Below are 55,156 nucleotides of genomic sequence, written 5' to 3'. Positions count from 1 at the left end.
CTGCTGGCCGCGTCGGCCACTTTCAGCCTGTTCCTGATCGCCGCCATCGTCGCGGCCTGGAGCGTCTTCTACGCTCCGGGACCCGCCGCCCGCGGCGGCGCGGAAACGACCATCGTCACCCTGCCCAGCGGGGCCGGCGTCAACGCCATCGCCGCCAATCTGAAGGCCGCGGGCGTCATCCGTTCGACCGACATGTTCAAGGCCGCCGCCACCCTGACCGGCGCTGACCGGCGCCTGCGCGCGGGGGAGTACGAAGTGCCCAGCCGCGCCTCCCTGCGCTCCGTTCTGGTGCTGTTGGTCGAGGGGCGGGTGGTTCGCCACTACGTGACCCTGCCCGAGGGCTGGTCCTCGGCCCAGGCGGTCGACATCCTGATGCGCCAGCCCCTGCTGACCGGCGAGATTGCGACGACGCCGGAAGAGGGCTCCCTGTGGCCCGACACCTATGAGATCAGCCGCGGCGACACCCGCGCCTCGGTCATCGCCCGCATGAGCAACGCCCAGGCCGACAATCTCGCGCGCCTGTGGGCGGCCCGCTCGCCCCGCACCGTGGTCAAGTCGCCCGAAGAGGCGGTCATCCTCGCCTCGATCGTCGAGAAGGAGACCGCCGTCGCCGCCGAACGCCCCCGCGTGGCCGCCGTCTTCTCCAACCGACTGCGCATCGGCATGCGGCTGGAGAGCGATCCGACCATCGTCTACGGCCTCACCCAGGGTCGGCCGCTGGGCCGCGGCATCCGCCGCTCGGAGCTGGAGCGTCAGACCGCCTGGAACACCTATCAGATCGACGGCCTGCCCCCGACCCCGATCGCCAACCCCGGCCGCGAGGCCCTGGCCGCGGTGCTGAACCCGCCTGCGTCCGACGAGCTGTTCTTCGTCGCCGACGGCTCCGGCGGCCACGCCTTCGCCCGAACCTATGACGAGCACCTCGCCAACGTCGCCCGCTGGCGCGAGATCGAGCGGCGCAAGGCCGGCCTGCCCCCCGGCAGCCCGCCCCCGGCCGTTCCCGGGACCTCGCCGGGCGTGCCCAACGCCGCCCCCGGGGCCGCCGCGCCTCCGGGCGTAACCGTTCCCCCCGGCGCCCAGGTCATCCGCGTGCCGCAGACGGCCCCGGCGCAATGACCACGATTTCGGGCATGACCGGCTTCGGCCGCAGCGAAGGTGCCGAGGGCGCCTGGACCTGGGCGGTCGAGGCCCGCTCGGTCAACGGCCGCAACCTCGAGGTCCGCTTCCGCGGTCCGCCCGGCTTCGACAGCCTCGAACGCGCCGCCAAGGCCTCGGCCCAGAAGCATTTCACCCGCGGTCAGATCACGGTCGGGGTCCAGGCCAAACGCGCCGATCCCGGCGCCGCCGCCCTCAAGGTCAATGAGGACATCCTCGCTCGCTACCTGACCCTCGCCAACCAGCTGGCGGAGGAGGGGGCGACTCCGCCCTCGGCCGACGGTCTGCTGGGCCTTCGCGGCGTGCTTGAGACGCCCGAGGAGGAGGAAGCGCCCGAGGCCCGCGCCGCCGTCGAGGCCGCCATGGCCGCCTCCATCGACGTCGCCTTCGACGCCCTGAAGGTCTCCCGCGACCGCGAGGGGGCCCAGCTCCTCCCGCTGGTCGCCGGCTTCGTCGACAACGCCGAACAACTCGTCGCCCAGGCCGAGACCGAAGCCGCGGCCCAGGTCGAGGCCATCCGCGACCGCTTCGCCCGGCGCATGACCGAGCTGGCGCCCGATGCTCCCGGCTTGCAGGACCGCATCTTCCTCGAGGCCGCCGCCCTCGCCACGAAAGCGGACGTCCGTGAGGAGCTCGATCGCCTCACCGCCCACGTCGCCTCGGCCCGCACCCTGTTGCAGCAACCCCCCGCCGGGCGGAAACTCGACTTCCTGATGCAGGAATTCATGCGCGAGGCGAACACCCTCTGCTCGAAATCGGCTACCACCGCGCTCACCGGAATCGGCCTCGACCTCAAGGCCGTCATCGAGCAGCTGCGGGAACAGGTCCAGAATGTCGAATGAACGCACGCCCCGCCGCGGCGTCCTGCTGATCGTCGCCAGCCCCTCGGGCGCCGGCAAGACCAGCCTGTGCCGCCGCCTGATGGCCGACCACGGCGGCCTCGAGCTGTCGGTGTCGATGACCACCCGCGGCATCCGCCCGGGCGAGGTCGCCGACCGCGACTACCATTTCGTCGACGACGCCGAGTTCCAGCGCATGGTCGAGGCCGACGCCTTCCTCGAATGGGCCGACGTGCACGGCAGCCGCTACGGCAGCCCGCGCGCCCCAATCGACCGCGCCCTCGCCGAAGGCCGCGACGTTCTGTTCGACATCGACTGGCAGGGCGCCCGCGACATCGCCCGCAAATGCCCGGAAGACGCCGTCCGCGTCTTCATCCTGCCGCCCAGCCTCGAAGAGCTGCGCCGCCGCCTCGTCACCCGCTCCCAGGACGCCGAGGACGTCATCGACCGCCGCATCGCCAACGCCAAGGGCGAGATCCAGCACTGCGGCGAGTTCGACTATGTGTTCGTCAACGACGACTTCGACCGCAGCTACGCCGAGCTGGCCCACATCTACCACGCCGAGCGCAGCAAGCGTTTCCGCAACGTCTGGGTGGACGGTTACAAGACCGCCCTGCTGAACGAGGCGGTCTGACCTTCACGACAGGGCGGCGGCGCCCGCCCGGGCCTCGTCCACCAGCCAGTCCCGAAACGCGCGGCCCGCCTCCGTTTCGGCCCGGGAGTGCAGGCGCGTCAGCCAGTATCGACCCAGCTGGACTTCGATCGCGAACGGGCGGACCAGGCGCTCGGACGCCAATGCGCGGCCGAACAGGTCGGCCGGGGCCAGGGCGACGCCCACGCCATCCTCGGCGGCGGCCACCATCAGCGCCGCGCTGTCGAACACGGGCCCGTCCAGCCGGGGGCAGTCCCCGCCGGCCGCCTCGAACCAGCGCGTCCATTCGTCGGCGCGGTACGAGCGCAGCAGGACCTCCCGGGCCAGGTCGCCCGGCTCCGACAGTCGGGCCGCCGTCGTGGGCGCGCACAAAGGCGTCAGGGGCGCGTCCATGATCGGCTCGGCATGGGTTCCGTGCCAGGCGCCGTCGCCGTAGCGGATCGCCAGGTCAAGGCCCTCGCCGGCCAGGTCCACGCGGTTGTTGTTGGTCAGGATGCGCAAGTCGATGTCCGGCAGGGCGCGGTGAAACGCCTCCAGACGGGGCAGCAGCCAGGTCACAGCGAAGGTGCCCACCACGCCGACCGTCAACACCTCCCGCAGCCGGCCGCCGGCATAGCGGTCCAGCGTCGCGCTTACCCGCTCGAAGGTCTCGGTCAGCATCGGCGCCAAGGCCTGACCCTCGGCGGTGAGGGCGAGGCCGCGGGGCAGGCGGCGAAACAGGCGGACCCCCAGCTGCTGCTCCAGCCGCCCCACATGGTGGCTGAGCGCGCCCTGGCTCACACACAGCTCCAGTGCGGCCCGGGTGAAGTTCAGATGCCGGGCCGAGGCCTCGAAGGCGCGCAGGGCGTTCAGCGGCAGTTGGGCGCGATCCATCCGCAAGGCATGAATGGATTTGATGGCTACGTCCAGAAATGATGCTTTGTTCCTGCTGGCCGGCTCTCCCATTCTCTCCGGGCAATCACGGGAGCGAACGATGAAAAGAGTGGTGAGCAGTCTGGCCGGCCTGGCCGGTGCGGCAGTTCTGGTGGCGTGCGGCCAGGCCTCATCGCAGGTGGCGGTGACCCGCGTCGATCCGCTGCTGAAGCCGATCGAGCCCGAGTACGCGGCCCGCTGGCTGGGGGAGCAGGCGTCGGTGCAGGTGCACGGCAATACATATCTTGTGGGCTTCGAGGGTCTGACCGTCGCCCTGATCCGCACCAGCGATGGCCTCATCCTCGTCGACGGGGCGCTCCCCCAGGCCGTCCCGGCCGTAGAGGCGAACATCCGGGCGCTCGGGTTCCGCCTTGAGGACGTCAAATACATCCTCAGCACCGAGCCGCACTATGACCATGCCGGCGGGATCGCGGCCCTGGCCCGCGACACCGGCGCCACGGTGATCGCCAGTCCGGCGGCCGTCGAGGCGCTCGCGCGCGGTCGCAGCGGTCCGGACGATCCCCAGGCCGCGCTGCTGGCGACCTTTCCGCCGGTGCAGCGCCTGAGCGCCATTCGCGATGGAGAAACCCTGCGCCTGGGCGAGGTGATCGTTACGGCGCGGGCCACCCCGGGCCATACCCCGGGCAGCATGAGCTGGACCTGGCGCTCGTGCGAGGCGGATGACTGTCGCGACGTGGTCTTCTCCTCCAGCCTCAACCCCATCTCCGCCGACGGCTTCCGCTTCTCCGATCCGCGGAACAGGACCCTGCACGACGGCTTTCTCGCCACCTTCGCCCTGTTCCGCAGCCTGCCGTGCGACATCCTCCTGACCGCCCACCCGGATCAGCCGGGGGTGACGGAAGCGATCGATCGCCTGCGACAGGCGCGGGAGCCCAACCCCTTCGTCGATCCGGCCGCCTGCCGCGCCCATGCGGACCGGCATGCGCGCCTGTTCGAGCGCCGCCTCGAACGCGAGCGGGCGGGTACGGCGGATTCGCAATAGGGCGGCCTTGACGCCGCCCGGACGGCGCCTATCTCCAAGCCACTGTTTCAACAACGAAAGGAGGTGGTCGAATGTCTCATTGTCTCACGCCGCGCGCGGCCCGTCGGATGAGCCCGGCCTCCCCTCTGGCGGGGACCATCGCCTGAAGACGAAGCCGTTCGCCGGCTGACAATGGAAGGGCCGCTCCTCAGGGAGCGGCCCTTTTTGCTGGGTGATCCATGCCGACCGGTGAAGCCTAGGCTTTCTCGATGGCCGTCGCGATCTGTTCGGGCGAATGGCCGGTCAGATCCTTGGCGATCTCGCCGACGATGCGAGACCCGGTCTCCTTGTGCCAGCCCTTGCGCAGCTGACCCATGGTCTTGGGCGCGGCGATGACCAGCAGGTGCTCAACCTTGTGGTTCAGCACCATGGCGTTCAGCACGTCGGCGACGCCCATGGCGAAGCCGTCCTCGGCCTGGGTGTCGTTGTCCGGGTTGGCGTCGCTGGAAATGCGGCCGGCCGCGCCCGAAGCGCGATCCGCGATGGCGGGGGTCGGCTTCGGCGACAGGACAATTCCTTGATGCCCCGCGTTCTCGAACAGCGACAGCTTCTCGCCGTCGACGACGGCCACGAGCGTGCCTGGGGAGAGGATCATCCGGAATCTCCAATAGTGGGATCTGCTGAACGTCCCGCCAGCGGGGCGGTTGCTCCCGCGGATCATCCCCGCCAGTGGCTACGACCGCTTGCGCCGCACCATCGTCACCCCGCCGTCGCCCGGCCCCTCCGGCTGGGCCTGTCCGGCCACCGCCCGCGCCAGCCGCAGGAAGCCCGCCAGATCAATCACCTCGGCGCGGTCTTCGGGGCTCAGCCCGGCGGCCTCGCACAGTTCGGCCCCGCCGAGCGTCTTCAGACTGGACCGCAGCATCTTGCGTCTCTGTCCGAAGGCGGCGGCGGTGACCCGCTCCAGCGCCTTCAGCAGCGCCCGGTCCGGCCGCTCCGCCTTCGGAACCAGATGCACCACCGCGCTTGCGACCTTTGGCGGCGGGGTGAAGGCGGCGGCGGGCAGGTGCATGACCAGCTTCGCCTCGCACACCGCCTGGGCGATCACCGCCAGCCGGCCATAGGCGTCGTCCCCGGGCGCGGCGACGATGCGCTCGGCCACCTCCTTCTGGAACATCAGGGTCAGGGCGTGCGGCGTCCACGGCCCCGTCAGCCATTTGATCAGCAGCGGCGTGCCGACATTGTAGGGCAGGTTGGAAACCACATGCGCCGGCCCCTCGACCAGTTCGGCCTCGCGCACGGCCAGGGCGTCGCCCTCTACGACGACCAGCCGCCCCGAGCCGTCGTCCAGCTCGGCCAGCAGCGGCAGGAAGCGCGGATCCTTCTCGACCAGCACCACCTTGCCGGCGTCGCTCTCCAGCAGCGCCCGCGTCAGTCCGCCGGGTCCCGGTCCGACCTCGATGACGGCGCGGCCCTCGAACGGCCCGGCCAGCCGCACGATCTTGCGCGTCACATTCAGGTCGAGAAGGAAATGTTGCCCGAAGCTCTTCTTCGCCAGAAGCCCGTGGGCGTCGAGGGATTCGCGGAGGGAGGGGAGGTCGGTCACGCCGCTGCTTACCCCGCCGCCCGCGCCGCCGCCATCTCCCCGGCCAACCGGATCGCGGCCACCAGACTGTCCGGCCGCGCTACACCCTTGCCGGCGATGTCGAAGCCGGTGCCGTGATCCGGCGAGGTGCGCACCACCGGCAGACCCAGCGTCGCATTGACCCCGCCCCAGAAGTCCAGCGTCTTGACCGGGATCAGCGCCTGGTCGTGGTACAGGCAAAGCACGGCGTCATAGCCGGCCCGGGCCTCGTCGTGGAACAGGGTGTCGGCGGGCTGGGGGTCGGTGATGTTGATCCCCTCCCGGCGCAGGGCCGCCGCCGCCGGGGCCAGCACCTCGATCTCCTCCAGCCCCAAGGCGCCGCCCTCGCCGGCGTGCGGGTTCAGGGCGGCCAGCGCCAGCCGGGGGCTGGCGATGCCGAAGTCGCGCTTCATCGCCTCGTTCACCACCCGGGCGGTGCGGCTGACGCGCTCGGCGGTGACCAGCTCCGGAACCTCCGCCAGCGGCGAATGGATGGTCACCAGACAGGCGCGCAGGTCCTTCGCCGTCAGCATCATCACCGGGCCGCGAACGCCCGCGAAAGGAACGTCGGCGGTCAGCTCGGCGATGAACTCGGTGTGGCCGGGAAAGCGGAAGCCGGCTGCGTACAGCGGTGCCTTGGCGATCGGAGCAGTGACCAGGCCCGCGACCTCGCCGCCCAGCGCCAGATTGACCGCCTGCTCGATCCAGTCGGCAACCGCGCCGGCGTTGGCGGGCTCGGGGCGACCGGGCGTGACCGGGGCGGGCAGGGGGACGTTCAGCACCGGGAGGGCGCGCGCGAAGGTCGCCGCGGCGTCCGACGGCGCCGTGATCTCCTGCACGGCGACGCCTTGGGCGCGCATCAGGTCGGCGTCGCCGATGACGAGGAAAGGCTGCGATTCCTCCCTGAGGGACCGCCAGGCCGCAGCGATGATCTCGGGTCCCACGCCCGCCGGCTCGCCCATGGTCAGGGCCAGCGGCGGGGCCGGGGTCACTGCTTGTACTCGATCAGGGCGTCTTCGCGCAGATCCCGCATGTAGCGGCGACCCAGGGTGGCGAGGTTCTGGCGGAACAGCTGGTTCTCGACCTGGCGCACGTCCGGGGCCTCGACCCCGCCGACGCGGCGACCGCAGACGCCGAGAAGGTGCAGGCCCAGCGGCGTGCGGACCGGGGTGCTGACCGAGCCGACCGCAGCCGAGCGGGCCACCTGCTGGAACTGCGGAGCCAGGTTCTGCACGTCGGCCTCGCCGAGGTCGGCGCCGAGCAGGCCCTGCTCCGACGTCGCGCGCTGCAGCATGGTGTCACAGGTCAGCTGCGGCCTCAGGGCCTCCAGCCGCTGCGTCGCCGCCGCCACCTCGGCCTCGCTCGCCGTTTCCGGCAGCTCGACCATCACCTGCTTCAGCTGCACCAGGCTCGCCGCCGCCCCGTCCCGTTTGTCCCGCATGTAGATGATATACACGCCCCCCTCGACCGGGATGGGTCGAGAAAGCTGACCAACCTCAAGCTGATCCATCGCAGTCTGAAGGTTCGGGTTTACCGTGCCCGCGACGACCCAGCCGGCGTCGCCACCGCGAGCAGCCGAGGGAGCGGCCGAGAACTGCTGCGCCACGGCCTGGAAGGGCGCGCCCTGCACCATCTGCTGGACCAGCTGGTTGGCGCCGTTCAGCGCCGCCTGCTGACCGCCGACGCGCGCGGCCTCGATGTAGATCTCGCCGATCAGGTACTGCTTCTTGGATGCGGCCTCGGAGATCTGGCGCATGGCCGCCTCGACCGCGCCCTTGCTGACCCGGGCCCGGCTCTGGAAACGGCCGCCGACCAGCTGTTGCCAACCGATCTGGGTGCGCAGCTGCTCGCGGAGCGTTTGCGGGCGAATGCCTCCGGATTCGAGGAAGGACAGATAGGCTTCCGGCGTAGTGCCGACCTCCTGCGCCATCGCCGCGATTTCCGCGTTCACCTCCTCGTCGGTGACCTTCAGGTCCTCGTAGTTGGCCAGCTCCTGGATCTGCAGACGCTCGTCGATCAGGGCGTTCATGGCCTCTTGCTGGATCGCGGGAATATTCTCCGGCGTCGGCTGGACCTGGGTCATGGCGATCAACAGCAACATGCGCTGGCGCAGGTCGAAACCGGTGATGACGCTGTCGTTGACGGTGGCGAGAACGCCATCGGCCATCTGGAACTGCGGGGCGGCAGGCTGCGCGGCGGGCGGGACCTGCCCGGCCGCGGGATTCAGCGTGCCCGCCGCCGCCGGCTCTTGCGGCGCGGTCTGGGCCACGGCCGATCCGGCCAGGAGGGCGGCGATCGCCACGCCCGTCAAGTAACGCTGAAAACGCATGTCAGTCCTGGTTCCTCAAGCGGCGCCGTCGGTTCGAGTCCGGTTCTGGCGACCTGCGCGCAACCGAAATCGCACGCCGATCAGCGCCCGTCGCCCCGTCAATATCCTGTACCGCCGAAAGTGGCGAGGGTTAGGCGCACATAAGGACCTTCCGAGGGGCCGGAGGGCCGGACGCTGGTATTGTCGCGCCGCCAGCCGAGCTCGAAACGGAAGCAGTCGTCGTCAAACAGCAGGCCGATTTCGGACTGAACGAGATAGCCCGGGTCGGGCTGACCGGGACGCGGCGTACGCTCCAGGTCCGCAATGCCGGAGAAGGCCACACCCCAGTTGCCGTACAGAAACTGCTGCCCCGCCAGCTGGAGATACTCGTAGTTGCGGTTGTTCGGCCCGGCGAGGGGATTGGAGCGGTCGAGGATGTAGCTGACCGTCGCCACATTCCGGCGTCCCCATCGCCCGTCCACGGCGATCTCGGCTCGCCGGACATTGCCGGCCGAATCGATGGTGGCATGGCCCCAGCCGCGCATCCGGTCCGACGGCGAGAAATCGCCCTGGACCACCCAGTCGGAGGTGGCGGACGCCAGACCGGTCGGATCGTAGAGGTCCGCCGGGGCGTCGGGGACGGGAACGAGGAAGGCCGGTTCATCATCGGAGCGGAAGCTGCGGCCGATGAACAGGCTCGCCTGCCTGCCATTTTCCCAGCGCAGGGTGGTCCGGGCCCCCGTCGTGAAGCGCAGGCCCCCTTCGTACAGGTCGTACCCGGGGAAGCGATCGACCCGAAACAGCGAACCCTCGTCCAGTTCGATCGTCTCGCTGTCCTCGTTCGGGATGCGTGGGTCGAGGTCGGGGTCGCTCGACAGCGACAGCTGCGCCAATGGCTCGACGATCACGTCCGTCGCCCCGAAACGCCGGATCAGGGGGTAGCTGACATCGAGGCCGGCGGTGGCCCGCCCACGACCGATCGCCTCATTCTCCAGTCCCAGGGCCGGCGGCAGATCTTCAACGGAATAGAGGTCGGCCCGGAGGTCGACGAACGGTTCCCAGCGCACGCCGATCGGCGAGATCATCGTCTTGCGCCAGTCGGCCTGGGCCGACACCCGGCGGCTGTCCACGCCCGGCAGTCCGGAGGTTGCCCCCCCGGGGATGACGCCGGGTCTCAGCACCGGACTGCCGACGTAGTCGTCCCGATAGAGCGACACGGCTGTTCCGCGCAGTCGCAGTCGTCCACCGAGAACCGGCCCCACCGGCTCCCACCGCATTTCGATCAGGGGGGCGACGACCGGCAGGGCGCCGTCGCGTTCGAACTCGTTCAGGGCCGGGGTGACCGGGTCGAACCGGTCGACCCGCAGGCTTTGCAGGGTGAAGGCGGCGACCGAGACATACGACCGGTCCGTCTGGTGTTCGGCGTAGAGCTGGCTGATCAGCCGGCGCTGGTCGCCATAGTACAGGCCGTTGTCCTGGTAAGGATCGCGCACGTCGTAGCGGTCGAACAGCGTCTTGTCCGACGTCCGCTCCGCCGTGAAGCCCCAGCGCCACGGGCCTTCCGGATCGAACCGGCCATGGCCGAGGAAATAGCTGCGGCTGGTGCGGTCGCCGAATTTGACGTTGCTTTCCGCATCGCCGTCGCCGTCGAGGTCGAAGTCGCCGAAGCTGCGCTCGTAGGTGTAGCCGCCGCGCAGCACCACCGTCCCGTCCGCGAACCGGCGCCGCCACTGCAGGTTCAGCAGCGGTGCGACGCGGCTGTTGATCTGGGGACTGATCAGCCAGTCCTCGGACGGCGACACCACCTGCAGATAGGGAACCTCGAGACTGATCCCGCGGCCCTCGTCATAGCTGGGAATCGGGACGAGGAAGCCCGAGGCCCGGTCGACCGTGGGATCCGGGTGGGCGAACCAGGGCAGATAGAAGACCGGCACCCCGCCCACGCGGAACACGGCGTTCCGATACAGGACCGCGCGAAGTTCCTCGTTCTGGACGACCTTCTCCGCCTGGATGGCGATGCTGGGTTCCCTGGGATTCCCCTCGGCGTCGCAGATGGGGCAGGGGGTGAAGAGGGCGTAGTTCAGCTCGTTGACGTTCTCGCTGCGGCGCACGGCGGTGGCCGCCATCAGGCTGGCCCCGTTGCGGAAGCGGGTGGCGAAGTCCACGGCCACGCCGGCCTTCAGGTCGGAATCCAGCTCCAGATGGCTGGCGAAGACCACGTTGCCGTCGGGATCGACGAACTCGACCCGGTCGTCGGCGGTCGCCACCCCGAGGTTGAGGTCATAGGTCAGACGGCCGGCGCGAAGCGTGGTGTTGCGGAACCGGGCCAGAACGCGGTCCGTCTCGCCGGTGGCGGAGATGATGCCCCCCTCGCGCGACGCCGTATCAGCCTCGAGGTAGACCGCCCCCGCGGTCAGGCCGTCGGGGCCGGGTTGGGTCTCGGGACCGCTGGCCGCGGGACTTTGCTGCGCCTGGGCGGCGCCGGTCCAGGACGCCAGCGCCACGGCGGCGGCGCCGGCCAGAAGCCGGAGACGCAGGGCTCCCGTTTCGACGCGGCGGTGACGCGGCATTCAGGCTCACTCGGTGGACGGCGGGAAACGACAGGCGGCTCGCTTAGCCGTCTTCGGTATAGAACAGCAAGGTGAAGGCGGCGAGCGCCGTCAGCAAGGGCGGCAGCCAGGCCGCGAGCCACGGGGGAATGACCTCGGCCGAGCCGAACGCGGAAGCCGCCTGGTTGACGAAGAAGAAGCCGAAGCCAAGCACCACGGCCGCCAGACTCATGCGCGCCAGATCGCCGAGGCGCATCAGGCGCAGGGAGAAGGCGGCGGCCAGAATCGACATCGCTGCAAACATCAGGGGGGTGGCCAGCAACTGCTGCAGGCGCAGCCGGTAGGCGGTGCTGGAAAACCCGGCCGCCTCGACCCGCGCGATCTGGGCGGGCAGCGACCAGAACGGCGTCGATTGCGGCCGTGCGAACCGCTCGAACGCCTCATCGTCGGCGAGGCTGGAGAGCAGGTCCAGCGTCTCGTAGCGCACTGCGCGCTGGCCGATCTGGGCGCCGACCGCGTCGACCAGACGCCAGCGTCCGGCGCTCAGCGATGCGGAGGCGGCGTCGATCCGTTCACGGAAGGTCCGGTGTCCGTCTCCGTCGTTGGCGTAGATGAAGAAGGTCACTCCCAGAAGGCGGGCGTTGGCCCGGTCCTGGCGTTCGGCGCGGATCACCATCTGCCGTGTGTCGTCGCCTTCGCGGATCCACACCGCCTCGGCCGCATTCGCCGCGCCCGACAGGCGGGTGCGCTCGCGCTGGAACAGACCGTCCGCCGACGCCGCGAGCGGGCCGAGCGCGGTCACCGTTATGGCTCCGAACAGGAAGGCCGCGCCGGCGGCCGGCAGAACGAACCGCCAGGCCGACAGCCCCGCCGCCCGCATGGCGATCAGCTCGCTGCGCCGGTTGAGGCCGACGAAGGCGGCGAGGGTCCCGAACAGGAAGACGAACGGCAGCAACTGGATAATCACCTGGGGCGACTTCAGCAGCATCAGGCCGAGAATGCGCATGCCGGACAGATCGACGTCCGAGCCGACTCCGCGGGAAATTTCCACGAAGTCGATCAGCATGATCAGGGCGGCGATAACGCCCAGGGCGATGGCGAGGGAGCGAGCCTGCTGGACCAGCACATAGCGTTCGATCCGCCCGAGGCGAAGCCAGGCCGCGGTCATGCGAACCTCGCCTTCAGCCGCTCGAGGGCGGGCCACGAACGGCGACGGCGGGGCTTCAGCGCCCGGAACAGCAGGCGCAGGGCGATGGCCGTTCCGGCGACGGGCAGCAGATATTGGAAGACGTTGAGCCAGCCGTTCCAGGCGCTGGCCGCCACCACGCCGTAGCCCACGATGCGGAGGATCAGAAAGGCGCCCGCGACCCGGGCGATACGCAGGCTATAGCCGGTCCTGCTGAACTGCCCGCCAAGGATGGCCGACAGCGCCATGGCCATGGCCAGAAGGGCGTAGAGGGGCGCCGACAGCCGCGAATGCGCCTCGGCCCGCAGTTCGCCCGCGGAACCGACCCGCCCGAGATCCTGCGGCGAAGGGTTGAGGAGCTGGGGCAGATACAGGTCCGAAGGCTTGTAGCGGATCGTGTCGGTCACTTCGGAGTATTGACCCAGCGGCACGTCCTGACGCCCGAACGACAGGTGCTCCAGCACGCCCCGGCTGGAATAGCGCTGCCACGAGCCATCGATCAGGGTCAGGATCGGCTCGCCGTCGATGCGCGAGAAACGGGCCTCGGCTGCATCCCAGGTCGTCACCCGGTCGTCCCCGGCCTGGTAGATGAAGATGTTCTTCAACAGGCCGTTCTGCTCGATCTGCTGCACATAAACCGTCAGCCCCTCCGGCCCCTGGACGAAGCGACCCTCCTCCACCAGCAGGGCGGCGAGGTCGGTGCGCACGGCGAAGGCCTCGGCGCGCGCCTGTCGCTGGGCCCACGGCTGCAGCACGGTGGTGATCACCAGAGTCAGGAGCGCGGCGATCGCGGCGATGCGCACGGCGGGGCGAATCGCCGCCCAACGCGTGACTCCGGAGGCGAACACGGCCGTCAGTTCCTGCTCCCGTTGCAGTCGCGTGAGGGCCATCAGGGCCCCGACAAACAGGCCGATCGGGATGATCACCGCCAGAAGTTGTGGCACTGCGAGGAGCGTCAACTTGACCATGACCCAGACGCTCTGGCCACGCTCGACAATAACCTCAAGTTGATCGAGGCTCTGGCTCAGGATGCCGATTCCGGCCAGCGCGGCGCACGCTCCGACGACCGGGCGGGCAATCTGGCGAAAAAGATAGCCTTGAATCAGCGTCATAAGCGGAGGAAATCGCCCGTTGCAGGCGGCGGCCGGAACGCCTCTAATACACATCCCCGTGCACCGGCGACAGTCGCTGGCGCACGTCCTTGCAAGTACGACCGGGGCGTTCCATCCCGGCAGGAGTAGCCCATGAAGATCGAGTTCGTCGCGTCCGCCAGCGGAGCCGAAGTCCTGGCCCTTTTGGTACATGAGGGACGGGCCCTGCACGGGACGGGCGGAAACCTCGACGCGGCGGCCTCCGGCGCCCTGACCCGGGCCATGAACGCCAGCCGCTTCACCGGCGCTTCGAACAGCACCCTGATCGTCGCGGCTCCGACTGGCGTCGATGTGGGCACGATCGTGCTGACCGGCGCGGGCGAGGCCGCCAGGTTCGACGATCTGGCCATCGAGACGGCGGCCGGCGCCGCCTACCACGCCGTCAAGCTGTCGGGCGCGACCTCGCTGACCATCGACGGCTCGACCCTGTCGGCCGGCCAGGCCGCCCGCGCCGCCTTCGGCGCTCGTCTGGCCGCCTACCGCTTCCTCAAATACCGCACCACGCTGAAGCCCGAGAAGACGCCGTCGATCGAGACGATCAAGGTCGTCGCCGCCGACGTGAAGGGCGCCGAGGCCGCCTGGAAGACGCTGTCGCCCGTGGCCGACGCCGTCGAGTTCTCGCGCGACCTGGTCAGCGAGCCGGCCAACATCCTGTATCCGGAAGAGTTCGCCCGCCGGGTCAAGGCGCTTGAGAAGCTCGGCCTCGAGGTCGAGATCCTTGGCGAGAAGGAGCTCGAGAAGCTCGGCTTCCGCACCCTGCTGGCCGTCGGCCAGGGCAGTGTGCGCGAGAGCAAGGTCGCCATCATGAAGTGGAACGGCGGCAAGAAGGGCGACCAGCCCATCGCCTTCGTCGGCAAGGGCGTCTGCTTCGACACCGGCGGCATTTCGATCAAGCCGGCCGAGGGCATGGAAGAGATGAAGTGGGACATGGGCGGGGCCGCCGCCGTGGCCGGCCTGATGCACGCCCTCGCCGGCCGGAAGGCCGCGGTCAACGCCGTCGGCGTCCTGGGCCTCGTCGAGAACATGCCTGACGGCGCGGCGCAGCGTCCGGGCGACGTGGTCATGTCGCTGTCCGGCCAGTCGGTCGAGGTGCTGAACACGGACGCCGAGGGCCGCCTCGTCCTGGCCGACTGCCTCTGGTACACCCAGGAGCGCTTCAAGCCGAAATTCATGCTGGATCTGGCCACCCTCACGGGCGCCATGATCGTCGCCCTGGGGCTCGAGTACGCCGGTGTGTTCTCGAACTCGGACGAGCTGGCCAACAACTTCCTCGCGGCCGCGCCCAAGGTCGGCGAGAACGCCTGGCGGATGCCCATTCCGGCCGCCTACGAGCGCCACATCGACAGCCCGATCGCCGATGTGAAGAACACCGGCAACGGCCGCGCCGGCGGCTCGATCACCGCCGCCCTGTTCCTGCAGCGCTTCACCAATGGCGTGCCGTGGGCCCACATCGACATCGCGCCGACGGCCTGGGTCAAGGACAGCAAGTCCCCGACCGTGCCGGACGGCGCCGTCGGCTGGGGCGTGCGCACCCTCGATCGCATGGTGGCCGACAGCTACGAGGGCTGAGTAGCCCCTCTCTCCACAGGAAGACGACCGACGGGGCGCAGCTCCGTCGGTCGTTTCAATTGCGGCCCCGCCTGGTGGCGGCGCTGCGATTCCGACCGGGTCGTATGGCCGGGTTCAGCCGCAGCTGGAGCGGACGACGATCAGCCGCAATCCACGCTCCGGATGATGCCCGTCGCTTCGTCGAAGCGGACGTTGAGGCGATCCGGGCGCAGGTCCTTGGTCGTCGGGCAGGTGGTGCAGACGATGCGGACATTGGCGTCCGCCGGGAAGGTGACGGCTCCGACGTGGGACCCGATCAGCGAACGCGCGCCGGCGGCGTCGCAGCGTTGCGGTCCGGCGGGCGGCGACGTCTCGGTCACCGGGGCGCAGGAGGCCAGCACGAGGGCGCCGGCCATGAGGATCAGGGCTCTCATCCGCATTTGACCTCGCGGATCACGCCGCTGGACTGGTCGAAGAGGATGTTCAGACGGTTGGGGTTGTAGTCCATGGTCACCGGACAGGTGGTGCAGGTCACGCGCCAGACCTCGCCGGCGGGCGGTGGCGGCAGTTCCGACCGGTTGCGGCCGATGTAGCGCTGATACTGATCGGCCCGGCATTGCGACGGGCCGTTCCCGGGCGGCATGGGCGCCGGGTCGCTGTCCACGGGCGCACATGCGGCGGCTGTCAGGCCGAAGGCGGCGAGGGTGAGCAATCGGAACTTCATCAGGCGTCTCCTTGGCTTCAGCCGCAACGAACCTGTTCGACGATGTCCGTCTGGTCGTTGAAGAAGATGTTCAGGCGGTGGGGCGAATAGTCCTCGGTCACGGGGCAGGTGGTGCAGGTGACCCGGCGATTGACCACGTCCACCGGAACGGGGATTTCGGTCTTCGGTTTCCCGACCAGCCACTGCATCTCGCCGGCGCGGCAGATGTCCGTCGTCGGATTGACGGGGCGGGTCCCGACCGGCTGGCTCATCTGGGCTTCCTCGACGGCGCGAGGGGCAGGGGCGTCCGAGGCCGGCGTCGAACAGGCGGTGAGCGCAGTGAGCGCGATCAGGCCGCCTTTTCCCAGCGCCCTTCGGGCGACTGCTTCCAGTAGGCGAGGTTGGCGCCGCCGTCCTTCAACGTCTTCCAGCGCACCCGGGCCGCCGCCAGCGCCGCCTCGTCCCTGCCGTCGAAGATGATGAAGCATCGATCGAACCCTTTCGTATCGCCAAGCTGTGCGTCGTCCACGATGAACAGCGCCTGAGCGCCGTTCGGGTTCTCTTCGGTCTGCGTCAGCAGGATGGGCTGGCGCGTCGCCTCGGGCTCCGTGGCGCGGCCGTGGGCGAGGAAACTGTCGTCCCTGTATGTCCACAGGCGTTCATCGATGTCGTCGAGAAGCCGCTCGTCGGCGGCGCGGACCAGCGCCCGCCAGCCCCGCTCGCGCGTTTTCTCCAGCAGGCCGGGCAGCACCTGGTCGAGCGTCGAGCGCTCGAGGTGGTAGAACCAGATTTCCGCGCTATCGCTCATCAGAACCGTGTTGGGGGTCGTTCCGAGGACTATCTCGGCGAGAAGGGCAGGATGGCGACTTCCGGCGTTGTTCGCCAGTCGCGAACCTCAGGGCGTCGACGCGACGCGCCCACGCCCTGCTCGTCAGCGCAGGTCCGTCTGACGCTGCAGTCCGTACAGGGCCTCGTCCATGTCCTCCGCCTTGGCCGCGATGACGGCGCGGGCGTCGGTCAGGGCGCGGTTGTAGAGGATGGGGCCCAGGTCGAGGACTAGGCGGTCGAGGATCAGTTCGGCTTGGAGGGCCCCGATCTCTATGTCCAGTTCATCGGCCAGAACCTGTCGCAGGCTGGCGGCGGCGGCCTGCCGCGCCTCGCGCGAGAGCTCGATCGGCCTGCTCATGCGACCTCCGCCAGCGCTTCCTCGGCCTGCATCCAGGCGGCTTCGGCGGCCTCAAGGTCGGCTTGGGTCTTCGCCCGCGCCCGCGTCAGGCCCTCCAGCGCCTTGGGATTGCTGACGGCGGCGTTGGCGAGGTCGTCGTCGATGCGGGCGACCTCGGCGGTCAGGGCCGCCATCCGCTCCTCGGCCTTCTTGACCGCATGGCGCAAGGTCGAGGGAGAGGGGCCCGATTTCTTGTCGTTCTTCTTCGCAGGCGCGGGGGCAGGCGCGGCCTTGGCCTCGGCCTCCTGCTTGACCTGGCTCGGCTTGACCGCCGCCTGCTTCGCCCGGTCCAGGACGAATTTCGCATAGTCGTCCATGTCGCCGTCATACGGCTTCACCGTGCCGTCGGCGGCCAGCCACAGCCGGTCGGCGACCAGCTCCATCAGCGAGCGGTCGTGGGTGATCAGAATCACGGCCCCTGAGTATTCGTTCAGGGCGTCCAGCAGGGCCCGGCGGCTGTCGATGTCGAGGTGGTTGGTCGGTTCGTCGAGGATCAGGATGTGCGGCGCGTCCATCGCCACCTGGTTCAGCAGCAGGCGCGCGCGTTCGCCGCCGGACAGGGAGGCGACGGTGGTTTCCTGCTTCTCGTAGCCGAGCCCCCACTGCGCCAGCTTCGAGCGGCGGCTGCTCTCGGTTGCGTCCGGCATGGCGCGGCGGATGATCTCCAGCGGGGTGTCGGTCGGGTCCATGGCCTCGATCTGGTGCTGGTGGAACCAGCCCACCCGCATCTTGCGGTCGCGGTGCAGTTCGCCGGTTTCGACGTTCAGCGCACCGGCGATCATCTTGGCGAAGGTCGACTTGCCGGCGCCGTTGACGCCCAGCAGGCCGATGCGGTCGTCGAGGTCCATGCGCAGGTTCAGATTGCGCAGGATCGGCTTGCCCGGCTCATAGCCGACATTGGCCTGCTCCAGACGGATCAGCGGCGGGGCCAGGGGACGGGGCGGCGAGGGCAGGGTGAAGGGGGCGACCCGTTCCTCGATGGTGGTGGCCACCGGCTGCATCTTGGCCAGCCGCTTCATGCGCGACTGGGCCTGGGCGGCCTTGGAGGCCTTGGCCTTGAAGCGGTCGACGAAGGCCTGCAGGTGGGCGCGCTCGGCGTCCTGCTTGGCCTTGGCCGAGAGCTGCAGCCGCGCCTTCTCGGCCCGGGCCTTCTCGAACATGTCGTAGTTGCCCGTGTAGAGCTCCAGCGTCCGGTTCGCGAGGTGCAGGATGTGGGTGCAGCAGTTGTTCAGCAGCTCCCGGTCGTGGCTGATGATCAGGGCGGTGTGCGGGTATTTCTTCAGCCGCGCCTCGAGCCACAGCGCTCCCTCGAGGTCGAGGTAGTTGGTCGGTTCGTCGAGCAGCAGCATGTCCGGCTCGGCGAACAGGGCCGCGGCCAGGGCCACGCGCATGCGCCAGCCGCCCGAGAACTCGGACATCGGGCGCTGCTGGTTCTCCTGATCGAAGCCGAGGCCGACGAGGATTTCAGCGGCGCGGGCGGGGGCGGCGTCGGCGTCGATCTCGATCAGCCGGGTCCAGATCTCGCCCATCTCCTCGGGCTCGGCGGTTTCGAGCCGGGTCAGCAGGTCGTGGCGTTCGACATCCGCCTCGAGGATGGTCTCCAGCACGCTGACAGGCGTGGCCGGGTGCTCCTGATCGACGGAGGCGATGCGGGCGGTCTTCGGCAGGCTGATCTCGTCGCCGCCGGCGGCCAGTTCGCCGAGGATCAGCTTGAACAGGGTCGACTTGCCGATGCCGTTGCGGCCCACGAGGCCGACCTTGGCTCCGGGCGGCAGGCTGACGGAGGCGTCCTCGAGGAATTTGCGGCCCCAGGCGTTGAAGGTCAGGTCGGTGATCTGGAGCATGACGACGTAGCGGATCCGATAGGCGAGGGCGCTCCCGACGGCAGGAAGCGATAGGGGAAAAAAGGGATCGCCCCTCAAGCAGCGCGCGGCCGCGCCGCGAGCGATAGGGACGCCTTGGAAAGGGCGGAGGGCGCGTCTATAAGCCCGCGACCTTCAATCTCCCAACAAGAAGTCACTCCCATGACCGAACGCACCTTCTCGATCATCAAGCCCGACGCCACGCGCCGCAACCTGACCGGCGCCATCAACGCCGTGATCGAGGGCGCCGGCCTGCGCATCGTGGCCCAGCGCCGCGTCAAACTGACCGAGGCCCAGGCGAAGAAATTCTACGAAGTCCACGCCGAGCGTCCGTTCTACGGCGAACTGGTCGGCCAGATGACCGCCGAGCCGGTCGTGGTCCAGGTGCTGGAAGGGGACAACGCCGTGGCCAAGTACCGCGAAGTCATGGGAGCCACCAATCCGGAACAGGCCGCGGAAGGCACCATCCGGAAGCAGTTCGCCCTGTCGATCGGCGAGAACTCGGTGCACGGCTCGGACAGCCTCGAGAATGCGAAGATCGAGATCGCGCAGTTCTTCACGGACGACCAGATCGTCGGCTGATCCGACGGTCCCGCCATTGATATGAACGGCCGGCTCCCTCGCGGGAGCCGGCCGTTTCGCTATGCGCAGGCCAGGTGCGCCGCCTCGACCCGCTTGCGGGCGGTGGCGAAGGTCTTGACGAAACGGACCCGCCGGAGCCGGTCGCGCGGCGTCGCCTGCATCAGCGACTTCAGCACGGGGTGGCTGGCCCCGACGACGATGACCTCGGCGTCGTCGCCCTGCATCCGGCCCAGCAGGTCGGCGAAGGCCAGGGCCCCGGTGGGGTCCAGCATCGGCACCTCCTCCAGCCGCAGGATGTAGGTCCGTCGCCGGGCGCCGATCCGATCCAGCGCATCCTTGATCAGGCTGGCGCTGCCGAAGAACAGCGGGCCGCGGAAGGTCAGCACGCCGACGTCGTCCGGAAGACCCTGGTTGGGGGCGTAGCGGCCTTCGCCATTGTCGGGCCGGTCGCCCTCGATCAGAGGGGCGCGGCCTTCGAGTGTCGCCAGCTCGGACATCCGGTGCATGAAGATAAAGGTCGCCAGGGCCATGCCCACGCCGATGGCCACGGTCAGATCGACCAGGACCGTGAGGGCGAAGGTCGCGAGCAGCACCGCCCGGTCGCCGCTCGAGGTGCGCAGGATCAGGCGGAAGCGGTGGGTCTCGGCCATGTTCATCGCCACGACCACCAGGATGGCCGCCAGCGCCGCCATCGGCACGAACACCATCACCGGCGCCAGCACCAGCATGAAGACCAGCAGGAAGACGGCATGCAGCATCCCGGCCACGGGGGTGCGGGCGCCGGAGCGGATGTTGGTCGCGGTCCGGGCGATGGCGCCGGTCGCCGGCAGGCCTCCGACCGCGGCCGAGGCGATGTTGGCCACGCCCTGCGCGGTCAACTCCATGTTCGAACGGTGCCGGCGGCCGGTCATCTGGTCGGCGACCACGGCCGAGAGCAGGGACTCGACCCCGGCCAGAAGGGCGATGGCGAGGGCGCTGGGGAGCAAGTCCGCCGCCTTGCCCCAGGTCCAGAAGGACAGGTCGGGCGCGGGAATGCGGGCGTTCATGTCGCCGAAGCGCGAGCCGATGGTCTCGACCGGCAGTCCGAGAGCGGCGACGACCACGGCCGCGACGACGGTGGCGACCAGGAAGCCGGGAATGCGGGGGGCGTAGCGTCGCAGCACGAGGATGGCGGCGACACAGGCGGCCGACAGGCCGACCGCCGGCAGGGTGAAGGTGTCCCGTACGGCCCACAGGGCCTGCAGCTTCGGGATGAACTCGGCCGGGACCCCGATCGCCGTGAGGCCCAGTAGATCGGGGATCTGGCTGGCCATGATCACCACCGCGATGCCGCTGGTGAAGCCGGTGGTGACGGGGTCGGGGATGTATTTGATCAGGCTTCCGACCCGGGCGAGCCCCGCCACGACCAGGATGAGGCCCGCCATCAGGGTGGCCATCAGCAGGCCGTCATAGCCGTGCTTGCTGATGACCCCGTAGACGATGACGACGAAGGCGCCGGTGGGGCCGCCGATCTGGAAGCGGCTGCCGCCGAGGGCTGAGATCAGGAAGCCCGCGACCACGGCCGTAACCAAACCCGCTTCCGGCGGTGCGCCCGAGGCGATGGCCAGCGCCATGGCCAGCGGCAGGGCCACGACGGCGACGGTCAGCCCGGCCACGCCGTCGGCGCGGAAGTCGGCGAAGCGGTAACCCTGCCTCAGGACTGTGACGGTCTTGGGCAGAAACAGTTTCCAGTCAGCGCCCATCGCCCGCCGCCTTCCGCTCGACCAGCCGCACCCCGCGTCCCGTCCCCTGGCTCGGAGCGCCGTCGGCGATCATCTCGACTCCGGCCTCGGCCAGGGCCGTCACCACCTTCTCCAGGCTGTCGACCACGGCGCGCACCGAGCCGGGGCAGGCTTCCATTCGCTGCACCGTCTGCGGCGATAACCCGGCCAGCCGGGCCAACTCGCGCTGGTCGATGCCGAGAAGCGCCCGGGCGGCGCGAAGCTGGGGGCCTGAGATCATCGGGAGGTCGCTCGCATGATATATGATATATCATCAAGTGGAGCTGATAGCGCAAGTGTGGCGGATTGGCCTGCGCAGTGCGACGGTCGGAATCCAGGGCTGCGCCCAAGAAAACGGCCCCGGCGGTTCGCCCGCCGGGGCCGTGTCCAGACTGTCCTGCGCGCTCGCTTACCAGATGCGGGCGCGGGCCTCGGGCGCGAGGTACTGTTCGTCGCCCGGCTTGACCCCGAACGCCTCGTACCAGGCGTCGATGTTCCGCACCGTCGCGGCGGCGCGATACTGGGCGGGAGAGTGCGGATCGACGGTGACCTGCTGGCGCAGGGCCTCGTCGCGGATGTTCTCGCGCCAGACCTGGGCCCAGCCGAGGAAGACGCGCTGGTCGCCGGTCAGGCCGTTGATCACCGGCGCCGGCTGCCCGTCGAGGTAGAGGTGGTAGGCGTCCAGCGCCAGCAGCAGGCCGCCGAGGTCGGCGATGTTCTCGCCCATGGTCAGGTCGCCGTTGACGGTCACGCCCTCGAACGGGCTCAGCGACGAGTATTGCGCGCCCAGCACCCGGGCCCGCTCCTCGAACTTGGCCGCGTCCTCGGCCGTCCACCAGTCGCGCAGCACGCCGTCGCCATCGACCTTGCGGCCCTGGTCGTCGAAGCCGTGGGTGATCTCGTGGCCGATGACGCCGCCGATGGCTCCGTAGTTGATCGCGGGATCGGCGTTCGGGTCGAAGAACGGCGCCTGCAGGATGGCGGCCGGGAAGACGATCTCATTGCGCGGCGGGTTGTAGTAGGCGTTCACCGTCTGGGGCGTCATGCCCCACTCCAGCGGGTCGACCGGCCGGTTCAGCTTGCCGAGGTTCCACTCCCATTCGAAAGCCGAGGAGCGCTCGACGTTGCCGTAGAGGTCGCCCGGCTCCAGCCGCAGGCCGTCATAGCTGCGCCACTGCTCGGGATAGCCGATCTTCACCCCGAACCGGCTCATCTTGTAGAGCGCCTGCTGGCGGGTCTCGGGGCTCATCCACTCCAGTCCCTCGATGCGCGCGGTCATGGCCCGGCGCAGGTTGGCGACCAGCGCCTCCATCTGCGCCTTGGACTCGGCGGGGAAGTGACGGGCGACGTATTCCTTGCCCAGCGACTCGCCCAGCGAGCCGTCCACCAGCTGGACGCCCCGCTTCCACCGCGGCCGGTTCTCGGGCTGGCCGTTCAGGACCTTGCCGAAGAAGTCGAAGCGGTTGTCGACGAAGGCCTGCGACAGATAGGGCGACGCCTGGTCGATGACGTGGAAGGCCTGCCACGATTGCAGGGTCTCGATCGGGGTCTCGGCGAAGACGGAGGCCATGCCCGGGAAGGCGGTGTTGTTCATCGCCACCAGCATCGGAGCGCTGTCGAGTCCGGCCCCGCGGGCCCAGGCGGCCCAGTCGAATCCCGGGGCGGCGACGGCCAGCTCGGCCACCGTAGTCGGATTGTACAGCTTCTCCAGCTGACGGCTCTCGACCTGCGTCCAGTGATGTTCGGCGATGCGCGTTTCAAAGGCGACGATGTCGGCGGCGGCCTGTTCCGGGTTGGGCCAGCCGCCCAGTTCCAGCGCCTTGGCGACATAGGCCTGATAGGCCGTCTTCTGTTCCGCGAAATTGGCTTCCAGATAGTAGTCGCGGTTCGGCAGGCCGAGACCGCCCTGGACCACATAGGCGCTGTTCTTGTCCGGCTCCTTGAGGTCTTCGAAAATCGCTCCGCCGAACAGGCTGGAGCCGAAGCCGCGCTGGGTGCGGCCCATCAGTTCGGCGATTTCCTCGCGCGTGTCGGCGGCGCGGACCTCGGCAAGGTCCGCTGCGAGCGGGCTGGCGCCCAGGGCATTGACTGCCGCCTCGTCCATGAAGCTGGCGTAGAAGGCGCCGATGCGGGCGGCTTCAGGGCTGGAGGTCGGGTCGGCCGCGCTCTCCTCGATCAGGGTCTTCAGATTGTCCTGCGAGCGATCGTACAGCATGTCGAACACGCCGAAGGACGTCTTGTCGCCGGGGATCGGCGTGTTGCGCAGATAGGTCCCGTTGGCGAAGCGGTTGAAGTCGGCGCCCGGGGCCACGGTCGCGTCCATGCCGCCGACATCGAAGCCGAACTCGCCGATCTCGGCTTGGTTCGTCGACGGGATCTCGACGATCGGAGGGCTGCTCTGGGCCGCGGCGGCGCCGGCGGCGAGCAAGAGAACGGCGCTGGCCGCACAGGCCATGAGGCGAAGCTTGAGCATGGAGGCTCCCAATGAAAATTCGGCGGTAACCTGACTCAGGCGCCGGGCCCTGTCGCGGCGAAACTCGTCAGATTACAAACTTCTCATCTGCGCGCGGCAGAAGTCGGCGAGGGCCTGGCTGTAAAGGCCGTGTTCCGCTGTCAGAACCCGTTGGGCGAGGCTGGCCGGCGTGTCGCCGGGCAGCACCGGAACCCTCGCCTGGGCCAGGATGGGGCCCTCGTCGACGCCCTCGCTGACGAGGTGGACGGTGCACCCCGCCTCGTGGTCGCCGGCCGCCAGCGCCCGGGCGTGGGTGTCCAGACCGGGATATCTGGGCAGCAGGCTGGGGTGGATGTTCAGCATCCGGCCCTCCCACCGCTGCACCAGCCACGGGGTCAGCAGGCGCATGTAGCCGGCGAGGGCGACGACCTCGATCCCGCGCGCCGTCAGCGCCGCGTCGAGGGCGCGCTCGTGCGCCTCGCGGTCCTTGCCGAAATCGCGATGGTCGACCACGGCGACCGGCACGCCTTTTTCCCGCGCCACGGCCAGACCGCCGGCGTCCGGCTTGTTGGACAGGACCAGGGCGACCTCGAACGGGCAGTCGGCGTCACGCGCGGCGTCGACCAGGGCGGCCATGTTGGAGCCGGCGCCGGAGATCAGGACGGCGGCGCGGACGCGGCCGGAACGCGGGTTCGGCATCAGCGGGCGGGCGGGGCCGGGTCGCCGACCGAGACGAACGACCCCGGCGGGCCGGGGAAGACCACCGGGCTCTCGTAGCCGTCCTCGGACACGGCCGAGACGCCGAAGAACCAGTCGTCGATGACCACGCCCGGCAGCACCAGCTCGGTGGCCGAGCCCGCCCAGCGGCTGTGGGTCCACTGGGCCGCCGTGGTGGGCCGCCACCAGACCCGATAGCCGGCCGCGCCGGGAACCGCCTGCCACTTCAGGGTCGTGTCCGGCTTGACCGCCCCTTCGATGGTCACGCCCAGCGGCGTGGCCGGCGCGTTGGCCAGTGCGGCCATGGCGACGACGTTCAGACGCGCGACCTGTCCGAGATAGTCGAAATCGACGCCATCGATCGTGTCGCCGTAGTGGACGCCGCCCTCGACGCGCAGATCCTGGTGCTGGCGATCGTAGTTTTCGGCCCCTTCGCTGATGCGGACGGCGGGGAAGCCATGGCGCAGCATCTCGACCTGGTCGCCGCCGCGGCCGTAGCGGTCGGTGCGATAGATCATGTCGACGTCGAAATTGGTGATGTAGCGGTCGGCGAGGGCGTCGACGAACCGCGCCAGGTTGCGGGACGAGGAATCGACCTCGCCGCCATTGTAGCGCCGGCGCTCGGCCTGGGCGGCGGTCTCGACGGTCTTGGTGCCTTCCGAGAAGACCCGCACCCGGGTGGTGTCGCGCACGCCGGACTGGCCCTCGGAATTGCCCACGATGTCGTTGTTCAGATTGGCCTCGACCCGCCAGCCCTGGGCCTGGGCGTAGTCGGCCAGGATCTTGCCGCCGAGCAGGCCCTGTTCCTCGCCCGACAGCACGGCGTAGACGAGGGTGGCGTCGAAGCGGTGCTTCGACAGCACGCGGGCGGCCTCCAGCACGGCGGCCACGCCCGAGGCGTCGTCATTGGCGCCGGGCGCATCGTCGGTGAAATTCATCACGTCCGTGACGCGCGAGTCGATGTGGCCCGAGATGATGATGACCCGGTTCGGATCACCCGCCCCGCGCTGGATGGCGACGACGTCGACCACCTCTGTCGGGGTCGGGATGCGGGCGTTGGTCACGGTGTCCGAGGGAGTGACGATGGTCAGGCAGCCGCCGCAGCCCCGGCCGATGGCCTCGAACTCACGCTGGGCCCAGCGCCGCGCAGCCCCGATTCCACGGGTGTCAGAGGCGGTTTCGGACATCGTGTGACGGGTGCCGAAGCTCACCATGGCCTCGATATCGGCGCGCATCCGTTCTGGGCGGACCTCGCCCGCGAGCTGGTGGAGCAGGGCGTGTTCGGAAGGCGCGGGCGTCTGGGCCGCCGCCGGTCCCGAAATCAGCATCAGCCCGGCCAGGGCGATCGACAGCGCGCGCATCGGCGACCTCATGGGTGTGGAAGGCGCGGACCTTGCCGGGGCGGAGGGCGCCGGTCAATGCGGCGGCTTGCGCTCTCGGCCTTCCTCCCGGACAGTGAGCGCAGGAGGTCCCCATGTACGCCCTGATCCTCGCCGCGGCCCTGGCCGCCGCTCCCCAGACCGCCGGCCAGACGACACGCGACATCGTCGTGGGCGTCTGTCTGCCTTTCGCCGATACCGGCGAGGCCTCCGCGGACAATATCGCCCTGGCGGGACTGTCGCCGCGGCCGGGCGGCGACGGGCCGCAGGACCTGCAAACGTCCAACGGGCATCATCTGGTCAAACTGACCGTCAGCGGCGACGCCGGGGAAGGCACCCTGCGGCGGGTTTGCGAGGTTCAGGCGCGCTCGGGCGGCTTCGCCCAGGCCCGCGACGCCGTGGCCGGGCCCCTGCAGCGCGCCGGCTTCGCGCCGGCGCCGGACGAGCCCGAGGACTGGCCGGTCTGGACCCGTGATGGCCTGACGGCCACGGTCCACCAGAACCCGGGCCGCGCGACCATCGTCCGCGTCAGCTATTCGATCCTCGACGACGAGGCGAGCTAGTCCGCCGCCAGCTGGCCGCAGACGAAGGCGACCTCGCCGGCGTTGAGCAGGGCCGCCAGAACCGGCTCGGCGTTCTCCGGCGCGACCACCAGGATGAAGCCGACGCCGCAGTTGAAGGTCCGCCGCATCTCGTGATCCGAGATGCCGCCGGTCTCGCCCAGCCACTGGAACACGTGGGGCAGGGGGATGGCGTCCCAGTCGAACGCCGCGTGCAGGCCTTCCGCGATGCAACGCGGCGGGTTCTCGATCAGGCCGCCGCCGGTGATGTGGGCCGCGCCCTTGATCAGTCCGGCCTTCATCAGCGGCAGCACCGGCTTCACATAGATGCGGGTCGGCTCCATTAGGGCCTGGGCCAGGGTGCGGTCCCTGGCGAAGGGGGCGTCGTCGCCCCACGACAGGCCCGATTTCTCGACCACCTTGCGGATCAGGGAGTAGCCGTTCGAATGCGGGCCGGACGAGGCCAGGCCGATTATGACGTCGCCCTCGGCCTGGCGGTCCAGATACGGCAGGGCATGACCGCGCTCGACCGCCCCGAGCGAGAAGCCGGCGAGGTCGTAGTCGCCGCCCGCGTACATGCCCGGCATTTCGGCCGTCTCGCCGCCGACGAGGGCGCAGCCGGCCTGGCGGCAGCCCTCGGCGATCCCGGCCACGACCCGCTTCGCCGCGTCGATCTCCAGCTTGCCGGTGGCGTAGTAGTCGAGGAACAGCAGGGGCTCGGCGCCCTGGGCCAGCAGGTCGTTGACGCACATGGCGACCAGGTCGATGCCGACGCCGTCATGCCGTCCGGTCTCGATGGCGATCTTCAGCTTGGTGCCGACGCCGTCCGTCGTGGCGACGATCAGCGGGTCCTCGAAACCTGCGGCCTTGAGGTCGAACAGGGCTCCGAATCCCCCCAGCGAGGCCTCCGCGCCGGGCCGGCGGGTGGATTTGGCCAGCGGTTTGATGGCGTCGACCAGCATCTCGCCGGCGTCGATATCCACCCCCGCGTCGGCGTAGGTCAGGCCGTTGCGCGGGCTTTCTGGGGTGTCGCTCATCGGTCACGGGCCTGAATCAGTGGGCGGATTTGTGCGGCGGCTCTTGCCACAACCGCATTGCGCGGGGCTATAGCATCCGAATGACGCCGATCACCACCACCGAGGCGCTGCGCGACTTCTGCTCACGTCTGGCCGCCGCCCCCTTCATCACCGTCGACACCGAGTTCATGCGGGAGACGACCTACTGGCCGCGCCTGTGCCTGATCCAGGCCGCCTCGGCCACGGACGCCGCCATCATCGATCCGATGGCCGAGGGGCTCGACCTGTCGCCCTTCCTTGACCTCTTGCGGGACGAATCGATCCTGAAGGTTTTCCACGCCGCCCGTCAGGACGTGGAGATTTTCGTCAAACTGGGCGCCATGCCGAGGCCGATGTTCGACACCCAGGTCGCCGCCATGGCCGCCGGCTTCGGCGATCAGGTCTCATATGAGGCGCTGGTGCGCCAGATGTTGCGCCAGGAGGTCGACAAGGGCAGCCGCTTCACCGACTGGGGCCGCCGCCCGCTGTCGGACGCCCAGCTGGTTTACGCTCTCGGCGACGTCACCCATCTGGCGGCCCTCTATCCGAAGCTGCGCGACCGGCTGCAGAAGGAAGGCCGCCTCGACTGGGTCATGGCCGAGATGGAGGATCTGACCGATCCGGCCCTCTACGACACCGACCCGGAAAAGGCCTGGAAGCGTCTGAAACCCAAGAAATACTCCGCCAAATACCTGGCCGCCTTCGTGGCCACGGCGGTGTGGCGCGAGCGGGCGGCGCAGGAGCGCGACCAGCCGCGCGGCCGCATCCTCAAGGACGAGGCCATCGACGAGATCGCGGCCCAGGGCCCGACCGATCCGGACGCCTTCAACCGCCTGCGTTCGGTGCCCAAGGGCTTCGGAGCCTCGCGCCTCGGCGTCGAACTCACCGCCGAGCTCAACCGCGTACTGGCCGATCCCGAGGCTCACGCGCCCAAGCTGGAACGCCCCTCCCACAACCAGCCGGCGCCGCCGTCGGTGGTCGAACTGCTCAAGGTGCTGCTCAAGGCCAAGAGCGACAACGCCGGCGTGGCCACCAAGCTGCTGGCCAATGTCGCCGATCTCGAGAAGATCGCGCTCAGCGACGACGCGGACGTCGACGCTCTGAAGGGCTGGCGCCGCCAACTGTTCGGCGAGGACGCCCTCAAGCTCAAGCGCGGCGAGATCGCCCTGGTCCTGAACGGACCCCGGGTCGAGGTCGTGGAGATCGAATAGAAAAAGGGCCGCTCGAACGAGCGGCCCTTTCGATATCTAGTTCACAGTCGCCTTGACGATCTTGCCCGGATTGCGGGGCGGTTCGCCCTTGGGCAAGGCGTCGACATTGTCCATCCCTTCGATCACCTCGCCCCAGACGGTGTATTGGCCGTCGAGGAAGGAGGCGTCGTCCAGGCAGATGAAGAACTGGCTGTTGGCGCTGTTGGGGTCCGAGGTGCGGGCCATGGAGCAGACGCCGCGGGCGTGGCGCTCTTTCGAGAACTCGGCCTTCAGGTTCGGCTTCGACGAGCCCGAGGTGCCGGTGCCGGTCGGGTCGCCGCCCTGGGCCATGAAGCCGGCGATGACGCGGTGGAACACCACGCCGTCGTAGAAGCCTTCGTTGGCCAGCTCGGTGATGCGGGCCACGTGGCCCGGCGCCAGGTCCGGGCGCAGCTTGATGACGACGTCGCGGGCTTCGCCGTCGCCGGTGTCGAGAGTGAAGGTCAGGGTTTCGGCCATCGGGGGCTGCTCCTTGTGAATTGTCGCGGGTGCATAGCCCGCAAACCCGCCGGGGGCTATGTGGATGCAATGACTGACGAAGAAAAGCCGGCAGAGCGCAGACGGATGGTGCGCCCGCCCTCGGGCGGAACCGCCGCCGGGCGCGGCATGGGCACGAAGATGAAGACGGCGGACACCAAGTCGATGTCCAGCCAGCAGTGGATCAAGCGCCAGCTGTCCGACAAATGGTCCGAACGCGCCCGGGCCGAAGGCTGGCGCAGCCGCGCGGCTTTCAAGCTGCTGGAGATCGACGAGCGGTTCCACCTGATCAAACAGGGCAGCCGGGTCATCGACCTCGGCGCGGCGCCCGGCGGCTGGATCCAGGTGGCGCTGAAGCGCGGCGCGACCTCGGTGGTCGGCGTCGACCTGCTGCCGATCGAACCGATCCCGGGCGCGACCCTGATCCAGGCCGACTTCACCCATCCGGGCGTCGACCAGCAGTTGATGGACCTGCTGGGGGGGCCGCCCGATCTGGTGCTGTCCGACATGGCTCACAACACGGTCGGGCACCGCCAGACCGATCACCTGAAGATCATCGCCCTGATCGAGATCGCCGCCGACTTCGCCATCCGCACGCTGCGGCCGGGCGGGCATTTCGTCTCGAAGAATTTCCAGGGCGGCGACGCCGGAGGCGTGCTGGCGCGGCTGCGCTCCGAGTTCGAGACGGTGAAATACGTCAAACCGGCGTCGAGCCGGAAGGACAGCGCCGAGGTGTTCCTCGTGGCGATGAACAAGCGCTAGGCCGAGGCCAGCTCCGCCGCCCGTTTCGCCTTGCGGGCCTCGAACCGCGTCCACATCCGGTCATGGACGGTGAAGAACACCGTCTGCACCAGCGGCTCGATGATGCCGATGGCGAGGGCGGTGCGCCAGTTCTGGGTCAGGGCGAAGGCCACGGTCACCGCGACCACGAAATGCATCACCCCGTAGGTCAGGGACTTGACCGCGACCTGCCCCAGCGAGCGTGGCAGGGCGTGGCTGTGGCCGTCATGACCATGGGCCCGTGTCTGCTCCTCCGGGACCATGATCTGCAGGCGGGCGGTGAAGGCCTCGGACGCCTCCTCGAGGTTCGACAGCATCCGCCGCCGCTCGATCCGGTGCCAGATGCGGTCGTGGATCGAATAGGCGATGGTCTGGAAGAAGGGCTCGACCACGCCCACGGCCAGCGCCAGCCGCCAGTCGCGCGTGATGGCGAAGGCGACGAGGATCGCCACCACCAGGTGCATCACGCCATAGCTCGCGATCTTGAGCGCGAGGCGGCGGGCGGTGCTGATCAACAGTCGAACCATGCATCTCCAGATGTGGGGCCGGCGCCGCAGCCCGCAAGACAATTGTTCTTATCGTCATCATAGGGGCGAGCGGGCCTTGCGGTTCCCGGCCTTCCACCGCTATACGCGGCCCGCAAAACGGAGACTCCTCATGGAGATACGCGAAGGGCTCACCTTCGACGATGTTTTGCTGGAACCCGGCCCGTCAGAGATCATGCCCGCAGACGCGGATGTCTCGACGAAGCTCACCCGCGACATCCGACTGAACATCCCGCTGACCTCGTCCGCCATGGATACGGTCACCGAAAGCCGGCTGGCCATCGCCATGGCCCAGGCCGGCGGTCTGGGCGTCCTTCACCGCAATATGACGGTCGAACAGCAGGCCGACATGGTGCGCGAGGTGAAGCGCTACGAAAGCGGCATGGTCATCAATCCGGTGACCATCACCCCGCAGACCACGCTGGGCGAGATTCGCGAGATTCGGGCGAAGAAGAAGATCAGCGGCTTCCCGGTCGTCGATCCGGCCACCGGCAAGCTGGTCGGCATCCTGACCAATCGCGACATGCGATTCGACACTGACCCGAACCGCAGGGCGGGGGAGCTGATGACCTCCGGCGACCTGATCACGGTGCGCGAGGGCGCCGGTCGCGACGAGGCCCTGGCCCTGCTGCGCGACCGCAAGATCGAGCGGGTCATCGTCGTCGACGACGCCTATCGCGCCACCGGCCTGATCACGATGAAGGACATCGAGAAGGCCCAGGCCCACCCGCACGCAGCCAAGGACGACCAGGGCCGGCTGCTGGTCGGCGCCGCCTCGACGGTCGGCGACGCCGGCTATGAACGCTCCATGGCCCTGGCCGAGGCCGGTGTGGACGTGGTGGTGATCGACACCGCCCACGGCCACTCGGTCCAGGTCTCGCGCGTGGTCGAACGCATCAAGCGCGAATCCAACCGCATCCAGATCATCGCCGGCAATGTCGCCACCTATGACGCCGCGCGCGCCCTGATCGACGCCGGCGCCGACGCCGTGAAGGTCGGCATTGGCCCGGGCAGCATCTGCACCACCCGCATCGTCGCCGGCGTCGGCGTGCCCCAGCTTACCGCCATCATGGACGCCGTCCGGGCTGCGAAGGACTCGGGCGCGCCGGTCATCGCGGACGGCGGGATCAAATATTCGGGCGACCTCGCCAAGGCCATCGCGGCCGGCGCCAGCGTGGCCATGATGGGCTCGATGTTCGCCGGCACGGACGAAAGCCCGGGCGAAGTCTTCCTGTACCAGGGCCGGTCCTACAAGTCGTACCGTGGCATGGGCTCGGTCGGGGCCATGGGGGCGGGATCGGCCGATCGCTATTTCCAGAAGGAAGTCGAGGACACCCAGAAGCTGGTGCCCGAGGGCATCGAGGGCCAGACGCCGTACAAGGGGCCGATCGCCCCGGTGCTGCATCAGATGGTCGGCGGTCTGCGCGCCGCCATGGGCTATGTCGGTGCAGCCACCATCGCCGACTTCCAGGAGCGGGCGCGGTTCGTGCGCATCACCGGAGCCGGCTTGCGGGAGAGCCACGTCCACGACGTGATGATCACACGCGAGGCGCCGAACTACCGGCAGGGCTGAGGAGGGGGACAGGCCATGGATATGACGCCCGAGTTCATCATGCTGGCCTTCACCCTGATCCTGGCGCTGGTCCAGATCGGGGCGGCGGGGATGGCGCGCACCGCCGAACTGGGCGCCAAATGGAACGCCGGTCCGCGGGATGCGGCGGTTCCGCCCCCCGGCAAACTCGCCGGACGTCTGATGCGGGCCCAGTCCAATCTGTTCGAGACGCTGCCGATCTTCGCCGCCGCCGTGATCATGGCGCATATCGCCGGTAAGGACGGGCAACTGACCTTCGTCGGGACGCACCTCTACTTCTTCGGGCGGCTGATCTACCTGCCGCTCTACGCCTTCGGCGTGCCCTACATCCGCTCGCTGGTCTGGCTCGTCGCCGCCGCCGGGTTGGTGATGATCCTCGCCGCCCTGTTCGTTTGAAAGCCTGAATTGACCCCAGCCGCCCGCCTCGCCGCCGCCGCCTCCGTCCTCGACAGCATCGCCCAGGGGCGCGCCCCGGCCGAGGTCGTGCTCAAGGCCTGGGGGGCCGCCAACCGCTACGCCGGATCGGGCGACCGCCGCGCCGTGGCCGACCGGGTCTACCGCGTGCTGCGCGCCCGCGGCCGGCTGGTCTGGGCCATGGGCGGACGTGAGGACGGCCGGGCGCTGGTGATCGGCTCCCTCGCCCTGATCGACGGCCTGTCGCTGGAAGAGATCGAGGCCCTGCACTCCGGCGACGGCTATGGCCCGCGCCCGCTGTCGAAGCAGGAACGCGCCCGCATCACGGCCGGGAAGGGGGACCTGCCCGGCTGGGTCGCCGCCGGTCTGCCCGAATTCGTCGTCGAAGACTTCAAGTCGACCTTCGGCGAGCGCTGGAGCGAAGAGGCCCGCGAACTGATGGCGCCGCGCGCGCCGATCGACCTGCGGGTCAATACGGCGAAGGCGACCGTGGAGACCGTCGCGGCCGAACTGACCGCCGCCGGTCTGAAGCCCGAGCCGACGCCGTGGTCCGCGCGCGGCCTGCGCCTGACCTCGGAGCCGCCGCCCAATGTGCAGGCGCTCGAGGCCTTCAAGGCGGGTCATATCGAGATCCAGGACGAAGGCAGCCAGATCGTCACCTGGCTGGCCGGATCGGGCCTGAACTTCACCCCCGACAGCATTGTCGTCGACTATTGCGCCGGCGGCGGCGGCAAGACGCTGGCGCTGGCCGTGCAGGCCCTGCCCGACGCCGACCCGGCCAGGCCCGTCGCGCCGAAGCCGGCGGGCTGGTCTCCGACGGGCGCCGATGAGGCCGCCGCGGCCCGCGCCGCGCCGCCGGTCTCCGGAATGAAGCTGATCGCCTGCGACGTGGTGCAGAAGCGGCTCGACAACATCCGCCCCCGCTTGCAGCGCGCCGGCGTCGCCGCCGACCTGCGGCTGATCGGCCAGAACGGCGGCGGGGTCGAGGAATTCAACGGCAAGGCCGACCTCGTCTTCGTCGACGCCCCGTGCAGCGGTTCCGGCACCTGGCGTCGGCGTCCCGAGGACGCCTGGCGGCTCAAGGTCGACGAGATCGAGCGGCTGCACGCCCTGCAACTGCGCATTCTCGCCCAAGCCGTCGCCCTGGTGAAGCCGGGCGGGCGCCTGGCCTATGTCACCTGCTCCCTGCTGACGCGGGAGAACGAGGCCACCGCCGACGCCTTCGAGGCGGCGCATCCGGGGTTCCAGCCCTTGCCGATCGCCGGCTTGCTGGACGCGCCGAGCCTGACCGTCGCCGCCCGCGAGCGGCTCGCCGCCAACGCCAGCGGCCATCGGTTGCGCCTGTCGCCGGCCTCGACCAATACCGACGGCTTCTTCCTCGCCCTCTATGAGCGGCGGGCGTGAGCCGGGACTGGTCCCTTTCCCGCTTCGGTCCGAAGACCGTCCTGTGCGTCATGGCCGCCGAGCCCGAATACGGCCCGGCCCTGAAGGCCCGCATCCGGCCGCTGATCACCGGCGTCGGGCCCGTCGAGGCCGCCGCCGCGGTCGGTCACGCCCTCGCCGAACTGAAGGCCGGGGACGGCCTGCCTGATGGGATCGTGTCGCTCGGCTCGGCGGGATCGCGGACCCTGGACCACGCCCGCGTCTATCGGGTGTCGTCCGTCAGCTATCGCGACATGGACGCCAGCGCGCTCGGTTTCCCGAAGGGCGAGACGCCGTATCCGCGCATACCCGCTGTCCTGACGCTGGCCGATGGTCCGGCGGCCCTCCCGGCGGCGCGGCTGGCGACAGGCGCCAGCGTCGTCTCCGGCGTCGCCTATGACGACGTTGACGCCGACATGGTCGACATGGAGACCTTCGCCGTCGTCCGCGCCGCCGCCCGCTTCGGCGTGCCGGTGCTCGGCCTGCGTGGCGTCAGCGACGGCCGCGCCGACCTGACCGAACTCAGACACTGGACCGACGCCCTGGCGGAGATCGATCTCCGTCTGGCCGAAGCCCTCGACCTGTTGCATGACCATTTCACGCCTGCCGCCACGGAGCCCGCATGACCACCCCCGCTGATCACCAGAAGGTCCTGATCGTCGACTTCGGCAGCCAGGTGACCCAGCTGATCGCCCGCCGCCTGCGCGAGGCGCGGGTCTATTGCGAGATCCACCCCTACGCGAAGGCCGAGGCCGCGCTGGCGGCGATGAAGCCCCAGGCCATCATCCTGTCGGGCGGCCCCGAGAGTGTCCACGAGGAGGGCAGCCCGCGCGCGCCGCAGGGGGTGTTCGAGGCCGGCGTGCCGGTGCTGGGCATCTGCTACGGCGAGATGACGATGTGCGAACAGCTGGGCGGCAAGGTCGAGGGCGGCCATCACCGCGAGTTCGGCCGGGCCGAAATCACGGTGCAGAAGACCTCGCCCCTGCTGGCCGGCCTCGCCGCCGTCGGCGAGGAAGAAACGGTCTGGATGAGCCACGGCGACAAGATCGTCGCCATCCCGCAGGGCTTCGACGTGGTCGCCACCTCGGCCGGTTCGCCCTATGCCGTGATCGCCGACGAGACCCGCCGCTTCTACGGCGTCCAGTTCCACCCCGAGGTCATGCACACCCCGCGCGGTGCGACCATGCTGAAGAATTTCACCCATGGCATCGCCGGACTGAAGGGCGACTGGACCATGGCCGCCTATCGGGACGAGAAGATCGCGCAGATCCGCGAACAGGTCGGTTCGGCGAAAGTCATCTGCGGCCTGTCCGGCGGCGTCGATTCCTCGGTCGCCGCCGTGCTGATCCATGAGGCGATCGGCGACCAGCTGACCTGCGTCTTCGTCGACACCGGCCTGCTCAGGAAGGACGAGGCGACCCAGGTCACCAAACTCTTCCGCGAGCACTACAATATCCCACTGGTGCACGTTGATGCGTCGAAGGAGTTTCTCGGAGAGCTGGCCGGCGTCAGCGACCCGGAGACCAAGCGCAAGATCATCGGCCGGGTCTTCATCGAAGTCTTCGACCGCGAGGCGCACAAAATCGAAGGGGCCGAATTCCTCGCCCAGGGCACCCTTTATCCCGATGTCATCGAGAGCGTGTCGTCCTCGAGCGGCAAGGCGCACGTCATCAAGAGCCATCACAACGTCGGCGGCCTGCCGGACTTCATGAAGCTGAAGCTGGTCGAGCCGCTGCGCGAACTGTTCAAGGACGAGGTCCGCGCCCTGGGCCGCGAGCTGGGTCTGACCGACGCCTTCGTCGGCCGTCACCCCTTCCCGGGGCCGGGTCTCGCTATCCGCATCCCGGGCGAGATCACCCCCGATGCCGTCGCCACCCTGCAGGAGGCGGACGCCATCTACCTCGAGGAAATCCGCAAGGCCGGGCTTTACGACGATATCTGGCAGGCCTTCGCCGTGCTTCTGCCGGTCAAGACCGTGGGCGTCATGGGCGACGCCCGCACCTATGAGAAGGTGCTGGCCCTGCGCGCGGTGACCTCGACCGACGGCATGACCGCCGACTTCTTCGAGTTTCCGTGGGACGTCCTTGGCCGGACCGCGACCCGCATCGTCAATGAAGTGCGCGGCGTTAATCGGGTCGTCTACGACGTGACCTCCAAGCCGCCCGGCACCATCGAGTGGGAGTGAGACTTCAGACGACTTCGCGGCGGGGAACCTTATGGACCCGCGGATGCTGAATGACGCCGGTCCGGCGCGGCCTCTCTGACGGAGACGCGCTTCGATCATCCGACCCGGAGCATCGCCGACCATGGCCACCGTGGATTTCGACTTCTCCAACCCCGCCGGGCGCAAGCTGACAGGCGTGCTGGAGACAGGGCAGGGGCCGGTGCGGGCCTGGGCCGTGTTCGCCCACTGTTTCACCTGCGACAAGACCTCGCTGGCGGCGACGCGGGTCAGCCGCGCCCTGGCGGAGCTCGGCGTCGGCGTGCTGCGCTTCGACTTCACCGGCCTGGGCGAGAGCGAAGGCGAGTTCGGCAAGGGGCTGTCGGGCGACGTGCAGGACTTGGTCTGCGCCGCCCGCGCCATGGAGGCGACGGGCCGGGCGCCGCACCTTCTGATCGGCCACAGCTTCGGTGGGGCGGCGGCGCTGGCCGCGGCCGGGGCGCTGGACGCGGTCAAGGCGGTGGCCGTGATAGGCGCGCCGTTCGACGCCGAACATGTGTTGAGCCATGTCGGTGAGGCGCTTGAAGGCGTCGCGCCGGGCCGGCGCGTGCCGGTGTCGATCGCGGGGCGGGATTTCGAGCTCGGCGCGGACTTCGTCGAGGATATCCGGTCGCACAATCAGCAGGCCCGGATCGCGGGCCTGAAGCGCGCGCTGCTGGTGCTGCATTCACCGGTGGACGACATCGTCTCGATCGACAACGCCTCCGGCATCTTCCAGACGGCCCGCCATCCGAAGAGCTTCGTCTCCCTCGATCACGCCGACCACCTGCTGACCCGCAAGACGGATGCGGACTACGCCGCCGCAGTCATCGCCGCCTGGGCCAGCCGCTATGTCGGGGACGTCGCCGCCGCGGAAGGCGAATTGGCGCCGCCGGCGCAAGGCCTGCGCGTCGAGGAGACCGGCGGCGGCCAGTTCCAGGTGCGGGTCACGGCCGCGTCGGGCAGCTTCCTCGCCGACGAGCCGGTCAGCGTCGGCGGCCTGGGTTCGGGTCCGACCCCCTACGACCTGCTGGGCGCCGGGCTGGGAGCCTGCACGGCCATGACAATGCGCCTCTACGCCGACCGAAAGGGATGGCCGCTGGAGCGGGTGGTCGTCGAGGTCGGCCATGCCGCGAAGACCGCGTCGGCGCCGGATCACTTCACCCGCAAGATCGGGTTTGGGGGCGGACTGGACGAGGCGCAGCAGGCCCGGCTTCTGGAGATCGCGGACCGTTGCCCGGTTCATCGCACCCTGACCGAAAGCGCCATGGTCTCGACCGAACGGTTGCCCGGCGATCGACCGGACGAGGGCGCCGAGGACAGCCCGGAGGATCATCTGCATCGCATGCAGGACCTCTGCAGAGACCCGGATCTCAAGCGCGACCGTCCGTAGCGGCTGGCCTTCGCTACGCGCCGCCCTCAGGGTAGACCGGACGCCCGCCTGGCGCCTGGAAGGAACGACATGGGCCGATTGATCGAGGAACTGGACTATCGCCCCACGGCCATGGGGCCGCTGGTCCTTCGACGTCGCTGGGTCGCCGCCATCGACGCCGACGTGGTCGAGGTGATCCTCGGCGACGAACATCTGATGTCGAGCCTGTTCACGGTCGGGGAGACCGAACTGGCGGTCCGCGGTCTGGCCGCCGCCGAGGGCTCCGACCTACGGGTCCTGGTGGGGGGGCTGGGGCTCGGCTACACGGCGCGCGCCGCGTTGGCCGATCCGCGCGTGGCCACGGTTGAAGTGGTCGACGCCCTGGCTCCGGTCATCGAATGGCACAAGGCTGGGCTGGTTCCGCTCGGCGACAGCCTCGGTCGGGAGCCCCGCTGCAAGCTGACGCTGGGCGATTTCTTCGGATGGTTCGATCAGCCTCGGGACGCGGACGCCTGTTACGACGTCGTCCTCCTCGATATCGACCATTCCCCCCGCAACCTGCTGCATCCGGACCACGCCCGCTTCTATTCGCGGGAGGGTCTGAGCCGCCTGCGCGAAGGCCTTTCCGGGAAAGGACTCTTCGCCCTGTGGTCCGACGAGGGGCCCGACGACGAATTTCTCGCCCTGCTCGCGTCGGTCTTCCCGGCGGTCCGGGCGGAGGTGGTCGCATTCGACAATCCCCTCACCGGCGGCTCGTCCACCTGCACCATATATCTGGCGGGTCCGGCGGCCGAAGCCGGTCGCCCCGAGCCCGCAGTGTTGGAATCCCGCGCATGAACCGGATCAAGTCGGCCGCCCATCGGTCCAAGGTGATGGACGCAGAGGCCGCGGCCGCGCTGATCGCGCCCGGCACGACCATCGGGCTCAGCGGCTTCACCGGGTCCGGTTATCCCAAGTCGGTCCCGCTCGCCCTCGCGGCGCGGATTGAGCGCGAGCATGCGCGGGGCGTTCCGTTCCGGGTCAAGGTGTGGACCGGGGCCTCGACCGGGCCCGAGCTCGACGGGGCCCTGGCCAAGGCCGACGGTATCGAATTCCGCCTGCCGTACAATTCCGATCCCATCGCGCGCGAGAAGATCAATCGCGGGGAGATGGAGTATTTCGACATGCACCTCAGCCAGGTGGCCCCGGTCGCCTGGCAGGGCTTTCTCGGGCCGCTGGACACGGCGGTCGTCGAGATCTCCGGGATCCGCGAGGACGGCGCCCTGATCCCGTCGTCCTCGGTCGGCAACAACAAGACCTGGCTCGACCGCGCGTCGCAGGTGATCCTCGAGGTCAACCGCTGGCAGAACCCGGCGCTCGAGGGGATGCACGACATCTACTACGGCACGGCCCTGCCGCCCCACCGGCGGCCGATTCCACTGGTGCGGCCCGACGAACGCATTGGCGAACCGTGGCTGCGCTGCGACCCGGACAAGATCGTCGCCATCGTCGAGACGGACGCCCCGGACCGCAATGCGCCCTTCACCCCGGCAGGCGCCGACGACCTGGCCATCGCCGGCCATCTGCTCGAGTTCCTGAAGCACGAGGTCGACAGGGGGCGGCTGCCGCCGGGCCTGCTGCCGCTGCAATCGGGGGTCGGGAACACGGCCAATGCCGTGCTGGGCGGCCTGGCGGAGGGACCGTTCCACAATCTGACCGCCTTCACCGAAGTGATCCAGGACGGGATGCTGAACCTGCTCGAGTCCGGCCGTCTGCTGGCCGCCTCGGCCACGGCCTTCTCGCTCAGTCCGGAGGCGGCGCACGATCTCAACACCCGCATGACCGAATTCCGCGACCGCATCGTGCTGCGCCCGCAGGAGATCAGCAACCACCCCGAACTGATCCGCCGCCTCGGCTGCATCGCCATGAACGGGATGATCGAGGCCGACATTTTCGGCAGCGTCAACTCGACTCACATCATGGGGTCCCGCATCCAGAACGGCATCGGCGGCTCGGGGGATTTCGCCCGCAACGCCTACATCTCGATCTTCATGTCGGCCTCGACCGCCAAGGGCGGGCGCATCTCGACGATCGTGCCGCACGCCTCCCACGTCGATCACATTCCCCAGGACGTGCAGGTGATCGTGACCGAACAGGGCCTCGCCGACCTGCGCGGGCTGTCGCCGAAGCAGCGGGCGGCGCTGGTGATCGAGAATTGCGCCCATCCCGATTATCGGCCGGCGCTGAACGACTACTACGCCCGGGCCCGCCGGGAGTCGTACGGCCAGCAGTCGCCGATGCTCCTGCAGGAGGCCCTGTCCTGGCACGACCGCTTCGTCCGCACCGGATCGATGAAGCCGGACTGACCGGTCGGCGACGGCTTGGCGGCGACGCTGTCAGGACGGCGGGTCCAGCCAGATGCCGCTGCAGGCGATCTGATAGCGGCAACCGTCAAGGCCGATCTCCTCGACGGGAGTCGCACCGAGCTGTGCGGCCATCCGCGAGACCAGCGACAGGCCGAAGCCGGGCTTCCATGGTCCATTCGCCGATCCGACGCCGTTGTCGGACACCGTAAGCACGCCCCGTTCGCCGGCGACCCGCAGGCTGACTCGCACCTCGCCAGACCGGGCGGCCAGCCCATGCTCCAGCGCATTGCCCACCAGTTCCGCCGTGATCATGGCGAGCGCCGACGCGGTCCGGGAGCGGGCGATGCCGGGATCAAGATCCATGTGGATTTCGGCCAGACGATCGACCGCGTCCAGTTCGGCGACGTCCCGGCAGATGTCGCCCAGCAGGTCGTCCAGACGAACCTGGTCGCCGGCGCCCTCCTGCAGCCGTTGATGCAGGCGCATCACGACGCGAACCCGCCGTCCGGCCTCGTTCAGGACGCCGGCCGCTTCCGGGGACGCCATACGGCTCTCGAGGTTCAGCAGGCTCACAACCGACTGCAGGCTGTTGCTGATCTGGTGATGAATCGCCCGGATTGCGTCCAGGGCGTCGCTACGGGGCCTGGGCATGGACGCCTCCTGATCCGGTCAGCTTAACCCAACCGGCCGCGGTGGCTTTGAGCCAGATCAAGCCGACGGACGCCGCAGCCGGCGCTTGGCGGCGCGCAGAACGCCGCTCCATCCCCCGGCCGCCAGCCCTGCGCCGACGGCGAGCGCGAGATGCGCCGGGTCTGGCTCGGCGAAGCGGAACAGATGGGCGACCTGGGGCAGGTACAGGCCGATGAGAAGGATCGCAGCCAGCCCCGCTGCGATGCTCCAGAACAGCCGTCGATGCGGACTGCACAGGCCGACGCCGGCCGAGGCGGCGTTGGCCAGCGCCAGCGCCAGATTACCGACGGCGAGCGCCACATAGGCGGCGGCCCGGGCCGCATCCTCGCCGGCCTGCGGCAGGAGTCCAAGATACAGCCAGAGCACGGCGGCCAGGATCACCAGACCCTGACCCATGCCCGTGGCGATCTCGCCGATGCCGAACAGACGCGTGTCCAGCGAGCGCGGGGGGCGCTGCATCGCGTCCGGCTCGCTCGGCTCCGCCTCGAAGACCAGCGCGCACACCGGGTCGACAACCAGTTCCAGCAGGACGACATGGATCGGAAACAGAAAGGGCGGTGCGCCCAGCAGGATCGGCAGCAGGGCGAGACCTGCGATCGGCACATGGATGGCGGTGACATAGATCAGCGCGCGCCGCAGGTTCCGGAAGATCCGCCGGCCCAGCCTCACGGCGCCCAGGATTGAGCCGAACCGATCGTCGAGCAGGACCAGATCGGCGGCTTCGCGCGCCACGTCGGTGCCGCGGCCGCCCATGGCCACGCCGATGTCGGCCGCCTCCAGGGCCGGAGCGTCGTTAACCCCGTCGCCGGTCATGGCCACCATCTCGCCATTGGCCTGAAACGCCCTGACCAGGGCGAGCTTCTGCCCCGGCTGAACCCGGGCGAAGACCCGCACGTCGCGCAGCCGCTCCGCCAGGGCGGCTTCGTCGAGAGCGGCGATCTCGGCCCCGGTCATCACGCCGCCTGAGACGTCGATCCCCGCGTCGGTCGCGATCTTCAGCGCCGTCGCGGGATAGTCGCCGGTGATCATGGCCACCCCGATGCCCGCGGTCCGGGCGTCCCGCAGCGCCGCCGGCACGTCCCCCGCGACGGGATCGAGAAACCCGACCAGTCCCTTGAAGGTGAACCGGAGCGCTTCGGGCGTCGCGACGGGGACGTCATGGATGGCCTCGGCGACGGCGAGAACTCTCAGTCCGTCCGAGGCCAACCGTTCCAGCGCGGATCGTGCGGAGGCGGTCTGGCGCGACGTCATCCGGCACAGGGCGAAGATCGCTTCAGGCGACCCCTTGGCGGCCGTGTGAAGTCCCTCCGCCACACGCCAGCTCTGCACCACCGCCAATCGGTGCGACGCCAGCGGCCAGAGCTGTTCCGGCCGATCCGCCGCGGGCGGGCCGAGCGCGGCCAGGGCCACGTCCATCGGATCGGTCGGCTGCGGGCTGCTGGCGCGGATGGCGGTCTCAAGCACCGTCCGCAGGGACGGGGCCAGACCGTCGTCCTCGGGCCGGCCTTCCGCTTCGGACGACCACAGGGCGACGACGGCCATGCGGTTCTCGGTCAGGGTGCCGGTCTTGTCGACGCAGAGCAGGGTGGCGCCGCCCAGCGCCTCGATCGCGGCGGCGCGGCGCACCAGCACCTGATGCTGCGCCAGCCGCCAGGCTCCCAGCGAAAGGAACACCGACAGGACCACCGGAAACTCTTCGGGGATCAGGGCGATGGCGATGGTGATGCCCGCGAGGGCCCCCTCTATCCAGAGCCCGCGCAACAGGCCGTAGGCCATGGCGACAACGACAGCGAAGGCGAGCGCCAGACCGCCGATCCAGACGACGATCCGGCCCGTCGATTTCTGCAGCGGCGTCCGCGCCCGGTCGATCGTCGACAGGGACACCCCGATCTGGCCGAGGGCGGTTCGCGCGCCGGTGGCTGTGACCCGGAGGACGCCCTGGCCGGCCACGATCAGGGTCCCGGCGAAGACCTGATCGGGCAAGGCGCCGTCGGCCGACACCCCGCCGCCCCCGCGAACCACAGGCACGGACTCGCCCGTCAGCGCCGACTCGTCGATCTGCAGGACCTCGGGTCCGATCAGGACGCCGTCGGCCGGCGCTCTCTGACCTTCGGCCAGAAGCACGATGTCGCCGCGCACCACCTCTCGCGCCGGGAGCGTCAGGGTGCGGCCGCCCCGGACGACCCGGACCACCGGATCCGAAAGCCGGCGAAGCGCCCTCAGGGCCGCCTCGCTCCGGACCTCCTGGGCCACGACCATGCCGACAGTGACCACGCCGGCGAAGGCCAGCAGCAACCCTTCCGCCCGATCGCCCAGCGCCAGATAGAGCGCCGAGGCCGCGGCCAGCAGCACAAACATGGGCTCGCGCAGGGCCGAAAGGGCGATCGCCAGCGCGGGCCGGGTGCGGTCGGCTGACAACAGATTGGGCCCATCCGCAGCCAGCCGGCGGGCCGCCTCGTCCGCGGTGAGACCATGGAAGGACGATTCCGTGGGCATGGAGGCTCCATTGGCGCCCGGGCAGGTTGCGGGACATGATCCTGCCAGCCTGAACAGATCCTTCGGCGGCGCCTTGACGGGGGTCAAGCGGACCCTGTGCGAAGTCCGGCCGGCGGCCGGAGCCCGGACGGCGATGAACCGGATCGATCGACCTCACGCCCGGCCCGGTGAAACCTGTGCGGATCTTTGTCGGCGAAACGGCCGGTTTGGTCGCGGCGCCGTCGCAGCGCGGTCAGGCCTGGTCGCAAGGCTCTCCCGTCGCGCGGGCGCTGACGCCAGTCTGCCGGGCCAGGCTGCGCGGCGACCTCCCAAATTCCGCGCGCGGCGTCCTCACTCAATCGAACCCGGGGCCTCATGCGCATCTCGACTCATTCCGTTCGTCCGACCCGCCATCGCTCCGTCGACCTGATGGTCGGCACCGCCCTGGGCTGTTCGCTTCTGGTCCTCGCGGCCCCCGCGGCGGCCTCGGACGAATGCGGCGCGGCGGTGGGCGGAGTCGTCACCTGCACGGCGGCGGGCTCGCCTTACGCCACGGGCATTCAGTACACGCCGGGCGCGGGCGGTCTGACGATGAATTTTGGGGCGGGCGCCAATGTGGACGCCGTCGGCGCCGGGGTGTTGATCAGTCCGCCGGTCTTTGGCTCAAGTCCGGTGACCTTGAATGCGCAGGACGCCGTCATCCGCGCGACCGCGGCGGCGGGGCAGGTTGGACTGACCGCCCTGCGGGTGGCCGGTAATGATGACATCGGCATCTATGTCGGCGAGGTCCAGGTCTCGGGCGTCAGGGCGACCGGGATCGCGGCGCTCCTGGGCGGTGACGTGCAGAACGGGTCCCGCGACATCCTCATCGATGCAGACGTGGTCACCGCGGCCGGCGAGGGATCGACGGGCATCTACGCTCTCAACGACAGCGGCGACATCGATATTCATACCGGGACGATCACGGTCACCGGTGATCGCGCCGCAGGCATCTACGCCCTGAGCAATTTCGATGTGACGATCGATGTTGACACCCTCACGGGTCATGGGGCGGGCGGCATTGAGGTGGACGCCCTGGGCGCGGCGTCCATTACAGTCGGTACGCTGACCACAACGGGCGACAGCGCCGACGGAATTAGCATCACCAGCCTGGGCGGGGGGCGCAGCCAGGTCGAGTTCGGCACGATCAGGACCGAGGGCGAGGACGCCGGGGCGATCGACATTGAAACCTATGGTGGGGAGGTCATTGTCCGCGGCGGCTCGGTGACCGCGCTCGGCGGCGGCGGCGATTACGGCTCCGCCGTGCGGGTCCAGCAGTTCAACACCCTCGGCTCCGGTCCCCACACCGTGACGCTCGAGATCGCCAACATCGTCACCGGCAGGACGGATGACGAGGGGATCCTCTATGGCGACAACGGCCATGGGGTTCGCGTCGACGCGCTCGCCGATGTGAATTTCGAGATCGGTTCGATCTCCACCCATGGCGTGAACGCGCGGGGCGCAATGATCGTGGCCCAGGGACAGATTACCGGAGCGGTGGACGCCGTCGAGACCCGCGGAGATTTCGCCACCGGCCTCTATCTTCAAACGGCGGGCGGCATCACCGCCGATTTCGGCTCGATCACCACCCATGGTCGCTACGGCCTGGGCGTGTTGGCCTATACCGAAACCGGCGACATCGATATTTCCGGCCGCGACATCGAGACTTTCGATGACGGCGCGCACGGAGTCCTGGCCGCCTCGGGCTATGGCGACATCAGGCTGGACCTCGGGACGGTCAGGACCCATGGCGAGAACGCCATCGGCGTATGGGCCCAGGGCGCCTACCAGGACGGGGCCACGATTGATCTTGCGATCGACGCGATCGAGACGTCCGGTTTTGGCGCGCGCGGGCTGCTGATCCAGCCCCAGAACGCCGGCATGACGGTGGCCCTCGGTTCGGTGAGGACCTCCGGTGACTCGGCCGGGGCCATCGTCGTCGAGCAGACCGAGGCCGGTTCGCTGACCCTGACCGCCGACGAGGTCGCGACAACAGGCGCCGACAGCTCGGCGATCCTGCTCGACCAGGGCGGCGACGTGACTCTGGATCTGGGCGTGGTCTCCACCCGCGGAGACAATTCCCGGGGCATCGTGGTCGCCCGCGATCCGGAACTGTCGGGACCGCGCACGGTGGTCGTGGCGGCGGACGCCGTCCACACGGGGCATACGGATCCCGACGGCGTGGTCACGGGCTTCGAGGCGGACGCGATCCAGATCCACAACTCGGGCGCCACCACGGTGAACGTCGGGACGGTGACGACCATCGGCAGTCTGTCCGATGCGATCGAGATCGACGCCGGGGGGACAGGCCACGTCACCCTGACCGCCACTAGCCCGATCAGCGCGACGGGCGCTGGCTCGCGCGGGATCGCGATCAACGGCGCGGACGGGGCCGTTGTGGCCGTGGCCGACGTCTCGACCGAGGGCTCCAACGCGGCGGCGGTGACCATCAGGGCCCATGAGGACGACGGTCCGGCGACCGGCGGAGTGACGTTCACCGGCGGGGACATCACCGCGAAGGGCGAGAATTCGCTCGGCCTCCAGATCTGGGCCGCAGGCGACGTGGTGGCGACCGCAGGCGATGTGTCCACCGATGGCGACACTTCGAGGGCGGTGTCCGTTTCGTCTGTCAACGGCGCGGTCAATCTTCGGCTTGGCGACATTCACACCGACGGCGTCTCCTCCAGCGCCCTCGGCGTGGGAGGCTATGGAGACGTGACGGTGCTTGCCGGAGACATCGCGGCCCTGGGGAACGTGTCCAGGGGCGTCGGGGTATCCTCCCTCACGGGCGACGTGACCCTGACGCTCGGCGACGTCGAAACGCATGGAAAGTCCGATTCCGATGCCGTGACGGCCACCCTTGAGGCCGAGGACGCGGTGCTGCGTCTGACAGCGGGCGCGCTGCAGGCCTTCAGCGGTCCGACGAGCCCCTCCAGCCCCGGAAACTCGGCGATGGTCATCCGCAACGCCGGTCTCTCGCTCATCGATATCGGCTCCGCCCGGACGAACAGCATCAACGCGCCCGTGATCGATATCGATGGAGCGGGTACGGGCGAGGTCGACCTTGATGTCGCCGGCGTCGTGGCTTCGACCCAGACCCGTTCGGAAGGACTTCGTGTGCTCAGCGCCACGGACGTCGCCATCCGCGCCGGCGAAGTGACGACGGCGGGAGACGATTCCACCGCCGTCAAGATCGGGATGCCGGACCATGCTGTGACCGGCGATGTGAGCGTCGCAGTCGGCCAGCTCCGGACCTCCGGCGAGCGGTCCATCGGCGTGGACATCGAGACTGCGGGGACCGTGACCTTGACGCTGGGCAGCGCCGTCGCCACCGGTGCGGACGGTGTCGCCGTTCAGGCTTCGGGCTCCACCATCGACATGACGATCGCCACCGAGCTGCGCGGGACGCGGGTCGGGGCCGATCTGGACGCCGCCCAGAGCCTGACGGTCAACCTGGCGGCGGGCTCGTCCACATCCGGCGCGGCCTTTGGTCTGGACCTGTCCTCGGGGACTGGCACGACCCTCACCAACCGGGGCGTGCTGGGCTCGGCCGACGGTGTGGCCCTGAACGTCGACGGCGGTGCGGCCACGATCAACAATTTCGGCACGCTGGAAGGCAGGATCGACCTGACAGCGGTCGCTGACACCCTGACCAACGCCGGAACCTTCCGGGTGCGCGGAACCAGCGATTTCGGCGCAGGCGTGGACACGCTCGACAACACCGGCGTGGTGAGCCTCGGCGACTCGGCAACGCCCCTCCAGGCCCGGCTCCAGAATCTCGAGCGCTTCAACAACGCCGGGACAATCGACCTGAGCAACGGCGTGGCCGGCGACGTCCTGACGATCGATGGGGTGCTGAACGGCCTCGCCGGCAACCAGGTGCTGCTCGACCTGGACACCCGGACCACGACCGTGGTCGCCGACCGGCTGGTCGTCGGCTCGCTTGAGGGGCTGACCCATGTCGAACTGGAGGTGCAGGGGGCCGGCGTCATCGGCGACACCGGCGTCACCCTCGTGACTTCCACCGCGGCCCAGACCGGCCAGGAGCTTGAGGTCACGACCGCCGGCGGCTTCCTCGACTATGACGCCGTGTTCGACACGGTCACGCGCGAGTACCGCATTGTCGGCGCGGCGGCGGACCAGGCATGGGAACCGACCAAGGTCGCCTCCGGCGCCCAGATGCAGTGGCGGCGCGGCGCAGACGTGATCGCCGCGCGCTTCGACGACCTGCGCGATAGCCGGGCCATGGGGCTGCGCCAGGGCGGCGGCGCCGAAGTCTGGGCCCAGGCCTTCGGCGGGTCCGGCGAGGTCGAAGGTCAACGCGTCATCGACGGCGCGGCGGCGGACCTGACCCACGATGTCGATGTCGCCGGCGGTCAGGTTGGCGTCGACATGGTGCAGGCCTTTGGCGGCGGCGATCTGGTGCTCGGGGCGGCCGGCAGCCTCAGCGAAACCGAACTGACCTTCCAGGCGAACGGAGACACGGCCACCTTCACCGGCCTCGGCCTGGGCCTCTACGCCCAGTGGAGCCGCGGACCGCTGGCCCTCGGCGTCATGGCCAAGGGCGACCGCTACGACCTGGACTACGAATGGACCTCGGCCGATCTGGCCGATGAGGCCAGCGGCGAAACCTGGGGTGTGCGCGTCGACGCCGCCTGGCGCATCGACGCCGGCCCGGGCTGGACCATCGAGCCCCAGGCCTCAGCCTGGTGGAGCGAGACCCGGCTGGATTCGATCACGGCCGAGGCCGGCGAAGTCGAGTTTGGCGACACCAACAGCCTGATCGGCCGGGCCGGCGTGCGCGTGGCCCACGCCATGCGCCTGTCCAACGGCGCCGTGGTCCAGCCCTTCGCGGGGCTGTACGGCTTCAACGAGTTCGAGGGCGATAACGTCTCGCGCATCCACCTCGGTTCGCAGACGCTCGAGGTCGCGGACGCGGCGGCGGACCTGTGGGGCGAGGCCGTCTTCGGCGCCAACGTCGGCCGCGGGGCGATCCAGGGCTTCGTTCAGGGCGAAGCCGCCTTCGGCGAGATCCGCGGCCTCACCGCGCGGGTCGGGGTGCGGATGAACTGGTGACCGCCCCCCGCTGAGCCGGCCTGGACGCCTTCGTCGCAGGCCAGGGGCGTCCTGTCTCATCCTCGCCCGCGCTGCGTGCGCGGTCTGTATCCCCTCTACACGCGGCGCGGCCGCCAGACTTGTCCGGAGACCACACTATGTTCGACCCCGCGGATTGGCGGAGCCTGCTGTTTTCATGGGACGGGCGTTTGCGCCGGTCTCATTTCTGGTGCGGCATGGCCGCGCTGGTCGTCGCCCAGCTTCTGCTCGGCTGGTTGCCGTTCGTCGGTGATCTGGTGGGTCTGGCCCTGATCCTGCCGGCTGCATCCATCAGCGTCCGACGTCTCCACGACATGGGCCATTCAGGCCGGCTGGCTCTGGTCCCCATGGTCGGCGCAGCCGTCAGCATCGTGATCGGGCTCATCTTCGGAATGTTGTCGGGTCCTGTCGCCGCCGTCGGCGCGCTCGCCCTTGCGGGCCCCCTCATGCTGGTGATGGGAATCGTCGCGCTGGTGAACCTCGCGTTCGTCCTCTGGACGGGCCTGGCCTCCGGCGTCGAGGGCGACAACCGCTTCGGCCCGGATCCGCGACAGGCCGGGATTCCGGCGTAACCGCCCATGGGCGGCAGCCGCGCGTCCATGCGCTGCTAGCCCCGCGCGGCGCGTTCCAGCCCGGCGACGTTCAGCCGCTTCATCTCCATCATGGCGGCGAACACCCGCCGCCTGACGCCTTCGTCCGGATCGGCGAGGAAGCGGTTCATCGCATAGGGCACGATCTGCCACGACAGGCCGTAGCGGTCCTTGACCCAACCGCACTGCTCGGCCTCCGGCACGGCCGACAACGCATCGGTCAGCCGGTCCACCTCGGCCTGATCCTCGCAGTCGATCTGCAGGGAGATGGCCTCGGTGAAGTGGAAGTGCGGACCGCCGTTCAGGGCGGTGTAGCGCGCGCCGGCGAGGGTGAATTCCACCAGCAGGACGTCGCCCGCCTTGCCGGAGGGATAGTCGCCCGGCGAGCGGATGACAGCGTCAACGCGAGAGTCAGGCAGCAGGGATACGTAGAAGTTCACGGCTTCCTCGGCCTGTCTGTCGAACCACAGGCACGGAATGACTTTCTGGCGCGGGGGCAGGACGGACATGGGACGTCTCCGTTGCTGACCGGGCCACTATATTAAACCGTACGGTTAAATGCAAACCGGCGTGGGTTGCGGTCGGGAGCCCGGCTGGGCACACAGGGGGGCATGACCCCGATCCTCTACGGCATCCCCAACTGCGACACCGTCAAGAAGGCCCGCGTCTGGCTGGACCAGCACGGCGTGGCCTTTGTCTTCCACGACTACAAGAAGGCTGGCGTCGATCGCGCCTTGCTGCAGGACTGGGTCGCGGCCCATGGCTGGCAGACGGTGCTGAACCGGGCCGGCACGACCTTCCGCGCCCTGCCCGAGGCGGACAAGGCGGATCTGACGGCCGAGCGGGCGATCGCGTTGATGCTGGCCCAGCCGTCGATGATCAAACGCCCGGTGCTGGACCTGGGCGACCGGACCCTCGTCGGTTTCAGGCCCGAGCTTTACGAGGCGGCCTTCGCCTGATCACCGCGTCAGGTTGAACTGCACGGCCTCGCCGGCCTGCGCATTCGGCGCCAGCCAGACGTCGAACAGTCCCGGCTCCACGGTCGGCTTCAGGTCGGGTCCGAGGAACAACAGATCCGCGAAGGTCAGCGGCAGGCTGACCTCGACCGACCCGCCGGCCGGCACGGTCACGCGCCGGAAGCCCTTCAGCAGCCGCACCGGCTGGGTGATCGAGGCTGCGCGGTCGCGGATGTACAGCTGCACCACCTCCGACGCGTCGCGCGAGCCGGCGTTGCTGAGGGTCACCGAGGCCGTGATCTCCCCGTTCCAGCTCATGGTCGACGCCGACAACCGCACCGGCGAATAACGCACCGGGGCGTAGGTCAGGCCGTGGCCGAACGGATAGAGGGCGGTGTTCGACGTCTCGCGGAACTGCGCCTTGAAGCCCTCGCTGCGCGACGCTGCGGGCCGGCCGGTGGTCTTGTGGGCATAATGGAAGGGGGACTGGCCGGAGAAGTGCGGGAAGCTGACCGGCAACCGTCCAGTGGGCGCATGGTCGCCGAACAGGATGTCGGCCACGGCGTGTCCGGTCTCGGAGCCCAGGAACCAGGTGGCGAGAATGGCCGGGGCGTCCTTGACGGCCCCGGACAGCTCCATCGCCCGGCCGTGGCGCAGCAGGACCACCACGGGCTTGCCGGTCGCGGCGACCGCTTCGGCCAGCGCCAGCTGCGGCTCGGGGATGCCAATGTCGACCCGGGACTGGGCTTCGGCCGACATGTTCTGGCTCTCGCCGACGGCCAGCAGCACGACATCGGCCTGCGACGCCGCCATCACCGCGGCCTCGATCCCGCCGGCGATCGGCGCCTCGACGTCCGAGCCCTTGATCACGCTCAGCGACGCGCCGTCACCCAACGCCGCGCGCAGGCCCTCTTCCAGCGACACCGCCAGTTTTTCGTCTTTGAAGATCGACCACGGCCCGAACAGGTCGACCTTGTCGGCGCCGAACGGACCGATCAGGGCGATGCGCTTGCCGGTCTTCGGCAACGGCAGCAGCCCGCCGTCGTTCTTCAGCAGCACGATCGACTTGCGGCCCGCCTCGCGCGCCAAGGCCAGATGCTCCCGGCTGCCGGTCACCCGCCGCTCGGTGCGCACGTCCGAGCCGCGATAGGGGTTTTCGAACAGGCCCAGCGCCGCCTTGGTCATCAGCACCCGCCGCACCGCCTCATCGACGCGCGCCATCGGCACGTCGCCCGCCTGCACCAGTTCGGGGATATGCTTCATGTAGAGGCCGCTCTTCATCGACATGTCGACGCCGGCCATCAGGGCGATGCGGGCCGCGTCGCGGCCGTCGGCGGCGTAGCCGTGGGCGATCAGCTCCTCTTCCGAGGTGTAGTCCGACACCACGAAGCCGGCGAAGCCCCATTCCCCGCGCAGGATGTCGGTCAGCAGCCATTTGTTGCCGCTGGTCGGAACCCCGTTCAGATCATTGAAGGCGCTCATCGTCGACAGGGCGCCGGCGTCGAAGGCGGCCTTGAACGGCGGCAGATAGACCGAGCGCAGTTCCAGCTCGCTCATGTCGGTGGAATTATAGTCCAGCCCCGCCTCGGCCGCGCCATAGGCGGCGAAATGCTTGGGACAGGCCAGCAGGGACGACCAGGCCTTCAGGTCATCGCCCTGGAAGCCCTTCGTCCGCGCCGCGGCGAACAGATTGCCCAGCAGCACGTCCTCGCCCGCGCCTTCGACGACGCGTCCCCAGCGCTGGTCGCGACCGATGTCGACCATCGGCGCATAGGTCTGGTGCACCCCCGCCGCGCCGCCCTCGACCGCCGCCGCCCGTGCGGTGCGCTCGGCGAGGTCCACATCCCAGCTGGCCGCCTCGCCCAGCGGCACAGGGAAGGTGGTCCGCAGGCCGTGGACGATGTCGGCGGCGAACAGCAGCGGAATGCCCAGCCGGCTTTCGCGGACCGCCATCTCCTGCACCAGCCGGGTTGTGGCGGCTCCGACGCCGTTGAACAGCGCCCCGATGCGGCCAGCCCGAATCTCGGCGGCGGTCTGTTCCTGGCTGGCGTCCAGCGTGTCGCCGGGATTGACGCCTTCCGGACGCCAGCGGAACGGATCGTTCTGCAGTGTCAGCTGGCCGGCCTTCTCCTCGATCGTCATGCGGGCGATCAGGGCGTTGACCCGTTCGAGGTTGACCTGGGCCTGCGCCGCCGCGATCCGGGGCGCCATCATCATACCGGCGGTCAGCGCGCCTCCGGCCAGAAGCGCGCGACGGGTCGGGGCGGGGAGGGGCAGGTGACGCATGTAACCGGTTCCAACTGACAGACGACGCAGGACTAACCGGCGAGCCCCTCCGCGCCTACCCTCGACCGATCACAAGGCGTTGCGGTCGGGCGTGTGGTCTTGTCAGCCCTCGACCTCTGTCTCGGGTCTGTCGTGCCCGTCGGCCCGTTCCGTGACCCAGCGCCCCGACGCGTCAGCGTATTCGATCAGCGCGTCCTCATCCGGCACCTTCTGCTCGCGCGCGGCTGCGGCCGCCGCGGCCCGGGCCGAGTCATGGTCCGGATAGGTCTCCGAGAAGGTGTCGCCCAGCCGGTAGGCCCAGCCTCCGTCATGTTCGACGATGCGATAGGTGATCTGGACCATCTGGCTCTCCGGTGGGGATAGTGCGTACGCCCGACAGGGAGCGAACGCGGGGCATGCCGGGCAGTTGCAGGCCGACGCTACCGGCTTCCGCCGCCTTACGAAAGTTTCACCCGGCGGTTCGCATCCACCGGGAGCCCCCGGCGCCTCTTGTCGTCAGAAGGCCGAAGCATCAGGCTCCGGTTTGTAACAAGAGGGGATACCCCATGGATATGACGCCCATCCTGATCGTCGCCATCGTCTTCAGCGCGATCACCGCCATCGTCTTCGGCCCGAGCTACCTGAAATCGCGCGAGAAGCGCGAGATCCAGACCACGGTCCGCCACGCCATCGACAAGGGCCAGGAACTGCCGCCCGAGCTGATCGACGCCATGACCAAGGACGTGGCCAGCAAACTGCCCTCCCGGACCCGCGACCTGCGCCGCGGCGTCATCTGGCTGGCGGTCGGCATCGGCTTCGCCGCCTTCAGCTATCTCAGCAACCTGGGCTGGAACGACCACGACATGGAAGGGGCCGCCGGCGCCATGATGGGTCTGTCGGCCATTCCGGTCACCATCGGCCTCGCCTTCATCATCCTGAGCTTCTTCAACCCGAACAAGGAGTAGGGGCCGGGCGGACAGGGGGACAGATCATGACCCAGGCCTTGGTCGACCGACACGACGTCGAGCTCGCCGCCCTCGCGGCGGCGGGTGGACGGCGGGAGTTCGGCGAGCTGGTGCGCCGTCACGGTTCGGCGGTGCGCGCCCTGTTGCGGCGGATGGGGGCCCAGCCCTCTCTCGCCGACGACATCGCCCAGGACGCCTTCATCCAGGCGTTCCAGCGCTGCGGCGAGTTCCGCGGCGAGGGGACCTTTGCGGCCTGGGTCAAGCGGATCGCGGCGCGTCTCTACATCAAGCGGGTCGCCAAGGAAGCCCGCTATACTGCTGAAGTCGAACAGGAAGATATCGCGCCCGCCGCCGATCAGGCGGGCCTGATGGATCTTGATGAGGCGCTCAAGGCTCTCAGCGAACCCGAACGGCTCTGTGTTTCCCTTTGTCACGGAGCGGGCATGGCGCATCCCGAGATCGCCTCCGCCCTGAATTTGCCACTCGGCACGGTGAAGTCTCATGTCAAACGTGGTCTGGATAAACTCCGTGCGCGGCTCCAGCCGGAACCCGCACAGCCCTTGGGGAGAACGCAGCATGTCGGCTGATGAGTTCGATCCCTTCGTCGAGCGGCTGTTCGCGCGAACCCCCGTCATGCCCGACGCGCCCCTGTTCACCGCCCAGGTCGAGCAGCGGCTGCAGAAGGGCTCCCGGATTCGCTTCCTCGCCCTCACTCTCGCCGGTCTGGGCGGCGGCGCGGTCGCCGTGCGCGAAACCATGTCGGTCGACCTCGATCTCGGCGCCCGCGAAGGCGTTGTCGCCGGAGACGCCTTGGGGCAGGGCATCCAGTCCGCTTCGCTCAACGTCCAGGGCACGATCCAGGCCGGGCTCGACCAGGTCGGCCTCTCCAATCTGGAGCTCGGCTCCATGGGCGGGATGCAGCTGTTCTGGATCGCCGCCGGGGCCCTGATCGCTCTCGCCGCCGCCGGGGTGATGAAGCTGTCGCAGGAAGTCTGACCCGGGGCCGCCGTCCCGCCCCGGGGATGACGCGCCGGCCGCAGGCCCCTATCTAGGTCTCCGAACAGGAGGCCCGCCCATGTCCAGCCACAAGCAGGAAGCCGTCCGTCGCCTGGCGGCCCCCGATATCCGGGCGCGCAAGGGCGGCGAACCCATCGTCTGCCTGACGGCCTACGACGCCCCGACGGCGGCGCTTCTGGACGACCACTGCGACCTGCTGCTGGTCGGCGACAGCGTCGGCATGGTCGTGCACGGCATGCCCAACACCGTCGGCGTCACCCTCGAGATGATGATTCTGCACGGCCAGGCGGTTATGCGCGGCTCGAAGCGGGCCATGGTCGTCATCGACATGCCGTTCGGCTCCTACGAGGGCGGCAAGGAGCTGGCCTACGAGAACTGCGCCCGGGTCATGAAGGAGACCGGCGCCCAGGGTGTGAAGCTGGAAAGCGGCCCCACCGTCGCCGAAACCATCGCCTATCTCGTCCAGCGCGGCATCCCGGTCATGGGCCACGTCGGGCTGCGGCCCCAGGCGGTTCTCACCGACGGAGCCTTCAAGGCCAAGGGCCGCACCGACGAGGAGCGCCTGCGCGTGATGGCCGAAGCCGAGGCCACCGCCGACGCCGGCGCTTTCGCCATCGTCATCGAGGGGGTCGCCGAAGGCCTGGCCCGCGACATCACCGGGGCGGTCGACAAGCCGACCATCGGCATCGGCGCCTCGGCCGCCTGCGACGGTCAGATCCTCGTCACGCCCGACATGCTGGGCCTGTTCGACTGGACCCCGAAATTCGTCAGGCGCTACGCCGATCTGCGTTCGGAGATCGACCGGGCGGTCGCCGCCTATGCCGGGGATGTCAAAGCCCGCCGTTTTCCTGCCGAAGTCGAGACCTACTTCTCGAAAAAGCCGGTTTCGCCGTAAAGCCCGCGTTGCGGCGCGGGGAACGAGTCTCTAGGGTCCGGCCGGTTGGATTTTCTGCGACTTTTGGGGCGACGTATCCGTGGTTGATGTCTTCGATCAGGTCGAGGAGGAGCTTCGCTCCGATCGATACAAGCGGCTGGCCCGCACCTGGCTGCCGGTCGTCGGCGGCGTTCTTCTCGTCGCACTGATCGCGGCCCTGGCCTGGTGGGGCTGGCAGAAGATGGAGACCTCGAAGGCCGACAAGGCCTCGATCGCCTATCAGCGCGGCCTCGAATCGCTCGAGTCGGACAATCTGGTCGGGGCCGACGCCGCCTTCATCCAGGCCGCGGACGAGGGCAACGCCCCCTACAAGGCGCTGGCGCTGCAGCATCGCGCCGGCATCGCCGTGCGGCAGAATCGCATCCCGGCCGCCGTGGAGCTGCTCGACGAAGCCGCCGGCGCCTCACGCGACCCGCTGTTGCGCGACGGCGCGGCCTACAAGGCGGCCCTGCTGCTGATGGACACCGCCAGCCTCGAGGACGTGCAGGCCCGGCTCGAGCCGTTGACCGAAGAGGGACGGCCCTTCCGCGCCTT

At 69.3% G+C, this 55,156-nt stretch carries 52 protein-coding genes (1 of these 52 cut by a window edge); 25 read left to right on the top strand and 27 right to left on the bottom strand.

Annotated elements, in window-relative coordinates; genetic code table 11:
* The 3 genes in view from mltG to gmk are tightly spaced (each overlapping or abutting the next) and all read left to right on the top strand, a layout consistent with a single transcriptional unit that may run on beyond the window.
* Nucleotides 1–1,116: the 3' portion of an endolytic transglycosylase MltG gene (gene mltG, locus V6M45_RS06930; protein ID WP_332654943.1), read on the top strand. 63 nt of this gene lie to the left of the window's left edge; only the last 1,116 of its 1,179 coding nucleotides appear in the window; its start codon lies beyond the left edge, outside the window; it ends in the stop codon at nucleotides 1,114–1,116.
* Complete coding sequence (locus V6M45_RS06925; RefSeq protein WP_332654942.1) at nucleotides 1,113–1,997, top strand: YicC/YloC family endoribonuclease; 885 nt, start codon at nucleotides 1,113–1,115, stop codon at nucleotides 1,995–1,997. The genes mltG and V6M45_RS06925 overlap by 4 nt, the downstream gene beginning before the upstream one ends.
* Nucleotides 1,987–2,628: a guanylate kinase gene (gene gmk, locus V6M45_RS06920; RefSeq protein WP_332654940.1), complete on the top strand. Its 642-nt coding sequence runs from the start codon at nucleotides 1,987–1,989 to the stop codon at nucleotides 2,626–2,628. Before V6M45_RS06925 ends, gmk begins: the two co-directional genes overlap by 11 nt.
* 3 nt (nucleotides 2,629–2,631) lie before the next feature.
* Here gmk and V6M45_RS06915 read toward each other — a convergent pair whose 3' ends face one another.
* Nucleotides 2,632–3,519 (bottom strand): LysR family transcriptional regulator, encoded by an 888-nt coding sequence (locus tag V6M45_RS06915; RefSeq protein WP_332654938.1) that lies wholly within the window; start codon nucleotides 3,517–3,519, stop codon nucleotides 2,632–2,634.
* A 100-nt stretch (nucleotides 3,520–3,619) separates the two neighbouring features.
* On the opposite strand from V6M45_RS06915, the gene bla reads away from it, so the two are divergent.
* Nucleotides 3,620–4,561, top strand: coding sequence for a subclass B3 metallo-beta-lactamase (bla, locus tag V6M45_RS06910; RefSeq protein WP_332654937.1), 942 nt, complete (start codon nucleotides 3,620–3,622; stop codon nucleotides 4,559–4,561).
* Nucleotides 4,562–4,796: 235 nt separating this feature from the next.
* On the opposite strand, the gene V6M45_RS06905 is transcribed toward bla, so the two are convergent.
* The 7 genes from V6M45_RS06905 to V6M45_RS06875 form a co-directional block, all read right to left on the bottom strand.
* Entirely contained in the window at nucleotides 4,797–5,195 is a 399-nt protein-coding gene (locus tag V6M45_RS06905; RefSeq protein WP_332654935.1) for a host attachment family protein, read from the bottom strand.
* A 78-nt stretch (nucleotides 5,196–5,273) separates the two neighbouring features.
* Entirely contained in the window at nucleotides 5,274–6,146 is an 873-nt protein-coding gene (gene rsmA / locus V6M45_RS06900; RefSeq protein WP_332654934.1) for a 16S rRNA (adenine(1518)-N(6)/adenine(1519)-N(6))-dimethyltransferase RsmA, read from the bottom strand.
* An 8-nt stretch (nucleotides 6,147–6,154) separates the two neighbouring features.
* Nucleotides 6,155–7,156: a 4-hydroxythreonine-4-phosphate dehydrogenase PdxA gene (gene pdxA, locus V6M45_RS06895; RefSeq protein WP_332654932.1), complete on the bottom strand. Its 1,002-nt coding sequence runs from the start codon at nucleotides 7,154–7,156 to the stop codon at nucleotides 6,155–6,157.
* Nucleotides 7,153–8,493 (bottom strand): peptidylprolyl isomerase, encoded by a 1,341-nt coding sequence (locus V6M45_RS06890; protein ID WP_332654930.1) that lies wholly within the window; start codon nucleotides 8,491–8,493, stop codon nucleotides 7,153–7,155. Before V6M45_RS06890 ends, pdxA begins: the two co-directional genes overlap by 4 nt.
* 98 nt (nucleotides 8,494–8,591) lie before the next feature.
* Nucleotides 8,592–11,042, bottom strand: coding sequence for an LPS-assembly protein LptD (locus V6M45_RS06885; protein ID WP_332654929.1), 2,451 nt, complete (start codon nucleotides 11,040–11,042; stop codon nucleotides 8,592–8,594).
* 43 nt (nucleotides 11,043–11,085) lie between these two features.
* Complete coding sequence (locus tag V6M45_RS06880) at nucleotides 11,086–12,189, bottom strand: LptF/LptG family permease (RefSeq protein ID WP_332654928.1); 1,104 nt, start codon at nucleotides 12,187–12,189, stop codon at nucleotides 11,086–11,088.
* Nucleotides 12,186–13,319 (bottom strand): LptF/LptG family permease, encoded by a 1,134-nt coding sequence (locus V6M45_RS06875; RefSeq protein WP_332654927.1) that lies wholly within the window; start codon nucleotides 13,317–13,319, stop codon nucleotides 12,186–12,188. Before V6M45_RS06875 ends, V6M45_RS06880 begins: the two co-directional genes overlap by 4 nt.
* Nucleotides 13,320–13,451: 132 nt before the next feature.
* Here V6M45_RS06875 and V6M45_RS06870 point away from each other — a divergent pair, with 132 nt between their 5' ends.
* The gene (locus tag V6M45_RS06870; protein ID WP_332654926.1) at nucleotides 13,452–14,927 is read left to right on the top strand and encodes a leucyl aminopeptidase; all 1,476 of its coding nucleotides are present in this window, start codon (nucleotides 13,452–13,454) and stop codon (nucleotides 14,925–14,927) included.
* A gap of 140 nt (nucleotides 14,928–15,067) precedes the next feature.
* Here the strand turns inward: V6M45_RS06870 and V6M45_RS06865 are convergent, their stop codons facing one another.
* The 6 genes from V6M45_RS06865 to V6M45_RS06840 form a co-directional block, all read right to left on the bottom strand.
* Complete coding sequence (locus tag V6M45_RS06865; RefSeq protein ID WP_332654925.1) at nucleotides 15,068–15,346, bottom strand: peptidase inhibitor I78; 279 nt, start codon at nucleotides 15,344–15,346, stop codon at nucleotides 15,068–15,070.
* A complete protein-coding gene (locus V6M45_RS06860) occupies nucleotides 15,337–15,630 on the bottom strand; it encodes a hemolysin (protein WP_332654923.1) in 294 nt (97 codons plus the stop codon). The genes V6M45_RS06865 and V6M45_RS06860 overlap by 10 nt, the downstream gene beginning before the upstream one ends.
* Nucleotides 15,631–15,647: 17 nt before the next feature.
* Entirely contained in the window at nucleotides 15,648–15,881 is a 234-nt protein-coding gene (locus V6M45_RS06855) for a hypothetical protein (RefSeq protein WP_332654922.1), read from the bottom strand.
* 77 nt (nucleotides 15,882–15,958) lie between these two features.
* A complete protein-coding gene (locus V6M45_RS06850) occupies nucleotides 15,959–16,417 on the bottom strand; it encodes a DNA polymerase III subunit chi (RefSeq protein ID WP_332654921.1) in 459 nt (152 codons plus the stop codon).
* A 123-nt stretch (nucleotides 16,418–16,540) separates the two neighbouring features.
* Nucleotides 16,541–16,795, bottom strand: a complete 255-nt coding sequence (locus V6M45_RS06845; protein WP_332654920.1) for a DUF2164 domain-containing protein — start codon at nucleotides 16,793–16,795, stop codon at nucleotides 16,541–16,543.
* Nucleotides 16,792–18,678, bottom strand: coding sequence for an ABC-F family ATP-binding cassette domain-containing protein (locus tag V6M45_RS06840; protein ID WP_332654918.1), 1,887 nt, complete (start codon nucleotides 18,676–18,678; stop codon nucleotides 16,792–16,794). Before V6M45_RS06840 ends, V6M45_RS06845 begins: the two co-directional genes overlap by 4 nt.
* Before the next feature lie 180 nt (nucleotides 18,679–18,858).
* Between V6M45_RS06840 and ndk the strand changes: the two genes are divergently transcribed.
* Nucleotides 18,859–19,278: a nucleoside-diphosphate kinase gene (ndk, locus tag V6M45_RS06835; protein WP_332654915.1), complete on the top strand. Its 420-nt coding sequence runs from the start codon at nucleotides 18,859–18,861 to the stop codon at nucleotides 19,276–19,278.
* Between the two features lie 59 nt (nucleotides 19,279–19,337).
* Here the strand turns inward: ndk and V6M45_RS06830 are convergent, their stop codons facing one another.
* The 5 genes from V6M45_RS06830 to V6M45_RS06810 form a co-directional block, all read right to left on the bottom strand.
* The gene (locus tag V6M45_RS06830; RefSeq protein WP_332654914.1) at nucleotides 19,338–21,020 is read right to left on the bottom strand and encodes a SulP family inorganic anion transporter; all 1,683 of its coding nucleotides are present in this window, start codon (nucleotides 21,018–21,020) and stop codon (nucleotides 19,338–19,340) included.
* Entirely contained in the window at nucleotides 21,010–21,279 is a 270-nt protein-coding gene (locus V6M45_RS06825) for a helix-turn-helix domain-containing protein (RefSeq protein WP_332654913.1), read from the bottom strand. Before V6M45_RS06825 ends, V6M45_RS06830 begins: the two co-directional genes overlap by 11 nt.
* 168 nt (nucleotides 21,280–21,447) lie before the next feature.
* The gene (locus tag V6M45_RS06820) at nucleotides 21,448–23,511 is read right to left on the bottom strand and encodes a M13 family metallopeptidase (protein ID WP_332654911.1); all 2,064 of its coding nucleotides are present in this window, start codon (nucleotides 23,509–23,511) and stop codon (nucleotides 21,448–21,450) included.
* 72 nt (nucleotides 23,512–23,583) lie between these two features.
* Nucleotides 23,584–24,189, bottom strand: a complete 606-nt coding sequence (gene purN, locus V6M45_RS06815) for a phosphoribosylglycinamide formyltransferase (protein ID WP_332654909.1) — start codon at nucleotides 24,187–24,189, stop codon at nucleotides 23,584–23,586.
* Complete coding sequence (locus tag V6M45_RS06810) at nucleotides 24,189–25,568, bottom strand: M20/M25/M40 family metallo-hydrolase (RefSeq protein WP_332654906.1); 1,380 nt, start codon at nucleotides 25,566–25,568, stop codon at nucleotides 24,189–24,191. The genes purN and V6M45_RS06810 overlap by 1 nt, the downstream gene beginning before the upstream one ends.
* 113 nt (nucleotides 25,569–25,681) lie before the next feature.
* Between V6M45_RS06810 and V6M45_RS06805 the strand changes: the two genes are divergently transcribed.
* The gene (locus V6M45_RS06805; RefSeq protein WP_332654905.1) at nucleotides 25,682–26,149 is read left to right on the top strand and encodes a hypothetical protein; all 468 of its coding nucleotides are present in this window, start codon (nucleotides 25,682–25,684) and stop codon (nucleotides 26,147–26,149) included.
* On the opposite strand, the gene purM is transcribed toward V6M45_RS06805, so the two are convergent.
* Nucleotides 26,146–27,183, bottom strand: coding sequence for a phosphoribosylformylglycinamidine cyclo-ligase (gene purM, locus V6M45_RS06800; protein WP_332654903.1), 1,038 nt, complete (start codon nucleotides 27,181–27,183; stop codon nucleotides 26,146–26,148). The genes V6M45_RS06805 and purM overlap by 4 nt on opposite strands.
* A gap of 80 nt (nucleotides 27,184–27,263) precedes the next feature.
* Between purM and rnd the strand changes: the two genes are divergently transcribed.
* Nucleotides 27,264–28,412 (top strand): ribonuclease D, encoded by a 1,149-nt coding sequence (gene rnd / locus V6M45_RS06795; RefSeq protein ID WP_332654901.1) that lies wholly within the window; start codon nucleotides 27,264–27,266, stop codon nucleotides 28,410–28,412.
* 36 nt (nucleotides 28,413–28,448) lie between these two features.
* On the opposite strand, the gene V6M45_RS06790 is transcribed toward rnd, so the two are convergent.
* On the bottom strand, nucleotides 28,449–28,910 hold the full coding sequence (locus V6M45_RS06790) for a peptidylprolyl isomerase (RefSeq protein ID WP_332654899.1): 462 nt from the start codon (nucleotides 28,908–28,910) through the stop codon (nucleotides 28,449–28,451).
* 69 nt (nucleotides 28,911–28,979) lie between these two features.
* Here V6M45_RS06790 and V6M45_RS06785 point away from each other — a divergent pair, with 69 nt between their 5' ends.
* On the top strand, nucleotides 28,980–29,690 hold the full coding sequence (locus V6M45_RS06785; protein WP_332654897.1) for an RlmE family RNA methyltransferase: 711 nt from the start codon (nucleotides 28,980–28,982) through the stop codon (nucleotides 29,688–29,690).
* On the opposite strand, the gene V6M45_RS06780 is transcribed toward V6M45_RS06785, so the two are convergent.
* Entirely contained in the window at nucleotides 29,687–30,235 is a 549-nt protein-coding gene (locus tag V6M45_RS06780; RefSeq protein ID WP_332654895.1) for a DUF2061 domain-containing protein, read from the bottom strand. The genes V6M45_RS06785 and V6M45_RS06780 overlap by 4 nt on opposite strands.
* Before the next feature lie 130 nt (nucleotides 30,236–30,365).
* Here V6M45_RS06780 and guaB point away from each other — a divergent pair, with 130 nt between their 5' ends.
* The 8 genes from guaB to V6M45_RS06740 all read left to right on the top strand — a co-directional run bounded on the left by guaB (nucleotide 30,366) and on the right by V6M45_RS06740 (nucleotide 39,597).
* Nucleotides 30,366–31,826, top strand: coding sequence for an IMP dehydrogenase (gene guaB, locus V6M45_RS06775; RefSeq protein ID WP_332654893.1), 1,461 nt, complete (start codon nucleotides 30,366–30,368; stop codon nucleotides 31,824–31,826).
* Nucleotides 31,827–31,841: 15 nt separating this feature from the next.
* The gene (locus tag V6M45_RS06770; RefSeq protein ID WP_332654891.1) at nucleotides 31,842–32,240 is read left to right on the top strand and encodes an MAPEG family protein; all 399 of its coding nucleotides are present in this window, start codon (nucleotides 31,842–31,844) and stop codon (nucleotides 32,238–32,240) included.
* 9 nt (nucleotides 32,241–32,249) lie between these two features.
* Nucleotides 32,250–33,662 carry an RsmB/NOP family class I SAM-dependent RNA methyltransferase gene (locus tag V6M45_RS06765; protein WP_332654888.1) on the top strand — a complete coding sequence of 471 codons (1,413 nt, stop codon included), beginning with the start codon at nucleotides 32,250–32,252 and terminating at the stop codon, nucleotides 33,660–33,662.
* The gene (locus V6M45_RS06760; protein ID WP_332654887.1) at nucleotides 33,659–34,306 is read left to right on the top strand and encodes a 5'-methylthioadenosine/S-adenosylhomocysteine nucleosidase; all 648 of its coding nucleotides are present in this window, start codon (nucleotides 33,659–33,661) and stop codon (nucleotides 34,304–34,306) included. The genes V6M45_RS06765 and V6M45_RS06760 overlap by 4 nt, the downstream gene beginning before the upstream one ends.
* Complete coding sequence (gene guaA / locus V6M45_RS06755; protein ID WP_332654885.1) at nucleotides 34,303–35,865, top strand: glutamine-hydrolyzing GMP synthase; 1,563 nt, start codon at nucleotides 34,303–34,305, stop codon at nucleotides 35,863–35,865. The genes V6M45_RS06760 and guaA overlap by 4 nt, the downstream gene beginning before the upstream one ends.
* A gap of 121 nt (nucleotides 35,866–35,986) precedes the next feature.
* The gene (locus V6M45_RS06750) at nucleotides 35,987–37,273 is read left to right on the top strand and encodes a bifunctional alpha/beta hydrolase/OsmC family protein (RefSeq protein WP_332654884.1); all 1,287 of its coding nucleotides are present in this window, start codon (nucleotides 35,987–35,989) and stop codon (nucleotides 37,271–37,273) included.
* A gap of 69 nt (nucleotides 37,274–37,342) precedes the next feature.
* Nucleotides 37,343–38,089 (top strand): hypothetical protein, encoded by a 747-nt coding sequence (locus V6M45_RS06745; RefSeq protein ID WP_332654882.1) that lies wholly within the window; start codon nucleotides 37,343–37,345, stop codon nucleotides 38,087–38,089.
* The gene (locus tag V6M45_RS06740; protein ID WP_332654881.1) at nucleotides 38,086–39,597 is read left to right on the top strand and encodes an acetyl-CoA hydrolase/transferase family protein; all 1,512 of its coding nucleotides are present in this window, start codon (nucleotides 38,086–38,088) and stop codon (nucleotides 39,595–39,597) included. Before V6M45_RS06745 ends, V6M45_RS06740 begins: the two co-directional genes overlap by 4 nt.
* A gap of 30 nt (nucleotides 39,598–39,627) precedes the next feature.
* Here V6M45_RS06740 and V6M45_RS06735 read toward each other — a convergent pair whose 3' ends face one another.
* A complete protein-coding gene (locus tag V6M45_RS06735; RefSeq protein WP_332654880.1) occupies nucleotides 39,628–40,248 on the bottom strand; it encodes a sensor histidine kinase in 621 nt (206 codons plus the stop codon).
* A 57-nt stretch (nucleotides 40,249–40,305) separates the two neighbouring features.
* Nucleotides 40,306–42,783 carry a cation-translocating P-type ATPase gene (locus V6M45_RS06730; protein WP_332654879.1) on the bottom strand — a complete coding sequence of 826 codons (2,478 nt, stop codon included), beginning with the start codon at nucleotides 42,781–42,783 and terminating at the stop codon, nucleotides 40,306–40,308.
* Between the two features lie 354 nt (nucleotides 42,784–43,137).
* On the opposite strand from V6M45_RS06730, the gene V6M45_RS06725 reads away from it, so the two are divergent.
* A complete protein-coding gene (locus V6M45_RS06725; RefSeq protein ID WP_332654878.1) occupies nucleotides 43,138–47,877 on the top strand; it encodes an autotransporter domain-containing protein in 4,740 nt (1,579 codons plus the stop codon).
* A 137-nt stretch (nucleotides 47,878–48,014) separates the two neighbouring features.
* Nucleotides 48,015–48,467, top strand: coding sequence for a DUF805 domain-containing protein (locus V6M45_RS06720; protein WP_332654877.1), 453 nt, complete (start codon nucleotides 48,015–48,017; stop codon nucleotides 48,465–48,467).
* Nucleotides 48,468–48,502: 35 nt separating this feature from the next.
* On the opposite strand, the gene V6M45_RS06715 is transcribed toward V6M45_RS06720, so the two are convergent.
* Nucleotides 48,503–48,994, bottom strand: a complete 492-nt coding sequence (locus V6M45_RS06715) for a VOC family protein (RefSeq protein WP_332654876.1) — start codon at nucleotides 48,992–48,994, stop codon at nucleotides 48,503–48,505.
* A 102-nt stretch (nucleotides 48,995–49,096) separates the two neighbouring features.
* Here V6M45_RS06715 and V6M45_RS06710 point away from each other — a divergent pair, with 102 nt between their 5' ends.
* Nucleotides 49,097–49,444 (top strand): arsenate reductase, encoded by a 348-nt coding sequence (locus tag V6M45_RS06710; RefSeq protein ID WP_332654875.1) that lies wholly within the window; start codon nucleotides 49,097–49,099, stop codon nucleotides 49,442–49,444.
* On the opposite strand, the gene V6M45_RS06705 is transcribed toward V6M45_RS06710, so the two are convergent.
* Nucleotides 49,445–51,727, bottom strand: coding sequence for a glycoside hydrolase family 3 N-terminal domain-containing protein (locus tag V6M45_RS06705; protein WP_332654874.1), 2,283 nt, complete (start codon nucleotides 51,725–51,727; stop codon nucleotides 49,445–49,447).
* 102 nt (nucleotides 51,728–51,829) lie between these two features.
* Nucleotides 51,830–52,069: a hypothetical protein gene (locus tag V6M45_RS06700; protein WP_332654873.1), complete on the bottom strand. Its 240-nt coding sequence runs from the start codon at nucleotides 52,067–52,069 to the stop codon at nucleotides 51,830–51,832.
* Nucleotides 52,070–52,272: 203 nt separating this feature from the next.
* Here V6M45_RS06700 and V6M45_RS06695 point away from each other — a divergent pair, with 203 nt between their 5' ends.
* The 5 genes from V6M45_RS06695 to V6M45_RS06675 all read left to right on the top strand — a co-directional run.
* Nucleotides 52,273–52,671, top strand: a complete 399-nt coding sequence (locus V6M45_RS06695) for a DUF6249 domain-containing protein (RefSeq protein WP_332654872.1) — start codon at nucleotides 52,273–52,275, stop codon at nucleotides 52,669–52,671.
* A 26-nt stretch (nucleotides 52,672–52,697) separates the two neighbouring features.
* Complete coding sequence (locus tag V6M45_RS06690; protein WP_332654871.1) at nucleotides 52,698–53,258, top strand: RNA polymerase sigma factor; 561 nt, start codon at nucleotides 52,698–52,700, stop codon at nucleotides 53,256–53,258.
* Complete coding sequence (locus tag V6M45_RS06685) at nucleotides 53,248–53,667, top strand: hypothetical protein (RefSeq protein ID WP_332654870.1); 420 nt, start codon at nucleotides 53,248–53,250, stop codon at nucleotides 53,665–53,667. Before V6M45_RS06690 ends, V6M45_RS06685 begins: the two co-directional genes overlap by 11 nt.
* Before the next feature lie 79 nt (nucleotides 53,668–53,746).
* Nucleotides 53,747–54,583, top strand: coding sequence for a 3-methyl-2-oxobutanoate hydroxymethyltransferase (panB, locus tag V6M45_RS06680; RefSeq protein WP_332654869.1), 837 nt, complete (start codon nucleotides 53,747–53,749; stop codon nucleotides 54,581–54,583).
* A gap of 79 nt (nucleotides 54,584–54,662) precedes the next feature.
* A partial coding sequence (locus V6M45_RS06675) for a tetratricopeptide repeat protein (RefSeq protein WP_332654868.1) occupies nucleotides 54,663–55,156 on the top strand: 494 nt, incomplete at its 3' end.

The sequence above is a fragment of the Brevundimonas sp. genome (genome assembly GCF_036676055.1).
Taxonomy (GTDB): domain Bacteria; phylum Pseudomonadota; class Alphaproteobacteria; order Caulobacterales; family Caulobacteraceae; genus Brevundimonas.
The sequence above is the reverse complement of the archived record's forward strand: the minus strand, read 5'-3'. Positions and strand labels throughout refer to the sequence as shown.

Excerpts from the sequence above, each read along its gene's own strand:
- V6M45_RS06840 (WP_332654918.1), bottom strand. The coding sequence starts at position 18,678 with ATGCTCCAGATCACCGACCTGACCTTCAACGCCTGGGGCCGCAAATTC.
- V6M45_RS06715 (WP_332654876.1), bottom strand. The coding sequence starts at position 48,994 with ATGTCCGTCCTGCCCCCGCGCCAGAAAGTCATTCCGTGCCTGTGGTTC.
- V6M45_RS06730 (WP_332654879.1), bottom strand. The coding sequence starts at position 42,783 with ATGCCCACGGAATCGTCCTTCCATGGTCTCACCGCGGACGAGGCGGCC.
- purM (WP_332654903.1), bottom strand. The coding sequence starts at position 27,183 with ATGAGCGACACCCCAGAAAGCCCGCGCAACGGCCTGACCTACGCCGAC.
- gmk (WP_332654940.1), top strand. The coding sequence starts at position 1,987 with ATGTCGAATGAACGCACGCCCCGCCGCGGCGTCCTGCTGATCGTCGCC.
- V6M45_RS06745 (WP_332654882.1), top strand. The coding sequence starts at position 37,343 with ATGGGCCGATTGATCGAGGAACTGGACTATCGCCCCACGGCCATGGGG.
- bla (WP_332654937.1), top strand. The coding sequence starts at position 3,620 with ATGAAAAGAGTGGTGAGCAGTCTGGCCGGCCTGGCCGGTGCGGCAGTT.
- purN (WP_332654909.1), bottom strand. The coding sequence starts at position 24,189 with ATGCCGAACCCGCGTTCCGGCCGCGTCCGCGCCGCCGTCCTGATCTCC.
- V6M45_RS06880 (WP_332654928.1), bottom strand. The coding sequence starts at position 12,189 with ATGACCGCGGCCTGGCTTCGCCTCGGGCGGATCGAACGCTATGTGCTG.
- V6M45_RS06830 (WP_332654914.1), bottom strand. The coding sequence starts at position 21,020 with ATGGGCGCTGACTGGAAACTGTTTCTGCCCAAGACCGTCACAGTCCTG.
- rnd (WP_332654901.1), top strand. The coding sequence starts at position 27,264 with ATGACGCCGATCACCACCACCGAGGCGCTGCGCGACTTCTGCTCACGT.
- V6M45_RS06915 (WP_332654938.1), bottom strand. The coding sequence starts at position 3,519 with ATGGATCGCGCCCAACTGCCGCTGAACGCCCTGCGCGCCTTCGAGGCC.
- V6M45_RS06735 (WP_332654880.1), bottom strand. The coding sequence starts at position 40,248 with ATGCCCAGGCCCCGTAGCGACGCCCTGGACGCAATCCGGGCGATTCAT.
- V6M45_RS06875 (WP_332654927.1), bottom strand. The coding sequence starts at position 13,319 with ATGACGCTGATTCAAGGCTATCTTTTTCGCCAGATTGCCCGCCCGGTC.
- ndk (WP_332654915.1), top strand. The coding sequence starts at position 18,859 with ATGACCGAACGCACCTTCTCGATCATCAAGCCCGACGCCACGCGCCGC.
- panB (WP_332654869.1), top strand. The coding sequence starts at position 53,747 with ATGTCCAGCCACAAGCAGGAAGCCGTCCGTCGCCTGGCGGCCCCCGAT.
- V6M45_RS06810 (WP_332654906.1), bottom strand. The coding sequence starts at position 25,568 with ATGCGCGCGCTGTCGATCGCCCTGGCCGGGCTGATGCTGATTTCGGGA.
- V6M45_RS06740 (WP_332654881.1), top strand. The coding sequence starts at position 38,086 with ATGAACCGGATCAAGTCGGCCGCCCATCGGTCCAAGGTGATGGACGCA.
- V6M45_RS06785 (WP_332654897.1), top strand. The coding sequence starts at position 28,980 with ATGACTGACGAAGAAAAGCCGGCAGAGCGCAGACGGATGGTGCGCCCG.
- V6M45_RS06825 (WP_332654913.1), bottom strand. The coding sequence starts at position 21,279 with ATGATCTCAGGCCCCCAGCTTCGCGCCGCCCGGGCGCTTCTCGGCATC.
- V6M45_RS06725 (WP_332654878.1), top strand. The coding sequence starts at position 43,138 with ATGCGCATCTCGACTCATTCCGTTCGTCCGACCCGCCATCGCTCCGTC.
- guaB (WP_332654893.1), top strand. The coding sequence starts at position 30,366 with ATGGAGATACGCGAAGGGCTCACCTTCGACGATGTTTTGCTGGAACCC.
- V6M45_RS06855 (WP_332654922.1), bottom strand. The coding sequence starts at position 15,881 with ATGAGCCAGCCGGTCGGGACCCGCCCCGTCAATCCGACGACGGACATC.
- V6M45_RS06870 (WP_332654926.1), top strand. The coding sequence starts at position 13,452 with ATGAAGATCGAGTTCGTCGCGTCCGCCAGCGGAGCCGAAGTCCTGGCC.
- V6M45_RS06820 (WP_332654911.1), bottom strand. The coding sequence starts at position 23,511 with ATGCTCAAGCTTCGCCTCATGGCCTGTGCGGCCAGCGCCGTTCTCTTG.
- V6M45_RS06695 (WP_332654872.1), top strand. The coding sequence starts at position 52,273 with ATGGATATGACGCCCATCCTGATCGTCGCCATCGTCTTCAGCGCGATC.
- V6M45_RS06720 (WP_332654877.1), top strand. The coding sequence starts at position 48,015 with ATGTTCGACCCCGCGGATTGGCGGAGCCTGCTGTTTTCATGGGACGGG.
- V6M45_RS06865 (WP_332654925.1), bottom strand. The coding sequence starts at position 15,346 with ATGCGGATGAGAGCCCTGATCCTCATGGCCGGCGCCCTCGTGCTGGCC.
- V6M45_RS06710 (WP_332654875.1), top strand. The coding sequence starts at position 49,097 with ATGACCCCGATCCTCTACGGCATCCCCAACTGCGACACCGTCAAGAAG.
- V6M45_RS06850 (WP_332654921.1), bottom strand. The coding sequence starts at position 16,417 with ATGAGCGATAGCGCGGAAATCTGGTTCTACCACCTCGAGCGCTCGACG.
- V6M45_RS06845 (WP_332654920.1), bottom strand. The coding sequence starts at position 16,795 with ATGAGCAGGCCGATCGAGCTCTCGCGCGAGGCGCGGCAGGCCGCCGCC.
- V6M45_RS06925 (WP_332654942.1), top strand. The coding sequence starts at position 1,113 with ATGACCACGATTTCGGGCATGACCGGCTTCGGCCGCAGCGAAGGTGCC.
- V6M45_RS06770 (WP_332654891.1), top strand. The coding sequence starts at position 31,842 with ATGGATATGACGCCCGAGTTCATCATGCTGGCCTTCACCCTGATCCTG.
- V6M45_RS06685 (WP_332654870.1), top strand. The coding sequence starts at position 53,248 with ATGTCGGCTGATGAGTTCGATCCCTTCGTCGAGCGGCTGTTCGCGCGA.
- V6M45_RS06905 (WP_332654935.1), bottom strand. The coding sequence starts at position 5,195 with ATGATCCTCTCCCCAGGCACGCTCGTGGCCGTCGTCGACGGCGAGAAG.
- guaA (WP_332654885.1), top strand. The coding sequence starts at position 34,303 with ATGACCACCCCCGCTGATCACCAGAAGGTCCTGATCGTCGACTTCGGC.
- V6M45_RS06805 (WP_332654905.1), top strand. The coding sequence starts at position 25,682 with ATGTACGCCCTGATCCTCGCCGCGGCCCTGGCCGCCGCTCCCCAGACC.
- V6M45_RS06890 (WP_332654930.1), bottom strand. The coding sequence starts at position 8,493 with ATGCGTTTTCAGCGTTACTTGACGGGCGTGGCGATCGCCGCCCTCCTG.
- V6M45_RS06690 (WP_332654871.1), top strand. The coding sequence starts at position 52,698 with ATGACCCAGGCCTTGGTCGACCGACACGACGTCGAGCTCGCCGCCCTC.
- V6M45_RS06750 (WP_332654884.1), top strand. The coding sequence starts at position 35,987 with ATGGCCACCGTGGATTTCGACTTCTCCAACCCCGCCGGGCGCAAGCTG.
- V6M45_RS06705 (WP_332654874.1), bottom strand. The coding sequence starts at position 51,727 with ATGCGTCACCTGCCCCTCCCCGCCCCGACCCGTCGCGCGCTTCTGGCC.
- V6M45_RS06860 (WP_332654923.1), bottom strand. The coding sequence starts at position 15,630 with ATGAAGTTCCGATTGCTCACCCTCGCCGCCTTCGGCCTGACAGCCGCC.
- V6M45_RS06885 (WP_332654929.1), bottom strand. The coding sequence starts at position 11,042 with ATGCCGCGTCACCGCCGCGTCGAAACGGGAGCCCTGCGTCTCCGGCTT.
- V6M45_RS06700 (WP_332654873.1), bottom strand. The coding sequence starts at position 52,069 with ATGGTCCAGATCACCTATCGCATCGTCGAACATGACGGAGGCTGGGCC.
- V6M45_RS06780 (WP_332654895.1), bottom strand. The coding sequence starts at position 30,235 with ATGGTTCGACTGTTGATCAGCACCGCCCGCCGCCTCGCGCTCAAGATC.
- V6M45_RS06790 (WP_332654899.1), bottom strand. The coding sequence starts at position 28,910 with ATGGCCGAAACCCTGACCTTCACTCTCGACACCGGCGACGGCGAAGCC.